This window comes from Gordonia sp. C13 (genome assembly GCF_023218005.1).
Lineage (GTDB): Bacteria > Actinomycetota > Actinomycetes > Mycobacteriales > Mycobacteriaceae > Gordonia > Gordonia namibiensis.
Map to the genome: position 1 here is coordinate 1 of NZ_JALPSY010000011.1, position 57,671 is coordinate 57,671.

52 protein-coding genes and 2 pseudogenes (1 of these 54 running past the window's edge) are annotated in these 57,671 nt (G+C 66.6%); 13 read left to right on the top strand and 41 right to left on the bottom strand.

The genetic code is table 11. From position 1 onward, the window contains the following. Nucleotides 1-9 precede the first annotated feature (9 nt). A complete protein-coding gene (locus M1L58_RS10960) occupies nt 10-480 on the bottom strand; it encodes a hypothetical protein (RefSeq protein ID WP_248658919.1) in 471 nt (156 codons plus the stop codon). Between the two features lie 414 nt (nt 481-894). Here M1L58_RS10960 and M1L58_RS10965 point away from each other — a divergent pair. Together M1L58_RS10965 and M1L58_RS10970 are read left to right on the top strand one after the other, a co-directional pair. Next, nucleotides 895-1,255 (top strand): annotated as a pseudogene (locus tag M1L58_RS10965) (UBP-type zinc finger domain-containing protein). 49 nt (nt 1,256-1,304) lie between these two features. Beyond that, nucleotides 1,305-2,570 (top strand): NAD(P)/FAD-dependent oxidoreductase, encoded by a 1,266-nt coding sequence (locus M1L58_RS10970; RefSeq protein ID WP_248658920.1) that lies wholly within the window; start codon nt 1,305-1,307, stop codon nt 2,568-2,570. Here the strand turns inward: M1L58_RS10970 and M1L58_RS10975 are convergent. Next, entirely contained in the window at nt 2,567-4,315 is a 1,749-nt protein-coding gene (locus tag M1L58_RS10975) for a DUF3556 domain-containing protein (protein ID WP_248658921.1), read from the bottom strand. The two genes, M1L58_RS10970 and M1L58_RS10975, sit on opposite strands and share 4 nt — an antisense overlap. 84 nt (nt 4,316-4,399) lie before the next feature. Beyond that, nucleotides 4,400-4,840, bottom strand: coding sequence for a winged helix-turn-helix transcriptional regulator (locus M1L58_RS10980; protein WP_248658922.1), 441 nt, complete (start codon nt 4,838-4,840; stop codon nt 4,400-4,402). A gap of 113 nt (nt 4,841-4,953) precedes the next feature. Here M1L58_RS10980 and M1L58_RS10985 point away from each other — a divergent pair, with 113 nt between their 5' ends. Next, complete coding sequence (locus tag M1L58_RS10985; RefSeq protein WP_248658923.1) at nt 4,954-5,874, top strand: alcohol dehydrogenase catalytic domain-containing protein; 921 nt, start codon at nt 4,954-4,956, stop codon at nt 5,872-5,874. Here M1L58_RS10985 and M1L58_RS10990 read toward each other — a convergent pair. Beyond that, on the bottom strand, nt 5,864-6,835 hold the full coding sequence (locus M1L58_RS10990) for a hypothetical protein (RefSeq protein WP_248658924.1): 972 nt from the start codon (nt 6,833-6,835) through the stop codon (nt 5,864-5,866). The genes M1L58_RS10985 and M1L58_RS10990 overlap by 11 nt on opposite strands. A gap of 125 nt (nt 6,836-6,960) precedes the next feature. Between M1L58_RS10990 and M1L58_RS10995 the strand changes: the two genes are divergently transcribed. Then, nucleotides 6,961-7,836 carry a hypothetical protein gene (locus M1L58_RS10995; RefSeq protein WP_248658925.1) on the top strand — a complete coding sequence of 292 codons (876 nt, stop codon included), beginning with the start codon at nt 6,961-6,963 and terminating at the stop codon, nt 7,834-7,836. A gap of 6 nt (nt 7,837-7,842) precedes the next feature. Here the strand turns inward: M1L58_RS10995 and M1L58_RS11000 are convergent, their stop codons facing one another. Further along, a complete protein-coding gene (locus M1L58_RS11000; RefSeq protein WP_248658926.1) occupies nt 7,843-8,565 on the bottom strand; it encodes a GNAT family N-acetyltransferase in 723 nt (240 codons plus the stop codon). Nucleotides 8,566-8,803: 238 nt separating this feature from the next. On the opposite strand from M1L58_RS11000, the gene M1L58_RS11005 reads away from it, so the two are divergent. Beyond that, nucleotides 8,804-9,520, top strand: coding sequence for a DUF1275 family protein (locus M1L58_RS11005; protein ID WP_248658927.1), 717 nt, complete (start codon nt 8,804-8,806; stop codon nt 9,518-9,520). On the opposite strand, the gene M1L58_RS11010 is transcribed toward M1L58_RS11005, so the two are convergent. From M1L58_RS11010 to M1L58_RS11025, 5 genes are all read right to left on the bottom strand, one after another. Then, complete coding sequence (locus tag M1L58_RS11010) at nt 9,504-10,568, bottom strand: HNH endonuclease (protein ID WP_248659002.1); 1,065 nt, start codon at nt 10,566-10,568, stop codon at nt 9,504-9,506. The two genes, M1L58_RS11005 and M1L58_RS11010, sit on opposite strands and share 17 nt — an antisense overlap. A 57-nt stretch (nt 10,569-10,625) precedes the next feature. After that, nucleotides 10,626-10,988, bottom strand: coding sequence for a DUF3761 domain-containing protein (locus tag M1L58_RS23610; RefSeq protein ID WP_374112701.1), 363 nt, complete (start codon nt 10,986-10,988; stop codon nt 10,626-10,628). A 341-nt stretch (nt 10,989-11,329) separates the two neighbouring features. Further along, nucleotides 11,330-11,848: an OsmC family protein gene (locus M1L58_RS11015; protein WP_248658928.1), complete on the bottom strand. Its 519-nt coding sequence runs from the start codon at nt 11,846-11,848 to the stop codon at nt 11,330-11,332. A 97-nt stretch (nt 11,849-11,945) separates the two neighbouring features. Then, the gene (locus tag M1L58_RS11020) at nt 11,946-12,767 is read right to left on the bottom strand and encodes a universal stress protein (protein ID WP_248658929.1); all 822 of its coding nucleotides are present in this window, start codon (nt 12,765-12,767) and stop codon (nt 11,946-11,948) included. Next, nucleotides 12,764-14,371, bottom strand: coding sequence for an MDR family MFS transporter (locus M1L58_RS11025; protein WP_248658930.1), 1,608 nt, complete (start codon nt 14,369-14,371; stop codon nt 12,764-12,766). The genes M1L58_RS11020 and M1L58_RS11025 overlap by 4 nt, the downstream gene beginning before the upstream one ends. A gap of 301 nt (nt 14,372-14,672) precedes the next feature. Between M1L58_RS11025 and M1L58_RS11030 the strand changes: the two genes are divergently transcribed. From M1L58_RS11030 to M1L58_RS11040, 3 genes are all read left to right on the top strand, one after another. Next, a complete protein-coding gene (locus M1L58_RS11030; protein ID WP_248658931.1) occupies nt 14,673-16,343 on the top strand; it encodes a nuclease-related domain-containing DEAD/DEAH box helicase in 1,671 nt (556 codons plus the stop codon). 26 nt (nt 16,344-16,369) lie between these two features. After that, the gene (locus tag M1L58_RS11035) at nt 16,370-17,050 is read left to right on the top strand and encodes a DNA alkylation repair protein (RefSeq protein WP_248658932.1); all 681 of its coding nucleotides are present in this window, start codon (nt 16,370-16,372) and stop codon (nt 17,048-17,050) included. 216 nt (nt 17,051-17,266) lie between these two features. After that, nucleotides 17,267-18,112: a DUF5995 family protein gene (locus M1L58_RS11040; protein WP_248658933.1), complete on the top strand. Its 846-nt coding sequence runs from the start codon at nt 17,267-17,269 to the stop codon at nt 18,110-18,112. 63 nt (nt 18,113-18,175) lie between these two features. Here M1L58_RS11040 and M1L58_RS11045 read toward each other — a convergent pair whose 3' ends face one another. Beyond that, nucleotides 18,176-18,400 carry an amphi-Trp domain-containing protein gene (locus M1L58_RS11045; protein WP_154885076.1) on the bottom strand — a complete coding sequence of 75 codons (225 nt, stop codon included), beginning with the start codon at nt 18,398-18,400 and terminating at the stop codon, nt 18,176-18,178. Nucleotides 18,401-18,524: 124 nt separating this feature from the next. Between M1L58_RS11045 and M1L58_RS11050 the strand changes: the two genes are divergently transcribed. Further along, nucleotides 18,525-20,120, top strand: a complete 1,596-nt coding sequence (locus M1L58_RS11050; protein ID WP_248658934.1) for an alkaline phosphatase D family protein — start codon at nt 18,525-18,527, stop codon at nt 20,118-20,120. 28 nt (nt 20,121-20,148) lie between these two features. Here the strand turns inward: M1L58_RS11050 and M1L58_RS11055 are convergent, their stop codons facing one another. From M1L58_RS11055 to M1L58_RS11160, 22 genes are all read right to left on the bottom strand, one after another. Further along, nucleotides 20,149-21,921, bottom strand: a complete 1,773-nt coding sequence (locus tag M1L58_RS11055; protein ID WP_248658935.1) for a penicillin-binding transpeptidase domain-containing protein — start codon at nt 21,919-21,921, stop codon at nt 20,149-20,151. An 89-nt stretch (nt 21,922-22,010) separates the two neighbouring features. After that, complete coding sequence (locus tag M1L58_RS11060; RefSeq protein WP_248658936.1) at nt 22,011-22,937, bottom strand: serine hydrolase; 927 nt, start codon at nt 22,935-22,937, stop codon at nt 22,011-22,013. Further along, on the bottom strand, nt 22,934-23,815 hold the full coding sequence (locus tag M1L58_RS11065) for a LysR family transcriptional regulator (protein WP_248658937.1): 882 nt from the start codon (nt 23,813-23,815) through the stop codon (nt 22,934-22,936). The genes M1L58_RS11060 and M1L58_RS11065 overlap by 4 nt, the downstream gene beginning before the upstream one ends. Nucleotides 23,816-23,820: 5 nt before the next feature. Continuing rightward, nucleotides 23,821-24,300 (bottom strand): HD domain-containing protein, encoded by a 480-nt coding sequence (locus tag M1L58_RS11070; RefSeq protein ID WP_248658938.1) that lies wholly within the window; start codon nt 24,298-24,300, stop codon nt 23,821-23,823. Between the two features lie 409 nt (nt 24,301-24,709). Then, a complete protein-coding gene (locus M1L58_RS11075) occupies nt 24,710-25,210 on the bottom strand; it encodes an LpqN/LpqT family lipoprotein (RefSeq protein ID WP_248658939.1) in 501 nt (166 codons plus the stop codon). A 35-nt stretch (nt 25,211-25,245) separates the two neighbouring features. Continuing rightward, nucleotides 25,246-26,544, bottom strand: a complete 1,299-nt coding sequence (locus tag M1L58_RS11080) for a phage head morphogenesis protein (RefSeq protein ID WP_248658940.1) — start codon at nt 26,542-26,544, stop codon at nt 25,246-25,248. Then, the gene (locus M1L58_RS11085) at nt 26,541-26,897 is read right to left on the bottom strand and encodes a hypothetical protein (protein ID WP_248658941.1); all 357 of its coding nucleotides are present in this window, start codon (nt 26,895-26,897) and stop codon (nt 26,541-26,543) included. The genes M1L58_RS11080 and M1L58_RS11085 overlap by 4 nt, the downstream gene beginning before the upstream one ends. Nucleotides 26,898-27,178: 281 nt before the next feature. Next, complete coding sequence (gene nuoN / locus M1L58_RS11090) at nt 27,179-28,942, bottom strand: NADH-quinone oxidoreductase subunit NuoN (protein WP_248658942.1); 1,764 nt, start codon at nt 28,940-28,942, stop codon at nt 27,179-27,181. Further along, nucleotides 28,939-30,576 carry an NADH-quinone oxidoreductase subunit M gene (locus M1L58_RS11095; RefSeq protein WP_248658943.1) on the bottom strand — a complete coding sequence of 546 codons (1,638 nt, stop codon included), beginning with the start codon at nt 30,574-30,576 and terminating at the stop codon, nt 28,939-28,941. The genes nuoN and M1L58_RS11095 overlap by 4 nt, the downstream gene beginning before the upstream one ends. Then, nucleotides 30,573-32,486, bottom strand: a complete 1,914-nt coding sequence (gene nuoL, locus M1L58_RS11100) for an NADH-quinone oxidoreductase subunit L (protein ID WP_248658944.1) — start codon at nt 32,484-32,486, stop codon at nt 30,573-30,575. Before nuoL ends, M1L58_RS11095 begins: the two co-directional genes overlap by 4 nt. 10 nt (nt 32,487-32,496) lie before the next feature. Continuing rightward, nucleotides 32,497-32,796 carry an NADH-quinone oxidoreductase subunit NuoK gene (gene nuoK, locus M1L58_RS11105; protein WP_005200546.1) on the bottom strand — a complete coding sequence of 100 codons (300 nt, stop codon included), beginning with the start codon at nt 32,794-32,796 and terminating at the stop codon, nt 32,497-32,499. Then, complete coding sequence (locus M1L58_RS11110) at nt 32,793-33,608, bottom strand: NADH-quinone oxidoreductase subunit J (protein ID WP_248658945.1); 816 nt, start codon at nt 33,606-33,608, stop codon at nt 32,793-32,795. The genes nuoK and M1L58_RS11110 overlap by 4 nt, the downstream gene beginning before the upstream one ends. After that, on the bottom strand, nt 33,605-34,174 hold the full coding sequence (gene nuoI, locus M1L58_RS11115) for an NADH-quinone oxidoreductase subunit NuoI (RefSeq protein WP_006866506.1): 570 nt from the start codon (nt 34,172-34,174) through the stop codon (nt 33,605-33,607). Before nuoI ends, M1L58_RS11110 begins: the two co-directional genes overlap by 4 nt. Continuing rightward, nucleotides 34,167-35,501 carry an NADH-quinone oxidoreductase subunit NuoH gene (nuoH, locus tag M1L58_RS11120; RefSeq protein WP_232717339.1) on the bottom strand — a complete coding sequence of 445 codons (1,335 nt, stop codon included), beginning with the start codon at nt 35,499-35,501 and terminating at the stop codon, nt 34,167-34,169. Before nuoH ends, nuoI begins: the two co-directional genes overlap by 8 nt. Continuing rightward, nucleotides 35,498-37,909 carry an NADH-quinone oxidoreductase subunit G gene (locus M1L58_RS11125; protein WP_248658946.1) on the bottom strand — a complete coding sequence of 804 codons (2,412 nt, stop codon included), beginning with the start codon at nt 37,907-37,909 and terminating at the stop codon, nt 35,498-35,500. The genes nuoH and M1L58_RS11125 overlap by 4 nt, the downstream gene beginning before the upstream one ends. Then, a complete protein-coding gene (gene nuoF / locus M1L58_RS11130; RefSeq protein ID WP_248658947.1) occupies nt 37,906-39,954 on the bottom strand; it encodes an NADH-quinone oxidoreductase subunit NuoF in 2,049 nt (682 codons plus the stop codon). Before nuoF ends, M1L58_RS11125 begins: the two co-directional genes overlap by 4 nt. Then, nucleotides 39,951-41,315 (bottom strand): NADH dehydrogenase (quinone) subunit D, encoded by a 1,365-nt coding sequence (gene nuoD / locus M1L58_RS11135; protein ID WP_248658948.1) that lies wholly within the window; start codon nt 41,313-41,315, stop codon nt 39,951-39,953. Before nuoD ends, nuoF begins: the two co-directional genes overlap by 4 nt. Then, nucleotides 41,315-42,004, bottom strand: coding sequence for an NADH-quinone oxidoreductase subunit C (locus M1L58_RS11140; RefSeq protein ID WP_154881965.1), 690 nt, complete (start codon nt 42,002-42,004; stop codon nt 41,315-41,317). Before M1L58_RS11140 ends, nuoD begins: the two co-directional genes overlap by 1 nt. Then, nucleotides 42,001-42,555, bottom strand: a complete 555-nt coding sequence (locus M1L58_RS11145; RefSeq protein ID WP_154881966.1) for a NuoB/complex I 20 kDa subunit family protein — start codon at nt 42,553-42,555, stop codon at nt 42,001-42,003. Before M1L58_RS11145 ends, M1L58_RS11140 begins: the two co-directional genes overlap by 4 nt. A 39-nt stretch (nt 42,556-42,594) precedes the next feature. Beyond that, nucleotides 42,595-43,002, bottom strand: a complete 408-nt coding sequence (locus tag M1L58_RS11150; protein WP_006866513.1) for an NADH-quinone oxidoreductase subunit A — start codon at nt 43,000-43,002, stop codon at nt 42,595-42,597. Between the two features lie 158 nt (nt 43,003-43,160). Further along, nucleotides 43,161-43,571 carry a hypothetical protein gene (locus M1L58_RS11155; protein WP_006866514.1) on the bottom strand — a complete coding sequence of 137 codons (411 nt, stop codon included), beginning with the start codon at nt 43,569-43,571 and terminating at the stop codon, nt 43,161-43,163. Nucleotides 43,572-43,642: 71 nt separating this feature from the next. Continuing rightward, nucleotides 43,643-44,719: a D-alanine--D-alanine ligase family protein gene (locus M1L58_RS11160; RefSeq protein ID WP_248658949.1), complete on the bottom strand. Its 1,077-nt coding sequence runs from the start codon at nt 44,717-44,719 to the stop codon at nt 43,643-43,645. A 223-nt stretch (nt 44,720-44,942) separates the two neighbouring features. Here M1L58_RS11160 and M1L58_RS11165 point away from each other — a divergent pair, with 223 nt between their 5' ends. Then, nucleotides 44,943-46,256: a UDP-N-acetylmuramoyl-tripeptide--D-alanyl-D-alanine ligase gene (locus tag M1L58_RS11165; RefSeq protein ID WP_248658950.1), complete on the top strand. Its 1,314-nt coding sequence runs from the start codon at nt 44,943-44,945 to the stop codon at nt 46,254-46,256. Between the two features lie 19 nt (nt 46,257-46,275). On the opposite strand, the gene M1L58_RS11170 is transcribed toward M1L58_RS11165, so the two are convergent. From M1L58_RS11170 to M1L58_RS11195, 6 genes are all read right to left on the bottom strand, one after another. Next, entirely contained in the window at nt 46,276-47,328 is a 1,053-nt protein-coding gene (locus M1L58_RS11170; protein WP_248658951.1) for a helix-turn-helix domain-containing protein, read from the bottom strand. A gap of 58 nt (nt 47,329-47,386) precedes the next feature. Beyond that, nucleotides 47,387-48,061 (bottom strand): hypothetical protein, encoded by a 675-nt coding sequence (locus tag M1L58_RS11175; protein WP_248658952.1) that lies wholly within the window; start codon nt 48,059-48,061, stop codon nt 47,387-47,389. Between the two features lie 94 nt (nt 48,062-48,155). Beyond that, the gene (locus M1L58_RS11180) at nt 48,156-49,565 is read right to left on the bottom strand and encodes a glutamate decarboxylase (protein ID WP_248658953.1); all 1,410 of its coding nucleotides are present in this window, start codon (nt 49,563-49,565) and stop codon (nt 48,156-48,158) included. 112 nt (nt 49,566-49,677) lie between these two features. Beyond that, nucleotides 49,678-51,642 carry a YhgE/Pip domain-containing protein gene (locus M1L58_RS11185; protein ID WP_248659003.1) on the bottom strand — a complete coding sequence of 655 codons (1,965 nt, stop codon included), beginning with the start codon at nt 51,640-51,642 and terminating at the stop codon, nt 49,678-49,680. Between the two features lie 4 nt (nt 51,643-51,646). Continuing rightward, a complete protein-coding gene (locus M1L58_RS11190; protein WP_006866521.1) occupies nt 51,647-52,378 on the bottom strand; it encodes an ATP-binding cassette domain-containing protein in 732 nt (243 codons plus the stop codon). Between the two features lie 110 nt (nt 52,379-52,488). Beyond that, on the bottom strand, nt 52,489-52,626 hold the full coding sequence (locus tag M1L58_RS11195; RefSeq protein ID WP_248658954.1) for a hypothetical protein: 138 nt from the start codon (nt 52,624-52,626) through the stop codon (nt 52,489-52,491). A 451-nt stretch (nt 52,627-53,077) separates the two neighbouring features. On the opposite strand from M1L58_RS11195, the pseudogene M1L58_RS11200 reads away from it, so the two are divergent. Next, nucleotides 53,078-53,700: pseudogene (locus M1L58_RS11200) on the top strand (tyrosine-protein phosphatase). A 23-nt stretch (nt 53,701-53,723) separates the two neighbouring features. Here the strand turns inward: M1L58_RS11200 and M1L58_RS11205 are convergent. Beyond that, nucleotides 53,724-54,521 carry a MerR family transcriptional regulator gene (locus M1L58_RS11205; protein WP_308221807.1) on the bottom strand — a complete coding sequence of 266 codons (798 nt, stop codon included), beginning with the start codon at nt 54,519-54,521 and terminating at the stop codon, nt 53,724-53,726. A gap of 49 nt (nt 54,522-54,570) precedes the next feature. After that, a complete protein-coding gene (locus M1L58_RS11210; RefSeq protein ID WP_248658955.1) occupies nt 54,571-55,080 on the bottom strand; it encodes a hypothetical protein in 510 nt (169 codons plus the stop codon). 117 nt (nt 55,081-55,197) lie between these two features. Between M1L58_RS11210 and tgt the strand changes: the two genes are divergently transcribed. Both tgt and M1L58_RS11220 read left to right on the top strand, forming a co-directional pair. Next, on the top strand, nt 55,198-56,454 hold the full coding sequence (gene tgt, locus M1L58_RS11215) for a tRNA guanosine(34) transglycosylase Tgt (RefSeq protein ID WP_248658956.1): 1,257 nt from the start codon (nt 55,198-55,200) through the stop codon (nt 56,452-56,454). Nucleotides 56,455-56,740: 286 nt separating this feature from the next. After that, nucleotides 56,741-57,671 carry the 5' portion of a hemolysin family protein gene (locus tag M1L58_RS11220; protein ID WP_248658957.1) on the top strand. 494 nt of this gene lie beyond the right edge of the window, so the window shows 931 of its 1,425 coding nt (coding positions 1-931); it begins with the start codon at nt 56,741-56,743; its stop codon lies off the right edge, out of view.

Here is a 57,671-nt window from a genome sequence, read left to right on the forward strand (position 1 = left end):
GCCGGACGGTCAGCCGATCGCGGCCTCGTGTTCCGGTGCGGTGGTCTTCCTCGCCGCCGCGACGGGAGACAGTGCCAGGGCGATGGTGCCGGTCACGACCAGGTGAGACGGGATTTGGGCGTGGAGGGTTCGGCGGTGCCGGGACAGGTCGACGACGGTGATGTCGAGCATCGACCCCGTCGAGCCGGCGCCGGGGAACGCGACGTCGAGGATCGAGGAGTGGAGGGGTAGCGCGGCATCGATGGCCACGACCACGCGTCCATGGGCGACGACCACCGAGGTCATGCGGGTCACCAGCGTCGGATACCATTCCGACGGCTCGCACGAGGTCTGGCTGACGGGCAGTCCGTCGGAGCCGAGATAGAAGGCGACTTTGCGTCGAAGGGATTCCTCTCGCAACGAGAGATCGCCTGCGAGAATGTCGTCCCCGGCGGCGTTGAGCTGGGCTCCCCAGGTGGCTGCATCGAAGGTACTGGTCACTTCTGACCCCTCTCGGCGAAGGACTGCGTTCTCACAGTGTGACCGATCGGGGGACGTTCCGCACCTCGACGCGGCGGAAAAACGTTGACCAACAACAGAATTGAAGACCTGCCGAGGATTGCGCGCACACGCTGGCTCGGGCGCCGATCCGGCGCGAACGACGATCGGGTCCCCGACCGCGATCTCGTCGTGTGCCTCCGATCATGGCCCAACTCCCGCACCTGCGCACCTCGGACACGCCGTTGTCGATTGTTCGAGGGAACCGCGATACCGGCTAGCCGGTAGTCCCGTGCACCGGCCAGCCTCCGGTCGGGTTGGCGGTCAGCATCGACGACATCCGCCCGCCATCGGACGAGTCTTGGAGTCACCGATCCAAGGACTCTGCAGTGACACTGCGCGAGAGGGGCCCTCACCATGAACGACACATCGATCGACACCAGCGTTCCGCCGAGCGGACCGGGTTGGCGTCGAATGCGAAGCCGCCGGGTCCTGGTGGTTCCACCTGCGGCGATGCGCCGAGTGCGGCCACATCGGCTGCTGCGACGACTCGCTCAGCCGCCACGCCCGTCAGCACGCCGCCGAGACCGGACACCCGGTCATGCAGAGCTTCGAACCCGGGGAGAACTGGTTCTACAGCTTCCGAACCCGTCAGGTGTTCGACGGCCCGACGATGGTCGAACCCACCTCCCACCCAGCCGACCAGGGCGTGCGGGGCCCGGTCGGTCGTGTGCCCGACGACTGGGTCCGGCAGCTGAACCACGCCCACGCACGCTGACTTCCGAAACACTCTCGACCACCGCACTTCACGAATCACGGAGCCCCTCATGTCCACAACGCCGAATTCGCACGCCACCGACCTCGTCACCGTTTACGGTCGCAGCCAGTGCCGGCGAGCGTTCGAGCTACGCGACTTCCTCAGCCGGAGCGTCGTCCACTTCCAATGGGTCCCGATCGACAACGATGTCGACTGCACCCGGCGCTTCGGTCTTCCGCTCGACGAGACAGACCTTCCGATCGTCGACCTCTCTGACGGTTCACGGCTGCACTCGCCGACGGTCGCGGAGCTGGCGGACCAGCTCGGGTGGGTCCGGGAACCCAGGCTGCAGGAGTACGACGTCGCGATCTACGGCGCCGGGCCGGCGGGTCTGTCCGCCGCGGTCTACGCGGCTTCTGAGGGGTTGAGTGTCGCCGTCCTGGAGCGCGAGGCCGTCGGCGGGCAGGCCGGTTACAGCAGCCTCATCGAGAACTACCTCGGCTTCCCGAAGGGCATCCCCGGTGGCGAACTGACGGAACGTGCCCGCCAGCAGGCGGTCTCGTTCGGCGCCGAACTCCTCCTCATGCGCGACGGGATGCAGACCCGCTTCGCCGACGATCGGGTGTACACGACCCTGAACGACGGCACGACCGTCGTCTCACGGACTGCGGTGTGCACCACCGGAGTCGAGTGGCGACGCCTCGGAATCCCCGACGAAGAGCGCTATATGGGCTGCGGCCTGTTCTACGGGGCGGGGACCAGCGAGGCGTCGACGTGCTCCGACCTCGAGGTGTTCGTCGTCGGCGGCGGCAACTCGGCGGGCCAGGCGGTGATGAACCTGTCGGCGCACGCCAAGCGTGTCACCATGCTGGTTCGCGAGCCGTCCCTGCCGGCGACGCTGTCCGCCTATCTCGAGGAGCGGGTCATTCGGCAACCCAACGTCGAGATCAGGACGAACACCCGGGTGGTCGGCCTCGACCGAGCGCAGGGGCTGACATCGATCCGTCTCGAGGACACCAAGACCGGCGCCGTCGAGGATGCCGACACGGAACGACTCTTCGTGTGCATCGGCGGCGACCCCGCCACCGAATGGGCCGCCGGAACCCCGCTGGTGCGCGACGATCACGGATTCCTCATCACCGGACCCGATCTCGTGCGCACCCATCACGAGGCACACTGGCCGCTCGGGCGCGCCCCCTACTACATGGAGACCTCGGTTCCCGGCTTCTTCGCGGCGGGCGACGCCCGCCGGAACTCGGTGAAGCGCGTGGCATCCGCCGTGGGTGAAGGGGCGATGGCGGTCACCTTCGTCCACAGTTACCTCGCCTCGACCTAGCTGTGAACGCCGGTGTGGCTCCCGTCGGCGCGCCACGTCACCGTCGTCGGGACCTCGTCGTCCCAAGGCTGGCGGGTGACGAGGTCGGCGACCCGGACATACCCGCGTTCGAAGACGCCGGTCGCCGGATCGATCAGGCGGTACTCCTGGGTCTGGCGATGGATCGGCTGGGCGTCGAGCAGGACGATCCGGACCTCACCGGGCTCGAAATGGCAACGCCGCTGCAGTGATTCGATCAGCTGTTCGTTCGAGAGGTGACCGTCGCCGAAGTTCCAGCCCATGGCGGTACTGCAGATCCGCTCACCGTCGGTGAGCACGTACTGCTCCTCGGGAGTGCCGGCCATCGCGCGATGTGCGAGCGTGAACAGCGCCCGGCCGTGACTGTTGAAGGCGCGGAACGCATAACCCATGTAGAGCGGGATCTGGGCGGCTTCGGGGCTGCCGTAGAAGCGTTCGAGCTGGGCGGCGGGCATCGAGGCGATGGCGACGATGCCCGCCTCGATCTTTGCCGACGCCGACGGTTTGATGCACCACAACCCGGTGTCCCAGTTGCCCGCGTAGTACCGCATGCCCGGCAGGAACGACACCTTGCGCGGCATCAGGTTCCCGACGACGACGGTCGTCGCCGACACCGCGAACAGCAGGACGGGCCACGGGGATTCGAGATCGGTGAGGCCGATTCCCGGGTGTCCGACGAAGATCGCCAGGATGCCGAACATCATGAAGACGTTCCACTCCAGCGGGACGCCCATCGGGATCGACGACAGGATGCCGAAGTGGAAGACGAGCATGATCGCGGCGGCGATCCCACCGACCCATCCGCCATGCGAGAAGAACAGCACGATGGGGACGAGTCCCTCGACAGCGGTGGAGAAGTGAGCGATCCAGCGGGAGCGTCGTCCGGGGCGCAGGTCGTCGGGGAAGTTCTCGAAGAACTTGCGTTTGATCTTCGGCGATCGCCAGATCGGGTTGTTCGACATCATCGTCGCGATGACGAAGGGAAAGTGCTTGTTCAGCTTCGATGTTGCCGCACCCAACCAGATGCACAGGAACAGCAGCTTGGCGCCGATGATCATGTCCACGCCGCTGAACAGGAACGTCACCGTGAGCGCCCCGTACACCTCGCCGCGCGCCGCGAGGAAGACCGTCTTGTCGCGGAGCCCGATCGCGGCGAGGAGCGCGAGGGTCGTCCAGATCTGCCACAGCGGCAGCACGCCGACAGTCGTGTCGAGAGCGGGGACCGCGCCCGACCCGGGGCTGAACAGTGCGATCAGCACGACGACGATCAGCGCGCCGTAGAGCGCGACGTCGACCGGGGTTCGGGTGTCGTCCGCGGTCAGCGGGATGCGCGGCCACGGGGGCTGGCGGATCGTCTTCGGGCGCAACCAGTAGAGGATCGAACCGAAGGGTGGGAAGAAGCGGTTGTTCAGCGGACCGAACCCGCAGCCGAATCCCACGACCTCGAACAGCATCGTGTAGAGCACGATCTTCTGGAAGACGATCGGCTCGTTGTACCAGTCGGTGACCGCGAAGAACCCGTCGATGCCGGGCGTCGAGATGACGATCGCCCAGCCGATCAGGATGTAGGCGAGGATCTTTCCGACGTAGAACAGGTGCAAGGCGACCGGCGTCCCGAATCCGACCTCGGCCCAGTGTCGCGCCATCGGTCGGATCTTCTCCGCCCGCGTGCCCTGGCTCCAGGTCGGGAAATCGATGTCCGGTGTGGTCTGCTTCAGGAATCCCATCGATGCTGAACGTAACAAACAAGCGATTGCTTGGGGCCGGATCGGGCCTGGTCGGGCGCGTTCTTCGGCGTACGTACGCTCCGGTCACCGGTGAGCGGCGTCGTACCTCTCGCGGCTCGCGTGTACCTCGTCCATATGGGCCTCGGCCCAGGTCTTGATGGACGCCATGACGCCGTGCAGGGAGAGTCCGAGGTCGGTGAGTTCGTAGGTGACGGTGACCGGGACCGTGGGGGTCACGGTGCGCGTGAGAAGACCATCGCGTTCCATCGAGCGCAGCGTCTGCGTCAGCATCTTCTGACTGACCCCGGCCAGGCGTTGTGCCAGATGGGAATAGCGCATGGCCCGCGGGCCGCCGGGACAGTCGTTGCCAGGGGCAGGGCCGTCGCTGCCGAGCGCGGCGAGGATGAGCGCAACCCACTTGTTGGAGATGCGGTCGAGGAGCTGGCGGCTGGGGCACTGCGCGAGGAATGCGTCGTACTGTGCGCGGGCCTCGGCTCGTTTGTCGGCCGCGGTCTGTGTCGGCATGGCGGCACCCTTTCGTTCCGGTGAGTAACGCACTTCGAAGTGCGTACTTCCCATTGGAGAGTTGCTCTCTCATGGTGGTTCATAGGAGCGCCACACACAAGAAGGAGCACGCCATGAACACATATCGAGACACTTTTCGTGCCGCCGTCGTGACCGCACCGTCGGGACCCGATTCGATCGAGATCGTCGACGTCCCGGTGCGGCGACCCGCGGACGGCCAGGTGCGCGTCGCGGTCGCCGCTGCGTCGATCAATCCGGTCGACCTCGCGGTCTCGTCGGGGTTCTTCCACTCGGTGGGGGTGATCAGCGGCAACGCGGCCATCGGATTGGGGATGGACTTCGCAGGCACGGCCCTCGAGTCCGGTGCCGGCGTCGGCCTCGCCCCGGGAACCCGGGTGGCCGGTGTCCTGCCCGGCTTCGACCATCCGACCGGCGCCTACGCCGAAGAGGTCGTGGTCCCGGTCGATGCGGTGGCCGTCGTACCGGAATCCCTGGACCTCGTCGCGGCGTCGACTGTGCCCATCAACGCCCTTGCCGCCGAGCAGATCCTCGACCTGCTCGGCGAACCCGGACCCGGCAGCGACCGACTGCTCGTGACCGGTGCGGCCGGAGTGGTCGGTGGATACCTGCTGGTCCTGGCCCGGCGTCGAGGATGGGACGTCACCGGGCTGGCCCGACCGGCCGACGAGGAGTACGTCCGCGGCCTCGGCGCCGGCTTCCTCGACGGGCCGCAGGGCGGCTGGCCCGCGGTCGCCGACGCCGCGGCGATGCAGGAGGCCGCACTCGCGCTGGTGCGTGACGGTGGCCGGTTGGTCGGAGTGATGCCCGGTCGAGCGCCGGCCGCCGAACGTGGGATCACCGTCGAGGTGGTGGACTCGCATGCCGATGGTCGGCTCGGACGACTGTTGGAACTCGCCGCAGCGGGTGACCTGCCGATCCGGGTCGAGGGGACCCTGCCCCTCGATCAGGCTGCCGACGCTCAGAAGGCCGCGGCGAAGCCGGGCCGGCGGGGGCGGTGGGCGATCACGCCGTGACGATGTGCGGCGCCGGCGGATCGAAACCGGGGTTGTCGGGAAGGGGTGACTCACCCTTCGAGTCCCCGATCTCCTTCACCGTCTTCAGGCCGGAGAGCCTCGAGTCGCCGCGCCGCGCGAGCGAGTCGTCGTACCACTCGAACCACGGGTAGCCGTATTGCAGATACTCCTCGATCGTCGGAGGAGCGTGGTGCGGAGCGGTCCCGGTCAGTCCCTGCCAGTCGGCGCTGTTGACGATGCGCAGGACGGCCTCGCCGGTGGTGCCGGTGTCCCAGTTGGTCCGCGGTTCGATCGGCGTCGCGATCGACTGCGTGATCGATCCGCCGGCGCCCATGCCCATCGCGCCGGCCGCCCCGGGCGCTTCTGCGCACAGAACCATCATGTCGGGGTCGTCGAAGGGCGGCTCTTCGCGTCGAGCGGCGATCCGCTCGTTCCAGACCGACCCGCGCAGCGGCGTGACCTGGATGCGGAGGCTTCCGTCGTCGGCTCCGGTGAGCTGCTCCGCGGCCGTGTAACCGCCACCGAGAGGCATCGCGACGAACTGCCGGACGGTCTTCTCGTCCACGCGGAAGCCGTCGAGCCAAGGCTGCTCGGGGACCTCGAAGTAGTCCTCGCCCTGGAAGTCGACGGCATCGGAGAAGTCGTCCCCGGTGACCGCGTTGATACCGCCGACGGAGATCCGGACCAGGAACGGGTAGTCCTCGGGCGAGGAGAAGCTGAACCACGCGGCCTCGGCCTGCCACATCGGGAGCAGGACGTCGGAACCGGCCCAGGTGCGTGACCGGTGGGCCACGGATTCCGCGTTCGTCAGCGGGAAGGAGCCGATGCTCGGTGGCAGCCCGTAGGTGGTCTCGTCGTCGGGAACGCGGAGGGTGCGATGTACGCGGATGTGCAGCCGGGCGTCGGGGTGGACGTCGCGGAAGGCGAATTCCAACTGGTTCCGGGTGACGGTGGGGGACATGTGCGGCCTCCGGCTGGTGCTGATGTGTGTCGTCGACGGTAGAGGTTTGGTCCGACAATCCCCGGTGTCCGCGGACCTGCGTTCGAACGGGCGACGGGACCGGCGGCGAGTGGTTCACTGGAAGCATGGTGTTCGTCGCGGTGGCCGTCTTCGTGGTGGTGGTCGCGGTCGCGCTCGTCCTGCTGATGTCCACGGCGATCGGTGCCTTCTCGGCGATGTTCAGCGAGATGAGAGCCGACTCCGCTCGGCGGCGCGCCCGACGCGGTGATTCACCGGTGTCGACGGCAGGCCCCGTCGCGTCGAACTCGGCCGATCCGCTCGGGGAGCTTGCCGACGACATGCGGTTGGCGCAGGCCCGACGCTGGGCGTCGTGCCGGTCCGTGCAGAGCCGTCTCCCCGACCAGACGAACGAGACATCCGGATACGTCGCCCGCGCCCTGGACATCTGGGGTGGCGGCGACCTCGACCGGCTCAGAGGCGACCGCGTCGGACAGATCGTCTGGACGACGGCGATGGTCGCCGACAGCGTGACCCGTCACCCGGCCTGGAAGCTGGACTTCTTCGACCGCCATGCCGTCCGCGTCGATCTCGACGGCGAGGTCGCCTCGATCGCCACCGCCGCCGCCGGACTGCGCGACCAACTCGACATCCTCGGTGATTCACCCAAGGGCCACCTCGGCGTCGACGACGAGGTGATCGCCACCTTCACGGAGAAGTCGCGGGTGCTGTCCGGGCGACTCGACGGCCTCGTCGCACGCGTGGAGGCGTTCGCCGACTACGAGCAGATCGTCGCCCGCATCCAGCAGCGCCAGGAGAAACAGGCCTGGCTCGACCGGGTCAGTGCGATAGACGAATTCGAGCACGTCGTCGACGCCGAGTGGGACCGCGCCGAGAGCGACCGCGTCCGCAACATGGCCGACGAATCCGAGGTCCTGGCCTCGATCTACCTGGATGAGATCGCCCCACTGGCGAAGTCGCTCAAGCGGAGTGACGCGGCATAGGGCTCGTCACGAAGGGGCGATGACCACCTGGAACAGGACTTCCTTCCGGACCTGGAAGCCCAGCTGCTCGTAGAGGCGGATCGCGTTCACGTTGGTCGCCTCCGCATGCAGGATCGGCGTTGCACCCCGATCCCCAATCCCCTGTGCGAGCGCGAGAACCAACCGTGACGCGAGGCCCTGTCCGCGGTGATCGGGATCGGTGCACACGGCGCTGATCTCGGTGTGTCTTAGGAGGGTGAGTCGTTCGCCGCCCATCGCGATCAGGCGGCCGTTACGTCGAATCCCGAGGTAGGTGCCCATCTCGATGGTGCGCTTACGGAACGGCCCGGGACGGGTGCGCCGAACGAGGTCGGTCATCTCCGGGACGTCGTCGGCGGTCAGTCGGATGACGGCATCGTCGGGTCTCGCGGGTACTCCGGCGTCGACCATCTGTACCCCGGGCAGGTGCATCTTCGACTGCCAGCCGGCAGGCGGGGTGTCGGCGACGACCGGGAGGAACAGAGCACCTCCCGGGCCGACCAATCGGGCGGCGTCGGCCCAGTCCTCGGCGGTCGGGCCGTCCGGGAGGGCGGCCATCGGGCACACATCGGGGTGGTATCGCAGGGCGGTGCCGACTCTTTCGGCGAACCGCGCATGCGGGCCGGTCAGGGCAGCCCGGGCCGGGTTGTCGAGGGGTGTGTAGCCGGAACGCTCTGTCCCGCCCGCGGATTCGTCGACGCTTCCGGCCACACGGCGACGATACCCGGCGATGCGGTCCGGTCCGAGTTCCCGCGGGTCTGTTTCCCTCTCGCTCAGCAGACTTGGTGAGCGGAAGGGAGACACGCGGGCGGGACGGAAACACGCACGCAGGAATCGGGCCACGCAGGACACATGGACGGTGCCGGCCTTACCATCGGGCGATCAACGGCGCTGGTCACGACGTTCCGCGGAACGTCACCGGCGGAATCGGGGCGAGAAGGAGCCGCGCGTGGCGACGAGTGAGCGTGCCCCCGACGTCGGCGCCGACCGTGAGACGACGCGCAATCTCACCTTGATGCTCGTGCTGACGTTCGCGACCGGCGTGGTCGACGTGGGCGGTTTCCTCGGCTTCGACACCGTGTTCCTCGGCAACATGACCGGCAACGTCCTGATCCTCGGAATGGGTGCGGCCGGCGCCGACGGGCTGCCGGTCCTCGCGCTGTCCCTGGCGCTGGTCGCGTTCATCGTCGGCGCCGGGATCGCGAGCCTCTTCCTACGAGCAGGCCGCCGCGGATGGAGTCCGCGATTGACCGCCGTGCTGGCGGTATCGGCGTCGCTGGTCGCCGGTACCTCGGTCCTCGTCTGGCTGCAACCGACCGAGCACCTGGCGGCGATGTTCGCCATCGTGATGACGGCGGGTGCGATGGGGATGCAGGCCGCAGCCGCGCGCAACGTCGGTGTCGCGGACGTGACCACCGTCGTCGTCACGTCGACGATCGCCGCCTGGGCGATCGACATGTTCGCCCGCCCCAGCCGGGCCACGATCCTGAACCGCCGGCTCGCGGCGATCGTCACGATCCTGGTGGGCGCCCTGGTCGGTGCGCTGCTGGTGAAGGTTGCGCTCTGGTCGGTATTCGCCTTGGCCGCGATCGTCAGCGCCGTCGTGGTGGTGTGCGGGCATGTACTTGCGTCGGCGGGTGCCGGCGGGGCTACCCGAGCCAGTTGATGTCGACGCGGATGAGGGTCGTGACGTCGTTGCGTCCCTGCCAGATCGGCGTACCGGTCGGCTGCGTCGAATACAGTCCGTGTCCGGCAGCGAGCACTCGCTCGTACTGACTGGGCCAGTTGATCTCGGCGGCGAGACCGTCGAGCGTCGCCCGGCCTCGGTCGAGGGCGCGTTTGACGTGGGTGGGTGCGGGCAACCGGTCTGACTTGCTCGAGTTGCAGCCCTGGCACGCAAGAACGAGATTCGCCAGCCCGTCGATGCCGACCCGCGACCACGGTAGAACGTGGTCGACGTGGCGTTGGCGGTGAAGCTTTGTGTCGCAGTAGAAACAGGCCGGCCCGAATCGGTCGGTGAGGGCGTCGCCGGCTCTCTGCAAAGACACACGATCCGCACCGAACAGGTGGTGGGCGAGGTCGGGACCCTCGTCGAGGAGGTTCTTGTTCATCCGTCGGACGTCATCGACCCACGCCAACTGGAAGGCCGGCTTCAGCAATGGTGCGAGACGGGCAAGAGTCACGCATACGCCGGGGAACAACGTGAGTTTGTTGCCTTGGTCGGAGACCCGTTGCGCCGAGTCGGTACCCATCCAGGAGTCGTCGTACAGGAAGCGATCCTGTTCGTCGCCCGAGGTCAGGTTCTGCAACAGCTTCAACGGGTACCGCACCAGTGTCTTTTTGACGACGGCGTGGGTCGCTTTGTAGTGCTCCGACTCGTAGGCGACAACGAGATCGAGGCCCGGAGTCCGATGAGCCGTGACCTTGGCGCGCAGATCTGTAACCGCGGCGAAGATGACTCCGCGCCCGTCGGTGGATTGTCGCAGCAGATGGCCGTCGAGGGGACGCATCTGGCGCCAGTACAGCTCGATGACTCGGCTGGTGAGGTCGTCGAGGTCGATGTCGACCGCGGCCGTCGCGTCGTCCGGGACGGACTCGACTGCCAGATCGAGGAGAGCCATCAGAACGGCGAGCTTGTAAGTCGCCGTACGCCGGCCACCCTCCAGGATCGCCACCAATTTCTGACCGAGCGCGAGCGGGTCAGTGGGAGGCAGCACGATCGCGATTGTATGCCGGGCTGGTTGGGAACCGGTTGACAAACGACCGTCGCTCTAGCTGCTCCCGAACAGCAGGGCACCGAGGAACATCGTGCCGATGAATGCTCCGCCGATCACGGCACTACCGAATGCCATTTCGGCGCTACCGGCGTCGCTGCTTCCTCCGCCGGCGCCACCCGAACTGTCCGCGATACCGCCGTGTCGTGAACATGCACCCTGACGGGTCTTCGCGTGACTGTATGTACCGTCTTTGCACCGAATGCCGGTCGCAGACCCGTCGGGGCCGGGTGTGCACGATCCTTGGGAGTTCCGGTAGTAGTCAGAGCCGCAGCTGTAGTCGACCTCGTGCAGGTGAGGCGTATCGGCGTACGCAGCTGAACTGCCTGCTGTGCTGCCGAGCAGCGCGCCAATCGTCATGGCCAGGACTGCGCCGACGCCCACAAGGACACGCTTGACTCTGTTCTTCTGCACTGCAGCATACTTGGGTACGAGCTGTGCGCTGCCGCGACGGCCCCACGGAGTGTTGTCGTAATCCACCCGATTGGACGACAGCGGCGTGGCGTGAGACCGAATCTCGTCGATTACCGGCCGAGTGAATACTCGGCAATCCTGAATTGCGTCTTGTCGCGGAAACCGGCACAAATCGCAACGTGGTCCAAACCCATACAAAGAAACGGTCGGCGAATGCGCTATTGCGCACTCGCCGAACGTCTTTCAGGTCCCGGCCGAACGGTCGCCGAGCCCGAGGTTCGGGGAAATCAGCGCAGGACGATGTCGACCGGCACTGCGCTGCCGAGGGTGTGGCCGACGGGAGAGCTGGCCTGGACCTTCGCGTGCAGTTCGTCGAGCTTCTCGCGCGGGGCGTCGGAGTCGATGGTGACGTTCGCGGTGATCGAGCTGAAGCCGGCGTGACCCTCGGCGAGTCCGAGGAAGACACGAAGATCGAGGTCGCCCTTGAGATCGATGCGGAGGTCCTTGAGTTCGATGCCGGCCACCGTGGCATTGGCTGCGTAACCGACCGCGAGGCAGTTGCCGAGCGCACCGAGGAGTTGTTCGACGGGGTTGGGTGCGGTGTCGCCACCGCCGAGCGCGGCCGGCTCGTCGGACCCTATCGGCGAGAAGTTCCGGACACGGGCCTCGGACGCGAACGCACCGTTCCACTGAACATGTGCAGCCCAGGTCGTCTGCGCCTTGGAGTCGTCGACCTGGATGGCTTCGACGAGCTGACCGACAGCTGCGATGTCGACGTCGTTCAGGCGGGTGGCGGTCTTGGTCATGGTGCTCCTTCGGGCGAACGATGCAGTGGCATCGAACGTAACGAGCAACGGAGGGCGAGACAGCGTTCAGCACCACGCTGATCCGAACTGTCGGAAATCAGGACGCCGCGTGATCGATCACGGCTATGGGATACCGCGAGGCGTGATGGGCGGCGCGGGTCACCGAGGTGGTCCAGACCGGGAAGGTGGTTCCGGCGCGGGGGCGGGTGATGACCAGCAGAGACGCCTGCGGCACCGCCTCGGCGAGGGATCGATGTGGATCGCCGTTGACGAGCTGGATGTTGACGGGGAGCGCAGGATACTGCTGTCGCCACGGCTTCAGGAGGGCGTCGGCCCGCGCGTACACATCCGAGATGTGTTCTGGCGCAGCGTCGTCGGGGATGGCGCAGATGATGGTCACCGATTGACCGATCTCGTGGGCACGCGCGAACGCGGTATTGATGGCGTGGTCCGACGGCGCGTCGACGTCGACGGCGGCGACCACCGGGCCGTCGAAGCTCAGATTTCCGAAAGGCACTGTGACCACCGGGCATTTCGACCGTGCGGTGAGGGTCGCGCTGACGCTTCCGGCGGTGAGTCGTTCCAGCCAGCTCGCCCGATGATGCCCCAGCACCAGGAGGTCGACGTGTTGGGACACCTGCAGTAGCAGCGGAACCGGTAGCTCGGGCTTGACCAGGGTGTCGACGTGCAGATCCGGATGCTGGGCGCGGAGGGACTCGGCGACCGCGTCGGCTCGGGTGAGCGCGGCGTCGCGGATGTTCTCGATGTCGAACTCGGCGAGGCTCTGGGCGGCACCCGCGGGTGCGTATCCGCTGACGAGCAGCAGTCGCCCGCCGCGTCGGAGAGCGGCCGCCGCACCCCATCGTGCGGCGGCCTCCGCCTCCGGGCTGTGGTCGAGCCCGACCGCGACCGTGCTCATCGCGGCTGGGTGTCCTCGGTCGAGGCGAGTGCCGCGGCGGCGGCCTCGGCCCGACGTTCTGCATCGCTGCTCATCGTCTTCAGCGCGACCTCCTTGATAAAGCAGATGGCGACGAGGCTGAGTGCCGCCATGACGCCGGCGACCAGGAAGATCCTCGCCGTGCCATCACCGTAGGCGCCGCGGACGATGTCGGCGATCGGACCGGGCAACTCGTTGAGGTTCGCCAGCCCGGCCTGCGAGCCGCCGGTCTGCCCCGCGTCGATACCGACCGCGCTCAGGCCCTTGGCGATGAGATCGGTGACGTGGTTGGACAGGATCGCACCCAGCACCGACACACCCGAGGCGCCGCCGAGCGACCGGAAGAATGTGACCGTCGAGGTGGCCGCACCCAGATTGGCGGGGCTGACGTTGTTCTGGACCGCGAGCACCAGGTTCTGCATGGTCATACCCATGCCGACACCGAGGACGAACAGGTACACGCCCAGGATCACCATGTTGGTGTGTGCGTCGATCGTGGCGAGCAGTCCGAAGCCGACGGTCATCAGCGCCGCACCGGCGACCAGGTAGGCCTTCCAGCGTCCGAAGCGGGTGATCATCTGGCCGGAGATCGTGGCCGAGACCATCGAGCCGATGATCATCGGCAGAGTCAGCAGGCCGGCCGCGGTCGGCGAGTAGCCGCGCGCGATCTGGAAGTACTGACCCAGGAACACCGCACCGCCGAAGAGCGCGACACCAACCGCGACGCTCGCCAGCGTGGCCAGCGTCGTCGTGCGGTCACGGAACAGATGCAGCGGGATGATGGGGCTGCTCACACGCGACTCGACGAACACCGCGGCGGCCAGCAGAACAACTCCCAGCGCGACGAGGCCGTACGACGTCGCCGACGCCCAGTCGAAGCTCTTGCCGGCGAGGGTCACCCAGATCAGCAGGGTGCTGACGCCGGAGGCGATGAGGAGCGCGCCGCCGTAGTCGATGCTGACCTTCTTGCGGACCACGGGGAGGTTCAGAGTGCGCTGGATGACCATCAGGGCGACGACGGCGAGGGGCACACAGACGTAGAAGGTCCAGCGCCAGCCGAGCCAGCTGGTGTCAACGATCAGCCCGCCGATCAGCGGACCCGCGACGGTGGCGACCGACATCACCGCAGCCATCGGCCCCTGGTAGCGGCCACGTTCGCGGGGGCTGAACATGGTTGCGACCACGATGACGACCAGCGCCTGCAGGCCGCCCAGGCCGAGGCCCTGGATGACGCGGTAGCCGATCAGCATGTCGACGGACTGCGAGGTACCGGCCAGGATCGACCCGATGGTGAAGAGCGCCAGCGACATCTGCACCAGCAGTTTCTTGCTCACCAGGTCCGAGAACTTGCCCCAGATCGGTGTGGTGGCGGTCGACGCCAGCAGGGTCGCGGTGACCACCCACGTGTACTGGTCCTGTGTGCCGTGCAGATCGGTGATGATCGTGGGCAGGGCATTGGACACGATGGTCGACGACAGGAACGCGACGAACATACCCAGCAGGAGGCCGACGAGCGCCTCGATCCGCTGGCGGTGTGTCATCGGGATGTCTTCGACGTCCGCCGGCCCGGTGGCGGGTGCGCTCATACTTCGATACCTCCGCGAGACGCGTCCTCGTACTGACCGGAGGTCGCGCACGGGACGGCACATTGTTGAATGCTGCAACTAGGGCAGATGTGAAAGTTGTAACACGCAACTATCGAAGATTGTTCCGGCTGTGGCCGACGCCTCAGTCGCGGACGGTTCGGAACTGTCTCGTGACGTCTCGCCGTGTGATTCCGGACGGTGTCGCCGGCGCGCGATAGCCTTCGCCAGACAGGCATCGACGACGCGAGGTTTGGCCCATGACGAACACGCTGGGTACGGCTGACAGAAGGCGGTATCCGTCATGCCTGCGGTGATCCCCGAGAACCCGCGGTTCGCGGCGGCCAGCGAAGAAGTGGTCTTCGACGCGCTGAACGCGCAACTCCTGGACGAGGATCTGATCGTCGTCGGGCAGCGGGTCACCGACCACTCGAAGGATCACGAGATCGACTTCGTCGTCGCGATCGAAGGGTCCGGGGTCGTGTGTGTCGAGGTCAAGGGTGGCGAGGTGTGGCACGACGGCGAATCGTGGTGGCAGGAGCGCGTCGGGCAGGGGCCGAAGCGGATCGACCCGGTCGCACAGGTCAGGGACGGCTGCTACGCGCTGCGCGATTTCGTCGAACACGATCCCCGCTGGACGCAGGGGCGCGTGCGATGGGATCACGTGGTGGTCTTCCCGCATTCGGAGGTCGATTCGAGCTTCGCACTCCCCGAGTGCCCGCGATGGAAGGTCGTCGACCGCACCCAGCTCCACCAGCTCATGCCGCTCATCCGGAATGTACTGCTGCAGAAGGACGTCGACTGGCCGGGCATCGACGCCGACGGGATCATCCAGCTGCGGATCGCGCTCAGCGGCAGGGGGTTACCGCAGCGCGATGTGGTCGCCCGTGCTCTGGAGAACGAGAGCGTCGCCGACACGCTCACCTCCCACCAGGCGGTGATCCTCCGTGCGATCCACCAGCTCAATCGCGTCGAGGTGCGCGGCGGTGCGGGCAGCGGCAAGACCTTCCTCGCCGTCGAGCAGGCACGACGCCTCGCCAAAGACGGTCAGCGGGTTGCCTTCGTCTGCTACTCGCATGGGTTGGCGTCGTTTCTCCGACGACTCACCGCGACGTGGCCACGCAAGGAACGGCCCGCGTATGTCGGCGAGTTCCATGAACTGGGCATCCAATGGGGCGCGCCCACCGGTCCCGACGAGCAGGAACGAACCCAAGCGGCGCAGGACTTCTGGGAACACGAGCTTCCGCAGCAGATGTACGAGCTCGCGCAGGGGCTCGCGCCGGGAAAGCGCTTCGACTCGATAGTCGTCGACGAGGCACAGGACTTCGCCGACGACTGGTGGAAACCGATGCTCGCGTGCCTGCGCGACCCCGAGTCCGGCGGCATCTACGTGTTCAGCGACGAAGCGCAGCGTGTCTTCGCCCGACAGGGGTCGCCGCCGGTGGACCTGGTGCCGCTGGTCCTCGACCACAACCTCCGCAACACCAAGCAGATCGCCGAGACCTTCAAACCGCTTGTGGGACAGCGAATGCAGTTGCACGGTGGCAACGGACCGGCCGTGACCTTCGTGCCGTGCGCGGCAGCCGACGCGCTCGACGCCGCCGACGACCAGATCGACCCGCTGCTCGACAAGGGATGGCGGCCCGAGGACATCGCGCTGCTGACCACCGGGAGCCGCCACTCCGAACAGAAAGCGCGCCAGGCCGAGGGCACCCGGGAGTACTGGGAGTCGTTCTGGGACGGTGAGCAGGTCTTCTACGGTCACGTCCTCGGTTTCAAGGGACTGGAACGACGCGTCGTCGTGCTGGCGCTCAATGAGACGAAGACCTGGGATCGGTCTCGCGAACGCCTCTACGTCGGATTGTCCCGCGCCCGTGATGAACTGGTGGTCTGTGGTGATCCCGAGTTCGTTCGGGAGGTCGGTGGACCCCAGGTCGCTCGCCAACTCGGCATCGCCGACACGGAACCGCAGTGATGGCAACGGGAGTATGGAGATCAGGCATGGCAGCGGTGGACGACGTACTCACGGAACTGGAATCCCTCGGTTCCGAGCAGACACGCAAGACCTACCGCCGGCACGGGGTCGGCGACAACCAGTTCGGTGTCAGCTACTCCGCGCTCGGGAAGCTCAAGAAGCGGATCAAGACCGACCACGAACTCGCTCTCGGACTGTGGGACAGCGGGAATCATGATGCGCGCCTTCTGGCCTCCATGATCGCCGATCCCGAGAAGTCCGACCCGACGCTCCTCGACACCTGGGCGCACGGCGTCGACAACTACACGCTCTCCGACGCGGTGTCCGGGTACGCGTCGTCGACCCTGCTGGCGAAGGACACCGCCGAGCGTTGGATCGAATCGGACCACGAGTTCGTCGCCGCGATGGGATGGGGGATCCTCGCCACCATCGCGACGAAGGACGGGAAGCTGCCGGACTCCTACTTTCGACAACTGCTCTCGCGGATCGAACGCGACATCGCGAACGGCCAGAACCGCGAGCGGTACTCGATGAACACCGCGCTCATCGCGATCGGGGTACGGAACGACGCTCTCGAATCGGAGGCGTTGGCTGTGGCTGCCCGGATCGGCACCGTCGTCGTCGACCACGGCGACACCAGCTGCAAGACGCCGGACGCCGCGGCCTACATCGCGAAGACGAAAGAACACCGCGCGCGGAAGCGCTGACCCACTCGGACTCTCAGGACCGAGTGGGCAGGCCTCCGACCAGGACATTTGCCCCAGTTGCGGCCCGTTGTCTCGCGTACAGGGACCTTGGTCCCGACCATAAGTGGACTTATGTCCCGCGGCTGTAGGGACCTAGTTACCCGAAGTGGAGAGATCTGAACCCACCACGTCTCTGACCGTTTGGTCTGGCTGAAGGCCTCCCTACGCTCCGCAGGCATGAATGCCAGACGCGCCCTCTGTGCGGGCCTCGCAGCAGTCGCTGTCTTCGTCGGTGGGGCCGGCGTACTGACCCCGGCGGCCACTGCTTTACCCGCAAGTCGCTGTGCCCCCGCCTCGACCCCTGAGACGAAGCAGCGGCTCTCGGAACTGACCGACACGTCCGAGATCAAGACCTTCGACGATGCGCGCTCCACGATCAGCGACCTACGCAAGGAGCTCAGCAAATCGAACAACTATCTCGGCACGTTCCCGATCGCCTTCGACAACATCCTCGAACTCGTCGGACCCAGCATCGAATCCGGAATCTATGAACATCCGGAGTGGGCGTCGGATCTCGCGGTGGAGGTCGTCCGCCTGTACGTCGGGAACCTTCACGAATACGTCACCGGCGGTGAGCCGCAGGCGCATTGGGCGCAGGCCTTCGCTCTTACGGCCGCGTGCGACCGCAGTCCCGGACGGGTCCTGCTCGGGCAGATCTTCGCCCATCTCCTCGTCGACTTCCCCTACGCCCTGGAGAACATCGACACGACGGCCGGCCACACCCGGGACTTCTACACCTTCGGCGGTGCGCTCGTCGACGCCACACCGACGATCGTCAAAGACGTCAAGCGCACCTACGGTGTCGACCTCGGCCCGCTCTTCACCGCGTGGTTCGTCGGAGACCTGATCGGCGACAGCCAGGCCCCGACGCTCCTCTTCCAGTCGACCCGGACCGCTGCGCTCGTCAACAGTTTCGGCTTGCAGAACCCGGCAACCCGTGGCGTGACCGTGGCCGAGATCAATGCACTGTTCCAGACGGCAAATGTCGCGCTCGACGTGATGGAGAAGCTCGGCCAGATCTGAGAGAAGAACGCGAGCCGGTGACAACCGGTCACCGGCTCGCGTCTTGGTTCTCGAAGAGAAGAACTACCAGGAGATCTCGATCTCGATCTCGGATTCGTCCTCACCACGCTCGAACTCGACCTTCAGATTCACCTGCGCGGGGATGTCGATGCGCACGGTCTTGTCGTTCTCGACGTACGACACCTCGTTGTGCCGGGCGATCGCGTCGGCGAGGTCGTGAAGCCGTTGCGCCGCCTCTTCGCGGGTCAGCGTGGTCTTGGTCTCGTGCTCGAACAGTTCGTCGCTCATACGTTCATCTGAGCGGATCGGGATGGGCCGGTCAAGCGTGCCGCATCGACAGGTCGACGGACGGACATCCGGTCGTCACCCGCAGTTCTCCGGCGCGTCGAACCGTTGAGCAAATCTGACCCGAGTGACCTCAGTGCCCTTTCTCTCCCAGCATCTCTCCCTCCGCACGGTCCTACGCACCGCCGGGGCGGGGGCCCTCCTGATCCCGGTCGGAGCCGCGGCCGCATGCGGATCGCCGGACTCGGGTTCCGGTGCAGGTCTGATCAGGTCGCGTCCGACGCTCACCCACGGCGTCGCCGCCGGCGAGGTCACCAGCAGTGGCGCACTGGTGTGGGCACGATCGGACCGGACGGCGACGATGATCGTCGAGACCGCCTCGTCTGAGTCGTTCCGGGGTGCTCGACGCATCCGCGGACCTGTGGTGACGCCGGGTACCGACGGCACCGGTCGCGTTCGTGTCGCCGGCCTCGAACCCGGGCAGACCGTTCATTACCGTGTGACCCTCGAAGGTGAGGACGGCGCAGTCGGTGAACCGGTCGCCGGGACCTTCACCACTGCCCCGGTTCAGGCGCGAGACATCACCTTTCAGTGGTCGGGCGACGTCGCGGGACAGGGGTGGGGCATCAACCCCGACCTCGGCGGGATGCCGATCTTCGCCACGATGGCCGAGCGCAACCCGCTCTTCTTCATCCACTCCGGTGATGCCATCTACGCCGATGGGCCCATCAGCGCGACCCAGGAACAGAACAACGGCGAGATCTATCGGAACGTGACCAGTGCGGCGAAACAGCAAGTCGCCCAGAGCGTTGACGATTACCGGGGCAATTACGCCTACAACCTCACCGATGAGCACTTTCGACGGTTCGTCGCGTCGGTGCCCCAACTCGTGCAATGGGACGACCACGAGGTCGTCAACAACTGGTTCCCGGGCGAGAACCTCGCCGGTCAGGGGCGCGATGGTTACACCGAGACCGACGTCGATGTTCTGGCCCGCAATGCGCGACAGGCCTGGCAGGAGTGGCAACCCGTCGATGCGTCGAGGTCGAAGCGCCTGTACCGCAAGGTCTCCTATGGGCCCCTGCTCGACGTCTTCCTCCTCGACATGCGCACACACAAAGACCCCAATCCCGATGCGTGGTCGAGGGTCAATGTCGACGGTGTGCTCGGGGCGGAACAGACCCAGTGGCTGATCGACGGGCTGAAGGGGTCGACGGCGACCTGGAAGGTTGTTGCCAACGACCTCCCGCTGAGCATCGTCGTCGCCGACAAGAACACGACGCCCGAGAACGGCCCGACGGCGATGGAGGCTGTGGGCCAGGGCGATCCGGGTGCACCCCTCGGACGCGAGATCGCATTCTCACGCATCCTGTCGCAGACGAAGAACGTGCCGAACATCGTGTACCTCACCGCAGACGTGCACTACACGGCGGCGATCTCCTATGAACCCGATCGCGCTGCTTTCAAGGACTTCTCGCCGTTCTGGGAGTTCGTTGCCGGGCCGCTGCACGCGGGTGCGTTCCCGCAGAGCCCATTGGACGAGACCTTCGGCGCGAAATACGAGTTCGTGCATGCGCCCACCGAGGAGAACGTGTCCCCGGCCGAGGGATACCAACACTTCGGCGAGGTGTCGATCGACGGAAGGACTCGCGTGCTGTCCGTCCAGCTCGCCGACGCCTCGGGAAGGGCTCTGTACACGAAGCAATTGGCGCCGGCGAGATAGGCGCGGCGTCGACGCGGGACGGACGCCGTCAGTTGGTCAGCGGCCGCAGGAATTCCCCGCTGACCTGAACCGCGGGCCCCGACGACCCGCCGCCGACGACCAGCGTCGCGAAGGCGAGGTCGCCGACGATGCCGGCGAACCAGCCGTGCGGGTTCTTGTTGTCGCCGTACTCGGCGGTGCCGGTCTTGCCGCCGAGGCCGGGGACATCTTGGAGCGAGGTGGCGGTTCCGCGGGTGACGGTGTCGCGCATCATGCTTCGCAGCGCACGGACCACGTCACCGGGGATCGGCTGGGAGTCGGTGTCACCGGTGGTCGCCTGTCCCTCGACCAGCGTCGGGGTGACGGTCTCGCCCCGAGCGAGACTCGCCTCGGCCAGCGCCAGTCCGAACGGGCTGACCGTGACCGTGCCCTGGCCGATGCCGTTCTCGACACGAAGCGCGGGGGAATCGGCCTTCGGCACAGAACCGGTCACGGTCGTCAGCCCGGGCACGGTGTAGTCGGCGCCGATGCCGAACTTGCGGGCCATCGAGGTCAACGCGTCGGCGGGGAGTTTGTTGGCCAGCGCGCCCATGGAGGTGTTGCACGATCGGGCGAATGCCGTTGGCAGAGGGACGGTCCCGAGATCAAAGTCGTTCTCGTTGGGGATCGTCCGGCCCTCGATGGTCGCGCGACCCGGACACGGGATCTGCGATGTCGGCTGCACCCCGCCCGACGCCAGGGCCGCAGCGGTGGTGATGGTCTTGAAGGTCGATCCCGGCGGGTACAACCCACTGAGGGACACTGCGCCGGACTTGTCGGCGGCGTCGTTCTGGGCGACGGCGACGATCCCGCCGGTCGACGGGGTGATCGCGACGATCATCGCGGGGCGTCGTTCTCCGTCGACGGCCCGCTGTGCCTGGGCCTGGATGTCGCGGTCGAGCGAGGTGCGGACCGGAGACGTCTGACCGGGCTGCGCCGAGTCCACGAGATGCGTTGGTGCGCCGTCCCGGTCGACGATCTGGATCGACCAACCGGCGGTGGTGTCGATCGCCTTGCGCCAGATGTCCTCGAGTCCTGCCATAGCCGGGGAGTGGAGTGCCTTGGTCGCGCTGAGGAGTGCGCCCTGCTCGGTGGTCGTGACACCGGGGATCTCGCCGATACTGCGTTGGACGCGTTTGAGATCGCTTTCCCGCAACCTGATCACCGTCTGGCTCGGGGCGTTGTTGCCCTCGAACAGTTTGCGGATGGTCGCCGTCGTGATCGACGGCTCGACCGGACGCAACGCGCGAGCCAGCTGACCGGCCGACGCGAGCTGTGCCCGTTCGAGATTGATCAGCGTCACGGGCTGCCAGGTCATCAGCGGTCGGGCGTTGGTGTCGAGCACGGGAGTACGGTAGGCGCGATCGTCGCTGTAGGAGAAGGACTGTCCCTCGCGGAGTTGCCGGTGCATGACCGACGGCTGCCACCGAATGCGCCAACCCGAATCCGTCTCGGCGAGAACAACCGACGTCTGGTAGGCGGTGTTGGTGTCCCGGATCTGCCACTGATGGTCGAGAGTGCCGGTGACCTTCTTGTCATCGACGAGGTCGGGGGTGACCGACAGCTTCGGGGTGGAACCCATGCCGTCGAAGATCGACTTGATGGTCACGCGCGCCGCGACCGGATCGTCGGTGAGGTCGGCGGCAGCGTCGGCGTCGCCCCGCTGGAGCGCCTCCGCGAACGACTGCAAGGTGTCCTCCGGCGAGTCCTGGGTCAGGAAACACCCGGACAGCGTGCCGACCAGCACGGTTAGAACACTGAGGACGACCAACCACCGACGCATGTGGCCAGACAACCGACCCGGGGGCGTCCACGCAAAGTCGCGACGCGCAATGACCCGATAGCGATCCGCTATCGCGCCAGGTCGAGTGGCTACTCGGCGGGGACGCGGAGCTGAGTCACGAATGTCCGGGCCGCCTCGCCGATGGCGCGGTCGACCTGCGGCAATGATTGCTCCGACCGGGCGCTCAGGGTGAAGACGGCGACCGCGACCGGAAGTTCTCCGGGGAACTCGACGACGCCGATCTCATTGCGGATCGCGACCAGGGTCCCGGTCTTGCCCGCCACGGTGACCCGCCGGAAGGGAAAGCCCGACGCCAGGCGGGCGGTGAAGACCTGGCGGCGCATCGTGTCCCTGATGAACGCGCACATCTCCGGCGACGCAGCGCGATCGGTCCAGACCGCGGACAACAGCGCCGTGCAGTCCCGGGGCGTCGAGGAACTCGAGTAGGCGGCGTCGTAAGCGCTCACCGATGGGTCGCTGTCCGGGTCGGCGAGGGCGGCGAAAGCCTCTGCCACCGTGCTGGTTCCGGTCTCGCGCTGGAGTCGTTCGTGTAGTTCTGCGACGCCGCCGACGATCCGCGTGCGCTCGGCGCCGAGGGAGACGAGATCCTCACGTACGCGGTCGAGGCCGAGCTCGTCGAGGAGGACGTCGGCAGCGACGTTGTCCGAGACGGTCATCATCGAGATGGCGAGGTCGCGCCGGCTCAGCGTGACCGGGTCGCCGAAGGCGGCCAGCCCCGTCGGGCCCTGCGCCCATAGCGTCGGGTCGACCGTGATCGAGGAGGCGAGGTCGATGTCACCGCGATCGGCACTGCGACACAACGAGATCAGGACGGCGAGCTTGTAGACCGAGGCCAGGACGACCGGTGCGTCGGCGTCGAAGGAGTACTCGATCTGCGGTGAGCCGATCGTCATGGCATGTACCCAGCCGGAGCAGCCGGCGTCGGCGAGGGTTTCGGCGACCTCGCGATCGACTCGCTCCCGCACGTGGTCGGGGAGTGTGGCCGGGGCGCTCAACCGGACGCCTTGCTGATCTTCCAGAGTGCCGCCGTCGTCACGTCGGCCACCTCGGCGAGCGCCGCTTCCCGGTAGACGACCCGAAGCCGGAGTGCGGTGGTGTCACGCCCGAGAGGCAGGCATCGGACGGCATCGAGTGACGCGAGACGTTCTGCGTCGGCGGTCAAGCCGAATGCGCCACCGCCGGCGACGGCCGCCACCAGGTGCTCGGCAGACGAGACGGGAAGGACGTGTGGGTCGAGTCCGGATTCGCGGAGACGATCGATCAGCTGGTCGTGTGCGGGCGGGTTGGCTGCTCGTGGCGGATGGCAGAGGTCGAGTCCCGCGAGCTGGCGGAGCCGCGGCCGCGTCGCGGTGGTGACCGGATGACCGGCCGGCACGACCACCTGGCGTCGGAAGACGACGACCGGCCCGGCCGTGAGCGTGCCGGTGACGCAGGGGGCATCGACGATGGCGAGGTCGAGGGTTCCTGCCGACACCTGCTCGACGAGACCCACCGTCGTGGCACTCACCATCTCCTGGCCGGAGGACACGTCGCCGAGGCGTTGTGCGACAGCGGCAACGGCGCCGGCCCCGGCGAGAGGGACTGCACCCCAACGCAACACCTCGGTCCCGTCATGAAGGCGTCGTGCCTCGCCGAGGAACCGCGCGGCGTCGTCGATCAGGAGTCGCGCGCGGGGTAGGAGATCACGGCCGGCGTCGGTGAGTTCGGCGCCGCGAGAGGTACGTCGGATGAGTTGGACCCCGAGCTCCTTCTCCAGGCGGCGCAACCCCTGCGAGACCGGCGGCTGTGTCATCTCCAGTCGGGCGGCAGCGTCCCCGAAGTGGCCTTCCTCGGCGACGGCGACGAAGAATCGCAGGTGCCTGACGAGATCCACGGCCCTCAGCTCGGGCGAATGGACCGGAGTTCGGTCTCGAGGTTGCGCCGAGCCGGCGATTCCCAGTTTTCATACCCGAAGTCTGTGTTGAAGAGCCGATCAAGGCTGAGCAGTTGTTCGAGGACCCGGCTGCGTCCCGCGTAGTAGAGCGTGTCCTCGAACTGGGAGTATTCGTCTCTTACGTCTGCGCAGTACTTCGAGTATCGCTGCGAGTCGCTCGCTAAGATCGCCAGGTCCGCATCGCACAATGCTGACGCATTCACATCGTTCGTATCGACGCGGTGTTCGGCAGTGGCACGGACCAGGCGTGCGACTTCTTGCGCGCACGACCTACCGGCGAGCATACGGAGGGCAAGGTCGGCGGATTGGTCCTCGTTGTCGGCCGCGCCGACTTCGTAGATTGCATCGTGGAACCAGGCCGCCAGAGTTACCGCCTCGTCGTCGAAGCTCGTACCCGCGGACCGGAGGTTGTCCAGCGAGGACAAGACACTGAGTAAGTGGTCGAGATTGTGGTACTTACGGTGCTGCTCACGCCATCTAGCGATAAGTAGCGCTCGCTCGTCTTGGGTTAGATACCGGGTTCGAAGTGGCGCGTCAGTCATGAAACTCGCCTTTTGGTAGTCGGGGCCGCGCGGATTCCGGCCATCCTTGAGGGGGAGTCGTTATGGTCCAGTTGCCCGGCACCCGGCTGAAATCCATCCACCGGCCACGACCGAGGTAGAGTGAGTACGCCTCTTCATCGGGGAAATCACCCATCCGAATGTAGATGGCGGATCCACCCGTTGCGCCGATATACCAGGTGCGGTCCTCCGGGTCGGCTACAAAGTCGATGCGCGTGGACATTACATATTCAAGATCGGAAACCTCGGACGCCCGGCTAACCACTTTCTCTCCTCAGTCGTCGAATCGGGCTGAACTCACCGTTTCGATGAGCTCAGACCATACGGAACGTTGTTGGGAAATCGTCGTACCGGTGCACTGTAGTAAGTAGGCAACATTTGCGCGTTGGTACACTTCGTACTTATTGACGGAATACAACCACCGGCCCGCCGGATCCTGATAATTTCCAGCCTGGATGCTGGCGCCTTGGGTTCGCGAAGTGATCGGATACCGGTCTGCGCGCTGTTCAACCCAATTTGGAAGTGATCGTGCTTCTATAAAGGCGTGGTCGAACAAATCGTTGACGTCGACTGTCGAATCGACCACGAACCTCGTCAACACGACCGCCACATTGTCCCTGAATCCGGTCTCATGGTCCTGTTCCGCCGTGAACAATGCGAACAGTCCTAGGTGGGCGCCTGATTGGTCCGGGTGGAACCTGGCTGGGTCGACGTCGAGCTGGACGACGCCGGCAATGGTCCGTGAGTCCACCACCCGGGCGTGGGATACGGCCATACGATGAAGTCGTTCGTACAAGGACCATTCGTTGATCAATCGAACAAACCGCCAATCTGCTTTCCGAAACTACCGCCGATGATGCCCCCGGCAACCCCGCCGACCACCACGCCGATTCCTATTCCAATCGGGCCTCCGAACGTGCCGGCCATCGCGCCGTACTCCGCTCCCGCCCAAGCTCCTCCGATCGCGCCGATGCCGCCACCAGTCGCTTCGGGAACGCTCGCTTCACCTGAACTCACCTCGTTGTAGCCGTTGTACACTTCGAAAGCCAGCGCAGCGGGTAGAGCGACCTTCGCGGCCATCCTGGTCGCGGTTCCCGCGAACCGCTCAGGAACTACCTCCGCTGGGCCTGCTCGAGGTGAAGACCTGGACTCAACTTCTCTGAGGTCCGGCAGAATCGGCTTCTCTGGGTCAACTCCCAAGCTTGCATTCACTGAGCCCCGGCTAGTCGACGAGGACCGAATGATGTCTTCAAGTGCTTGCTCTCGGGTCATTCCATACTTTTGAGCCTTGTGTTCGACGAGTTGTTCCATCGTCTTGTTCGGCTCGGCACGGAAAAGCTCGGCTGCTCGCGCCTGATCAGCCATGAGAGTTCTGGCTTTAGTGCGTATTTCGTTCCGGAGTTCTTGAGCTATGAGTGCGCGTTGCTCGGTGGGCATGTCGGACTTTGCGAGGGTGTCGTTCAGTACCTTCAGTCTCCGCTCCGCCTCCGCGTAGTAATTGCGCGTCTCCGCATCTGTCAGGGATGCATCTGGGTAGTTGGGCAGACCCAAAGAAGCAATGCCGAAGACGCCCGCGTAGGTGCCGTCGAAGGCGCTGGGTGGAATGAGTTCTGGCCTCAGTTCACCATCTGCAGCCCGAATTGCTGCCGCCAAGTCGTCATCGGCGGCCTCTGCGTTGATGAGCAGTTGATTTACGCGAAGTTGGAGGGCGACTCGATTGCCCTCCCTTTTTTGGTTGTCCTCCTTGGTCAACACAGTCTGCAGGGTCGACCTGACAGTTCCGTTATCGTCGATGGCAAAGTGATCTAAGAATGCATCAGCACGGATCTTGGCCAGTGCTTCCTTTATAGTTTCGATCTTTTGTGCTGCTGCCCGGGCTGCGTCGGCGATAACCGAAACCTGGTTGCCGTGAACGTCGAAGTCGACTCGCGTCCGTCCTACTGACCGCTTGGCTGCTGCTGCTGCATCGCCATCCCAAGTCGAGAAGGTGTCCAGGTTCTTGAGGTTGGATGACTGGGTGCTGCAGTGATCAGCTTGGCCTGCGCAAACGCTGAACACCGCTTCGATGTCTGCGACATTCCACCGGTCAACGTCTGAAAGGGAGATCACAGATTCAACGGTGGGTGATCGTCCTGGGCGCTGGCGAGGGGTGGTTCAGCGGCATCTGCTGAACCGAGCGTTGCACCAGCGGCCGTGTCCTGCACATCATAAGTGCTAGCTGCGTGGACGAACCCGTTTGCATTCTCGCCAAGCCTGGTCGTCACCGCTCGAGCTGAAGCCTGTAGGGCATCGAGCTTCTCGGAGAGTGCCTTGGCCGAGGCGCCGACCCAGCCGGTTTCGGCAGCCTCGGCCATCCGGCGAAATCCGACTTTGAACGTGTCAGATGACTCGACGTGCCAACCGCTGAGCTGGTGACCGCCATACCGCAACTCAACGAGATCAACCGCTACTTTGTCGCTCACGCTTCCCCCCGAAGACGAGTCGTCACCACCACACAGTTTCATGCCGCAGTGTAGTGCGCCGTTGGGGCCGATGTCAGAGCGCGGCCAGCTGCTGTGGACAAGTCCCGAACAGCCAACGAGGTGGCTGGGCCCGGGTCTTGGCTGCGGCTCTCGTTCCGGATGCTGGCGGCGCCCATGAAGGCTTGGTCGGCGGCTCGTCGTCCAGACTCACCACGGATGGACAAACCCACCAGGTCGCGGGGTGGTGGAAGTGGCGAAAAAGGGTGGGTTTGCGTAGCCGGTCAGCGGAGGAAGGTCGCGGCGGCGTCGGCGAGATCGAGGAGCGGTTGCGGGAAGACGCCGAGCACGACGGTGACGAGCGTGCACAGGGCGATGCCCGTGGTGGTGAGGATGCTCGGCTTCACGACGTGCGGTGCGTCCCGAGTAGGGACGTCGTCGAAGAACATGGCGACGATGATGCGGATGTAGACGTAGGCGGCGATCGCGCTGCTGATGACGCCGATGACCACCAGGACTCCACCACCGTTGCCGGCGACCGCGGCGAAGACGTCGAACTTGGCGATGAAGCCGCTGGTCAGCGGGATGCCCGCGAAGGACAGCAGGTAGACCGCGAACATGGCGCCGACCAAGGGATACCGCCGGCCCAGACCCGACCACTGGGTGAGGTCGGTGGCCTCGCGGCCGGACAGGTGCGGATTGCGGACCGTCGCCGCGGCGCCGTGGATCGCGGCGGTGCGTGCCGATGTACTCGTGTCCGTATCGGGTTCCCGGATGACCGCCACCATCGCGAAGGCGCCGAGCGTGGTGAACGCGTAGGCCGCCAGGTAGAAGAGGGTCGCGCCGAGACCTGCGTCGTCGAAGGCGATCAGACCGAGCAGGATGAAACCGGCGTGCGCGATCGACGAGTAGGCGAGCATCCGCTTCACGTCGTTCTGGGTCACGGCCATCACCGACGCGATGACCATCGACGCGATCGCGACCGCCCACAGCGCCGGCGCCCACTGGTCGCGCAGCGCACCGAAACCGACGTAGAAGACGCGGAGCAGCGCGCCGAACGCGGCGACCTTGGTGGCCGAGGCCATGAACGCGGTGACCGGGGTCGGGGCACCCTGGTAGACGTCGGGAATCCACGAATGGAACGGCACCGCCCCGACTTTGAACAACAGGCCGACCGCCAGCATGGCGAGACCGATCAGTGCCAGCGTGGTGTCCCCGCCGGTCCCGGCGATGTCGGTGATCGACGCACCGATCGTCGACAGGTTCAGCGACCCCGTCGCGCCGTAGACGAACGCGGCACCGAACAGGAAGAAGGCCGACGAGAAGGCGCCCAGCAGGAAGTACTTCAGCGATGCTTCCTGCGAGATCAGCCGACGACGCCGCGCCAGTCCGCACAGCAGATAGAGCGGCAGCGAGAAGACCTCCAGCGCAATGAACATGGTGAGCAGATCGCCGCACGCGGGGAACAGCATCATGCCGCCGACCGCGAGCAGGGCCAGCGGGAACACCTCGGTCGTCACGGCACCGGCTCGGGTCGCCTCGAACTCGGCGTCGGTGTTGGGCACGGACGCGCCGGACGGGGTGAACATGTCCGCGTCGACACCACCGCCGTTGAGACCTGTTCTGCCGGACTGGTCGTCGCCGACCCCGGCCCCGGCCAGGGTGCGCATGGTGACCGGCGCGACGACCCGTTCGAGTCGCCGTTCGGCCATGAAACCGACCGCGACGATCGCGATGATCAGCAGGAGGCCCTGAAGATACAACGTCGGGCGGTCCATCACGACGGCCCCCGACATCGCGAACTGGCCGTTCGCGCCGTCTGTTGTCTGCCCGGCCGTGACGGTGGCCAACGCCGCGAGAGCGACGACGAGCCCGCCCAGCGAAAGTGCCAGTTGCAGTGAGTACCTCACCCGGCGCGGGGCGAATGCCTCGACGAGGACCCCGATGACTCCCGCACCGAACACGATCAGCATGGGGGACAGCGCCGCGTACTCGACGCTCGGGGCCTCGATCGCGGCCAGCGGGGTCGTGACGAGAGAGGTGGTCATCGGTGGGCCTCCGCATCGGTGGTCGCGCCGGCGGGCCGGCCATGGGCGGGGTCCGCGACCGCGGGTTCGGGATCGGTGACCCCGACCGTGGTCAACGTGCTCTGCACGGCCGGATCGATCAGGTCGATCATCGGTTTCGGATACACACCCAGGGCGATGAGCAGGGCGAGCAGCGGTACGACGACGGCCAGTTCGCGGCCCGCGAGGTCGCGTATCGGCGACCGCTGCTCGTCGTCGGACCTCGCCGGCCCGCCCATCATCCGCTGGTAGGTCCACAGAATGTAGACGGCGGAGAGCACCAGGGCCGAACACGCGAGGACAGCGGCGATCGGATAGCGCGTGAATGTGCCGATGAGGACCAGGAACTCGCTGATGAACGGGGCGAGTCCGGGTAGCGACAGAGTCGCCAGACCCGCGACGAGGAAGGTCCCGGCAAGGACCGGGGCGACCTTCTGGACACCGCCGTAGTCGGCGATCAGGCGGCTGCCCCGCCGCGACACCAGGAACCCGGCGATGAGGAACAGTGCGGCGGTGGAGAGTCCGTGATTGACCATGTACAGCGCCGAACCGGTCTGGCCCTGATCGGTCATCACGAAGATGCCCAGGATGATGAAACCGAAGTGGGAGATCGACGTGTAGGCGATCAGGCGCATGACGTCGGTCTGACCGATGGCCAGGACCGCGCCGTAGACGATGCTGACGACCGCGAGCCCGCAGATCAGTGGAGCGAAATGCTGGCTCGCATCCGGGAACAGCTGCAGGCAGAACCGCAGCATCGCGAAGGTCCCGACCTTGTCGATGACGGCCATCATCAGCACTGCCGATGTCGGGGTGGCGGCAACCGCGGCATCGGGGAGCCACGAATGCAGCGGCCACAGCGGGGCTTTGACCGCGAACGCGAACATGAAGCCGAGGAACAGCAGTTTCGCCAGGCCGGTGGTGTCGTCGATCTGACCGCTCGACACCGCGGCCACGATGTCGCCGAGCGCGAAGGTCCCACCGCCGTCTGCGCCGACACCGTTCTGCGCGGACACCACGTACAGGCCGACCACCGCGGCCAGTAACAGCAGACCGCCGAACAGGTTGTACAGCAGGAACTTCACCGCCGCGCCGGAGCGGTTGGGGCCGGTACCGAAGCCGCCGATGAGGAAGTACATCGGGATGAGCATGGCCTCGAAGAAGATGTAGAAGAGCAGGATGTCCAGGGCGACGAAGCTCATCAGCACCATCGCCTCGGTGGCGAGGAACAGTGCGAGGTAGATGTGCGGGCCCTTCTGCGCCCGTCCGCCTGAGTGATCCAGGGACCCGTCGGAGTCGGCGTCGTGCCAACCGGCGAGCAGGAGCAACGGCAGGAGAGCGGCGGTCAGCAGGATGAGGACCAACCCGATTCCGTCCAGTCCCAACGCATATCGGGTTCCCAGGGCCGGAATCCAGCTCACGTCCTCGGTGAATTGGTAGCGCTCGCCGGCGGGATCGAAACCGACCGCGAGGCCGACGGCCAGGACGAGGACGCCGACGGTGATCGCGAAGGCGAACCAGCGTGCCGCCGCGGGCCGATTGACCGGGATGGCGAGGACGAGAGCCGCGCCCACCGCGGGGGCCAGCCAGAGGATCGTCAGCCAGGGGATGTTCACAGCACGTTCACCGCCATCACGAGTGCGACGATCAGGGTCGTCCCGGCGAACATCGACAGTGCGTAGGACCGCACATAACCGTTCTGCCAGCCACGTATTCGACGCGACGTGCGGGTCACGGTTTCCCCGACCACGCTCGTCAACCCGTCGACGCCGTCGGACTCCACCGCGACGAGGCCGGCCGTGATCCGCTGTCCGGGTCGCATCAGCAACTCTTCGTTGATCGCGTCGCCGTACAGATCACGTCGTGCCGCGACGGTCAGCACCGACACGTCGTCGGGTGCGATGGCGGGGACGGGCCGGGTGGCGTACTGCCGGTAGGCGACCGCGACGCCGGCCGCGACGACGACGAGAATGATCGCGGTCATCGCCCACACCGGGATCAGGTGGTGGGCGGTGTGCTCGCCGACCACGGGTTCGAGCCAGTGCTCGAGTGAACCGCCGATCGCGAGCAGTCCGCCGGAGACCACCGAACCCAGCGCGATGAGGACCATCGGCCCGGTCATCACCCGGGGTGACTCGTGCGGATGCGGCGCTGGGGCGTCGGTGCCGTCGTGCCAGCGCTTCTCGCCGAAGAACGTCAGCAGCATCACGCGGGTCATGTAGAAGGCGGTGATGCCCGCGCCGAGAAGCGCTGCACCGCCGAGGATCAGGCCCTTCGCACCACCCGCCCCGAAGGCGGCCTCTATGATGTGGTCCTTGGAGTAGAAGCCTGCGAATGGTGGGACGCCGATGATCGCGAGGTAGCCGACCCCGAACGTCACGAAGGTGACGGGCATCAGTGTGCGGAGTCCGCCGTACCGTCGCATGTCGGTTTCGTCATTCATCCCGTGCATCACCGATCCGGCGCCCAGGAACAGGCCGGCCTTGAAGAAACCGTGGGTGAGCAGGTGCAGGATCGCGAATGCGTAGCCGGCCGGGCCGAGTCCGGCGGCGAGCACCATGTAACCGATCTGGCTCATCGTCGACGCCGCGAGCGCCTTCTTGATGTCGTCCTTGGCGCAACCGATGATCGCGCCGAACAGCAGCGTCACGGCACCGACGACCACGACCCCGACCTGCGCGGTGGGCGCCAGGTCGAAGATCGGGCCGGAGCGCACGATCAGGTAAACGCCTGCGGTCACCATCGTGGCCGCGTGGATCAGCGCGGACACCGGGGTCGGACCCTCCATGGCGTCGCCGAGCCACGACTGCAGCGGCACCTGGGCAGACTTGCCGCAGGCGGCGAGCAGGAGCACGAAACCCAGTGCGGTGAGGGTTCCTTCGCCGGCCTGCGGGGCGCCGTCGAAGACCGCGGTGAACGCCACCGACCCGAAGGTGGCGAACATGATCATCAGGGCGACGGCGAGCCCGATGTCGCCGACGCGGTTGACCACGAAGGCCTTCTTGGCCGCGGTCGCTGCGGTCGGTTTGAACTGCCAGAAGCCGATCAGCAGATACGACGCCAGACCGACACCCTCCCAGCCGAGGTACAGGCCGAGATAGTTGTCGGCGAGGACGAGGACGAGCATCGCCGCGAGAAACAGGTTGAGGTAGCCGAAGAACCGTCGACGATCGGGGTCGGCGGCCATGTAGCCGATCGAGTAGACGTGGATCAGCGATCCGACGCCGGTGATCAGCAGGACGAAGCACATCGACAACTGGTCCAGGCGGAAACCGAAGTCCACCTGCAGTTCTCCGACCGGAACCCAACTGAAGAGGGTGTCGGTCACCCCGCGGTCATCGGCGGGACGGGACACCATCCCGGCGAACATCACCAGCCCGACCACGAACGACGCGATCGCTGCGGCAGTACCGAGCAGGTGGCCCCAGCGGTCGGTGGTCCGACCACCGAGGAGGAGGATCACCGCACCGGCGAGCGGTAGTGCGGGCACCAGCCAGAGCAGTGACGCGGTCAGTTCGGCGTTCACCAATCCTCCTCTACCGCTTCAGCAGATCCGCGTCGTCGACCGACGCCGAACGGCGCGATCGGAAGATGGTCATGATGATGGCGAGACCCACGACCACCTCGGCCGCGGCGACGACCATCGTGAAGAAGGCGATCACCTGCCCGTCGAAGGACTGGTTCATCCGGGCGAACGTGACGAAGGCGAGGTTCGCGGCGTTGAGCATCAGCTCGATGCACATGAAGACGACGATCGCGTTGCGTCGCAACAGCACTCCGGCGGCGCCGATGGTGAACAGCAGTGCCGAGAGGTAGAGGTAGTTCTCCGGGTTCATGAGCGGCCCCCTGAATCCTGGTCTGCCGGATTCTCCGGGGCCTCCGTGTTCTTCTGGCGCAGGGTGCGGGCGGCCAGGATGGCGTTCACCGAGAGATCGGATGGACTGCCGTCGGGGAGTCGTGCCGGGACGTCGACCGCGTTGTGCCGGGCGTAGACACCGGGACTCGGGAGCGGGGTGATGTTGATGCCGGTGCGGAATCGCGCCTGCGACAGCTCCTTCTGGGTGAGGCGTGGACCGAACTTCTCGCGGTGGGCCAGGACCATCGCGCCGAGGGTCGCGGCGATGAGGAGCGCACCGGTCAGCTCGAACGCCCACAGATACCGGACGAAGATGAGTTCGGCGATGGCCTCGATGCCGTAGTTGGTGTCGTCGGCGAGGGCGCCGGGCGCGGTCGCGCCGGAGGTGACCGCGATGGTGGCGTTGCCGATGCCGGCGATCATCAGGACGCCGAAGCCGAGACCGATGAGCATCGCGGCGACACGTTGCCCTCGCAGGGTCTCTTTGAGGGAGTCCGAGGAGTCGACGCCGACGAGCATGAGGACGAAGAGGAACAGCATCATCACCGCGCCGGTGTAGACGACGACCTGCACGACGCCGAGGAACACCGCACCCTGCGCCACGTAGAAGACCGCCAGCACGATCATCGTGGTGGCCAGGAAGATCGCGGAGTAGACCGCCTTGGTGGCGAAGACGACGCCGAGCGCGCCGGCCACCGCGATCACTCCGAGGACCCAGAACTGCACGGCCTCACCGGTCGAGGTGCGGACCACCTCGTCGGCCAGGATCGCGGTCACCGGCCCGGGCGTCATGGTCGCGGCTCCCGGGCGCCCTCGCGCACCGTCGGTGTCGGGAGAGGTGTGACCCGGCCGTCGGAGGTGATCTCGCCGCGGTAGTAGTTCTCCTCGGTCGAACCGGGCGCCATGGCGTGCGGCGGCGGTTCGACGCCCGGTGGCAGAGGCGCCAGAAGCCGGTCCTTCTCGTAGATGAGGTCGGCGCGGTTGTCGTCGGCGAGCTCGTAGTCGTTGGTCATCGTCAGCGCACGGGTCGGGCAGGCTTCGATGCAGAGTCCGCACCCGATGCAACGCAGGTAGTTGATTTGATAGACGCGGCCGTATCGCTCACCGGGCGAATACCGTTCGTCCGGCGTGTTGTCGGCTCCCTCGACGTAGATGGCGTCGGCGGGGCAGGCCCACGCACAGAGCTCACAGCCGATGCACTTCTCCAGCCCGTCGGGATGACGGTTCAGTTGGTGCCGGCCGTGATAGCGGGGCGCGGTCGGCCGTTTTTCCTCTGGATACTGCTCGGTGATGCTCGGCTGGAACATGCCACCGAAGGTGACGCGTAATCCACTGACCGGCTTGAGGAAATCAGGCATCGGTGGTCTCCCTGCTCGGCTTCTCTTCGGCGGGAAGGGGCGGCTCGGGATCGATCCGGACGGGCTGGGATCTCGAATCCGTCGAGGGCATCGGCGGCACGGGGAAGCCGCCGGCCATGGGGTCGAACTCGGTCGGGCTCTGTGGTTCGGACGAGGCGTCCGGCACATCCGGTACCCGCATCATCCGCCAGATCGCGTAGCCGATGAGTGCGGTCACGGCGAGACCGGCGCCCGCCGAGACGAGTGCCCGGATGAGGCCGGCGTCGTCGCCGCCGATGGAGGCGCGGATGATCGCCACGACCATCACCCACGTCAGCGAGATCGGGATGAGCACCTTCCAGCCCAGGTTCATGAACTGGTCGTAACGCAACCGCGGCAGGCTCGTCCGGAGCCAGATGAACACGAACAGGAACGCCCAGACCTTGATGGTGAACCAGAGGATGGGCCACCACCCGGAGTTCGCCCAGTCGAAGGCGCTCAGCGGCCATGGCGCCTGCCAGCCGCCCAGGAACATCGTGGTGGCCAGGGCGGAGACCGTCACCATGTTGATGTACTCGGCCAGCATGAACATCGCGAACTTCAGCGATGAGTACTCGGTGTGAAAACCGCCGACCAGCTCGCCCTCGGCCTCCGGCAGGTCGAACGGAGCACGGTTCGTTTCACCGACCATCGAGATCGCGTAGATCACGAACGACGGCAGCAGCAGGAGGAAGTACCAGTGGTGCTCCTGCGCCGCAACGATTCCCGAGGTCGACATCGTCCCGGCGTCGAGGAACACCGCGGCGAAGGTGAGGCCCATCGCGATCTCGTAGGAGATCACCTGGGCGGTGGAGCGGAGTCCGCCCAGGAGGGGATAGGTCGAACCGGACGACCAACCGGCCAGCACGATCCCGTACACGCCGACCGAGGTCACGGCCAGGACGTAGAGCACCCCGACCGGCAGATCGGTGAGCTGCAACGGGGTTTGGTGACCGAACACCGACACCATCGGTCCGAACGGGATCACCGCGAACGCCATCACCGCGGGGACGACCGCGATGATCGGTGCGAGGAGGTAGATCACCTTGTCGACGCCGGACGGGATGATGCCTTCCTTCAGTGCGAGTTTCACACCGTCGGCGAGACTCTGGAGGATTCCGCGGGGCCCGACGCGGTTCGGCCCGATCCGGGACTGCATGCGCGCCATGATCTTGCGCTCGAGCAGGATCGCGACCAACGGGTTGACGACGAGGAACGCGAAGACGGCGACCGCCTTGACGACGACGAGCCAGATGGGGTCGTGGCCGAAGTCGGCGAGGTCGGGGTAGTCGATGGCGAGAGCGGTCATCGCACACCTCCCGCGACATCCGCCGACGAGGCCGGCGCCAGCGCGACGAGATCACCCGCGCGGGCCCGGAGGTCGGCGTGCACTCGGGAACCGGGCGAGTTGAGCGGAACCCACACGACGCGGTCGGGCATGTCGGCGTACTCGACGGGCAAGGCGATCTCGCCGTCGGCGGTGCTGATCCGGACTCGCCCGCCGACCGCGACGCCGGCCTCGGCGGCGGTCGTCGGCGACATCCGTGCCACCGGCAGACGTGCGGTCCCGGCGAGGTGCGGCTCGCCGTCCTGCAGACGTCCGAGGTCGAGCAGCAGGTGCCAGGTGGCCAGGACGGCCTGACCGGCCGCCGGTGCGCGCTGGGAACGTTCATGAGCGACGAGGGCCGGGCGCTCACCTGCCCACGCTCCGATGCGGCGCAGATCCATATGGATGGTCTGCGGCCCATCACAGCGCAGGTCGACGCCGAGACGCCGTGCGAGCGCATCCAGGACCCGATGGTCGGGAACGTGTCCGGACTCGGTCAGCGCGGCGGTGAAGCTGCGCGGACGGCCCTCCCAGTCGACGAACGTGCCCTCCTTCTCGGCGACCGTCGCCACCGGGAACACCACGTCGGCGTGCGGGATCACCGTCGAGTGCCGCTGTTCGAGACTCACGACGAAGGGTGCGGCGGCGAGTGCGTCGCGCGCAGCCGCGGGATCGGGGAGATCGTCGAGGTCGACGCCTGCGACGATCAGTGACAGCCCGTGGTAGCGGGCCGCGTCGAGGATGCCGGTGGTGTCGCGACCGGGCAGGGTCGGGATGCCAGAACCCCACACCTCCGAAACAGCGTCGCGCGCCGCGGTGTCGGTGATCGGCCGTCCGCCCGGCAACAACCCGGCGAGAGCGCCGACCTCGAGTGCGCCCCGCTCCCCGGCACGCCGCGGGATCCAGGCGAGGCGGGCGCCCGTGCGGTCGGCGAGGTCGGCGGCGGCCTGCAGGCCACCCGGGACGCCGGCCAGTCGCTCCCCGACGACGATGACCGAACCCGCTTCGCCCAGATGGTCGGCCACCTCGTCGGAGGCGAGGATCTCCGGCTCGGCGCCCGGCGCGACGGGGAACAGTCGAGCATCGAGTTTCTGCGCCCCGCGGCTCGCGAACGGGGCCAAGGTGGCCACCCGCTGCCGGTTCGTCCGCACCGCCCGGCGAAGACGGAGGAAGACGATCGGGGATTCCTCCTCGGGTTCGAAACCCGCGAGGAGTACCGCCGGTGCGTCGGACAGGTCGCCATAGGTGGTCTCGAGACCTCGTCCGGCCACCCGGGCGGCGAGGAAGGACGCCTCCTCGGTGCTGTGGACGCGGGCGCGGAAATCGATGTCGTCCGTCTTCAGCACCGTGCGGGCGAACCGCGCGTAGGCGTAGGCGTCCTCCACGGTGAGGCGTCCACCGGCCAACACGCCGACATGCCCACTGGCCGCCGAGATTCCCTCGGCGGCAACGCGGATGGCGTCGGCCCACGACGCCTCCCGTAGTTCACCGTGCCGGTCGCGGACCAATGGAGAGGTCAGGCGGTCGGACTCGGTCGCGTACGCGAAAGCCCACCGCCCCTTGTCACAGTTCCACTCGGAATTGACCTCGGGGTCGTCCCCGGCGAGGCGTCGGAGCACTTTGCCGCGCCGATGGTCGGTGCGCTGGGCGCATCCGCTCGCACAGTGCTCACAGACACTCGGCGTCGAGACGAGATCGAAAGGCCGTGCACGGAAACGATACTGGGCACCGGTCAACGCGCCGACCGGACAGATCTGGACGGTGTTGCCGGAGAAGTACGAGTCGAACGGTTCGTCCTCATAGATGCTGACCTGCTGCAGCGCACCACGATCCGCCAGCTCGATGAGCGGATCGCCGGCGACCTGCGTGGAGAAGCGCGTGCACCGGGCACAGAGGACGCATCGCTCGCGGTCGAGCAGAACCTCCGACGACAGCGGGACCGGCTTGGTGAACGTGCGTTTGACGCCGTCGAACCGGGACTCGCTGCGACCGGCCGACATGGCCTGGTTCTGCAGCGGGCACTCACCACCCTTGTCGCACACCGGACAGTCGAGTGGATGATTGATCAGCAGCAGCTCCATCACGCCGCGCTGCGCATCCGCGGCGATCTGCGAACTGAGTTGGGTCCGGACCACCATCCCGTCGGTGGCCGTGGTGGTGCACGACGCCAGGGGCTTCCGCTGGCCCTCGACCTCCACGAGGCACTGGCGGCAGGCGCCGACCGGGTCGAGCAACGGGTGATCGCAGAAGCGGGGGATGGTGATCCCGATCTGCTCGGCAGCGCGGATCAGCAAGGTGCCCTTCGGCACCCGCAGCTCGACGCCGTCGATGGTGATGCCCACGAGATTGTCGGCCTGGGTCGTCGGATCACTGCCGTGGGTGAGGGTCATCGGGCATCTCCCGTCGGCTCGGAACCCAGGACGGTCGACAGCGAGTGGTCGAACGGGCAACCGTGATCGAGGTGGGCGAGGTATTCGTCTCGGAAGTACTGCAGCGACGACACGATCGGGCTCCCCGCGCCGTCGCCGAGCGCGCAGAACGACTTCCCGACGATGCTGTTGGTGACATCGGAAAGGGTGTCGAGGTCGGCGGCGGTGCCGCCCTCGTGCTCGAGCCGATGGAGCAGCTGCACCAGCCAGTAGGTGCCCTCCCGGCACGGCGTGCACTTACCGCACGACTCGTGCGCGTAGAACTCGGTCCAGCGCAGCACCGCACCGACGACGCAGGTTGTCTCGTCGAAGATCTGAAGAGCCTTGGTGCCCAACATCGATCCCGCGGCGCCGACCCCTTCGTAGTCGAGGGGGACGTCGAGATGCTCCGGTGTCAGCAGCGGCGTCGACGATCCGCCCGGGGTCCAGAACTTGAGTTCGTGCCCGGCGCGGACACCGCCGGCGCGTTCGAGGAGTTGCCGCAGGGTGATCCCGAGCGGCGCCTCGTACTGACCGGGATGGGTGACGTGGCCGGACAGGGAGTACAAGGTGAACCCCGGCGACTTCTCGGTGCCCATCGACCGGAACCAGTCGACGCCGTTCCGGATGATCGACGGCACGCTGGCGATGGATTCGACGTTGTTGACCACGGTCGGGCTCGCGTAGAGGCCGGCGACCGCCGGGAAGGGCGGGCGGAGGCGCGGCTGGCCCCGACGACCCTCGAGTGAGTCGAGCAGCGCCGTCTCCTCACCGCAGATGTAGGCGCCCGCCCCGGCGTGCACCACCAGGTCGAGGTCGAAGCCCGAGCCCAGAATGTTCTTCCCGAGATAGCCTGCGGCATGAGCCTCGTCCACGGCGGCACGCAGCCGTCGCAGGACCGATGCGACTTCCCCGCGGACGTAGATGAACGCGCGGTGTGCGCGGATCGCATACGCCGCGATGATGACCCCCTCGACGAGGGTGTGCGGCGTCGCGAGCATGAGGGGCATGTCCTTGCAGGTGCCGGGTTCGGATTCGTCGGCGTTGACCACGAGGTAATGCGGGATCGACGGCTCGACACCGGACTTCTCCTGCGGGATGAACGACCACTTCATGCCGACCGGGAAGCCGGCGCCGCCGCGTCCCCGCAACCCGGAGGCCTTCACCATCTCGATGACGTCGTCGGGTGGGGCTTCGAGCGCGGTCCGCAGACCGCGGTACCCGTTGTGGCGCAAGTAGTTCTGCAGAGACCAGGACTCGGGCTCGTCCCAGTGCCGGGACAGCACTGGGGGTTCCGGTGGGTCGGGTTCGGCAGGTTCGCTCGTCGCCTGGTCAGCCGGTAGAAGGGGATCGGCCGACGAGGGTGCGGCCCCGGCGAGTTCGAGCTCGGTCTGGCGGAAGGAGCACACGCGCCCGGTGCCGCGGGCGGGTTCGACCGAGACACCGGCACGGAGGTCCTCGATGAGTTCGATCGTCGACTCCGGGGTCTGGTTGTCGAAGAACTCCCAGTTCACCATCACCACCGGTGCGAAATCACATGCGGCGTTGCACTCGACGTGTTCCACCGTGATGCGCTCGTCGGCGGTGGTGTCACCGGGGCGAACACCGAGGTGGTCGCAGACCGCGCGGAGGATGTCGTCGCCGCCGAGGGTGGCGCAGAGCGTGTTGGTGCAGACCCCGACGAGGTACTCGCCGGTCGGCGATCGGCGGTACATCGAGTAGAAGGTGGCCACCGAAGCGACCTGGGCGGCGGTCAGATCCAGCTGCGCGGCGCAGAACTCGATGCCCGCGCGGGTGATGTATCCGTCCTCGGACTGCACCAGATGGAGCAGGGGGAGAAGGGCCGACCGCGACTGTGGGTAGCGCGCGATGATCGGCGCCGACTGCTCGGCGAGGCGTTCGGTGACCTCGGCCGGGTAGGCGGAGGGGCCGCCGAAGGTGATGGTCGGCGCCGGAATGCCCTGGGCCGGCGCGGCATCTTCGGTGGGCGGCGAGGTGGACAGCTCCACGAACACGGGATCGGTCATCGGTCCACGCCTCCCATCACCGGGTCGATACTGGCGACGGCCGTGATGACGTCGGCGACCATGCCGCCCTCGCACATCGCGGCCACCGCTTGCAGATTCGTGAACGACGGATCGCGGAAGTGGACCCGATAGGGTCGGGTGCCGCCGTCGCTGACCATGTGGACTCCGAGCTCACCGCGCGGGGACTCGACCGCGACGTAGCACTGTCCGGCCGGCACCCGCATGCCCTCGGTGACCAGTTTGAAGTGATGGATGAGCGCCTCCATCGACGTCCCCATGATCCGGGCGATGTGCTCGGGGGAGTTGCCGAGACCGTCGGGGCCGAGGGCCAGATCGGCCGGCCAGGCCAGCTTGCGGTCGGCGACCATGACCGGACCGGGCCGGAGCCTCTCGAGGCACTGTTCGACGATGCGGATCGACTCGCGCATCTCCTTGACGCGGATCAGGTAGCGGCCGTACGAGTCACAGGTGTCGGCGGTGATGACGTCGAAGTCATAGGTCTCGTACCCGCAGTACGGCTGCGTCTTTCGCAGATCGTGCGGATAGCCGGTGGACCGCAGCACCGGTCCGGTGATGCCGAGAGCCATGCAACCCGTCAGGTCGAGGTATCCGACGTTCTGGGTGCGCGCCTTCCAGATGTAGTTGTCGTTCAGCAGGTCTCCGAGCTCGTCCAGACGACCGGGTAGCTGGGCGATGACCTTGGCCACCTGTTCCGGCCCGTCGGGCGGCAGATCCTGCGCGACGCCACCCGGTCGGATGTAGGCGTGGTTCATTCGCAGGCCGGTGATGAGTTCGAAGAGGTCGAGGATCAGTTCCCGTTCGCGGAAGCCGAGGAACATCGCGGTGACGGCACCGAGCTCCATTCCGCCGGTGGCCAGGGCCACGAGATGGCTGCTGATCCGGTTCAGCTCCATCAGCATGACGCGGATGACGGTGGCCCGTTCGGGGACGTCGTCGGTGATCCCGAGGAGCTTCTCGACGCCCAGGCAGTAGGCGGTCTCGTTGAAGAACGGCGACAGATAGTCCATTCGAGTCACGAACGTGACGCCCTGCGTCCAGTTGCGGTACTCGAGGTTCTTCTCGATCCCGGTGTGCAGGTAGCCGATTCCGCAGCGCGCCTCGGTGACCGTCTCGCCCTCGATCTCCAGGATGAGGCGGAGCACGCCGTGGGTCGACGGGTGCTGGGGACCCATGTTCACGACGATGCGTTCGTCGCCGGGTTGCTGTTCGGCGCGAGTGCGGACGTCGGAGACGATGGAGTCCCAGTCCTGTCCGGAGACGGTGTAGATGCGGGTCGGGGTCTCCTCCTCGCGGGGCGTCGCGGCGCGGGATTTCGACGATCCGGTGGCTGTGTCGGTCATCAGCTGTACGACCTCCTCCGGTCCGGTGGGTCGACGCGGGTTCCCTTGTACTCGATGGGTACTCCGCCGAGCGGGTAGTCCTTGCGCTGCGGATGGCCCTCCCAGTCGTCGGGCATCTCGATGCGGGTCAGCGAACGGTGGCCGTCGAAGACGATGCCGAAGAAGTCGTAGGTCTCGCGTTCGTGCCAGTCGTTGGTGGGGTAGATGTCGCAGATGCTCGGGATGTGCGGATCGGTGTCGGGCGCCGACACCTCGAGGCGCACGCGCCGGTTGTGGGTCAGGGAGGCGAGGGGATAGACGGCGTGCAGTTCCCGGTCGGCGTCCCCGGGATAGTGGACCCCGTTGACGCCCAGGCACAGTTCGAAGCGCAACGCGGGTGCGTTGCGCAGGGTCAGCGCAACCGTGCGGAGGTGTTCCCGCGCGACGTGGATGGTCATCTCGTCGCGGAAGACGACCACCTTCTCCACCGCCGCGTCGTAGGACTCTCCGAGTTCGGCCTGCAAAAGATCGGCGACCTCGTCGAAGTAGCTGCCATAAGGTCGAGAAGAGCTGGGCGGCAAGGTGATCGGATCGATCAGACCGCCGTATCCGGAAGTGTCACCGGTGCCCGGTGCGCCGAACAGTCCGTGCCGGACGCCGATGACCTCGGGATCGGGCGGTTTCGGGTCGGGCATGCCGAGGTCGGTCATCGCAGCAACCCCTTCATCTCGATGGTCGGAGTGGCCTGCAGGGCAGCGCGTTCCGCCGCCCAGATGGCCTCCTCGCGGTTCACCCCGAGCGGCATCTCCTGGATCTTCTCGTGCAGCTTGAGGATCGCGTTCAGCAACATCTCTGGTCGGGGAGGGCAACCCGGGAGATAGATGTCGACCGGCACGACGTGGTCGACGCCCTGGACGATCGCGTAGTTGTTGAACATCCCGCCGGACGAGGCGCAGACCCCCATTGCCAGAACCCATTTGGGTTCGACCATCTGGTCGTAGATCTGCCGGAGCACCGGGGCCATCTTCTGGCTCACGCGGCCGGCGACGATCATCAGGTCGGCCTGCCGCGGAGACGCCCGGAACGCCTCCATGCCGAATCGGGCGAGGTCGTAGCGACCCGACGTCGTGGACATCATCTCGATTGCGCAGCAGGCGAGTCCGAAGGTGGCCGGCCACAGCGAACCCTTGCGCATGAAACCGGCGAGATCCTCGACGGTGCTCAGCAGGAAACCGCTGGGGAGTTTCTCCTCGAGTCCCATGACTGACCTCCTTGCAGACGGTTACCGGTTGAAAAGTCCTCAGTCCCAGCTCAGTCCGCCGCGACGCCATTCGTAGGCGTAGGCGACGGAGACATTGACGATGAACAACAGCATGGCCGCGAGGCCGAACCAGCCGAAGGAGTCGAAGGCGACGGCCCAGGGGTAGAGGAAGACGATCTCGATGTCGAAGATGATGAACAGCATCGCGGTGAGGTAGTACTTGACCGGCACCCGCTGGACCGGGCCGCTGAACGTGGGGCCCTCGCCCCCGCGACGGGAGGCAGGAGTCAGGAGGCTCTGGCCGACCGGCTCGATGCCACACTCGTACGCCTCGAGTTTGGCGCGGTTGTACCGTTTCGGGCCGATCGCGACGCCGATGAAGACGCTGAAAACGGCAAACGCCACGCCGATTGCCCCGAGGATCATGATCGGGACGTAGGCGTTCAAAGCGTGGACTCCTCCTCGCTCCGGGCGGCCGAAACGCCTGGTGGGCGGTTCCGGCTCGGCGATTGTCCTGCCCGTGCCAGGGGTTCGGTCAGAACCTCCCGACGCGGTTGTGAGCTACAACACAAGCCTAGGTGGTCGTCCCGCGGGAGTCACCCGTTTCAGGCAGTTCGGCGTTTCTCGACCATCTCGACGAAGGCCTCCGGGAGGGCGATCGGATCGACCGGGAGTGTGGCGACGGCATCGGCCCGCGACCATTCGGCGAGCCAGCGGTCGTCGGCGCGACCGAGCAGCACGAGCACCGGCGGGCTCGGGTCCAGTTCGTCCTTCATCTGCTTGGCGATCCCCATCCCACCGGCCGGAGAGGCCTCGCCGTCGGCGATCACCGCATCGACGACGCCGGCGTCGAGCTGGGCGAACACCATTGGAGCCGTGGCGACTTCGATGAAGCTGAGCTCCGGGATGTCCTGGGACGGCCGGGTACCGAGCGCGCCGATGACCTGGGCCCGGGTATCGGAATCGTCGGAATAGACCAGCACGCGCAGCGACCGGGCAGCCTGGGTGTGGGTCACGCGTGCGATGCTACCGCCGTTCGACGTCCGGTTCGGGTGACTTGGGCCCGCGCGTCGGACGTCGCGGTCGTTCAGTGCTCGGTCGAGAAGCCGACGCGGCGCCGGTGGACCTCGAGCGCGAAGGTGACGAGCTGATCGATGAGATCGGCGTAGGGCACGCCGGTGGCCTCCCACAGCTTCGGGTACATCGAACCGGGGGTGAACCCGGGGATGGTGTTGACCTCGTTGAGCAGCCACCCGCGACCGTCGGCCTCGTAGAAGAAGTCCACCCGGGCCATGCCGGTACAGCGCATCGCCGTGAAGGTCCGGGCCGCGAGCTCCCTGGCCTCCGCGAGCGCGGCGTCGGGCAGGGCGGCCGGGATGACGAGCTTCGCCGCGCCGGTGACGTACTTGTCCTCGTAGTCGTAGAACTCGCTGCCGGGTTCGATCTCGCCGGGCACCGACGTCTCGGGTGCCGTGTCGCCGAGGACGGCCACCTCGATCTCGCGACCGGTGACGGCCTCCTCGATGATCACCACGTTGTCGTAGCGCAGGGCCAGGTTGATCGCGGCGTCCAGCTCGCGTTCGTCGTGCGCCTTGGAGATGCCGACCGACGATCCGAGGTTCGCGGGCTTGACGAACACCGGTAGTCCGAGGTCTTCGACAACCCGGGAGACGATGGTGTCCGGGTCGTCGACGCCGTCGCGGAACTCCACCCATTTGCACTGCGGGATGCCGGCCTGGGCGGCGACGATCTTCGCCATCGCCTTGTCCATGCACAGCGCCGACGAGAGCACCCCGGCGCCGACGTACGGCAGCTTGAACAGCTCGAGCATCCCCTGGATGGTGCCGTCCTCGCCGTGCGGACCGTGCAGCAGCGGCAACACGACGGTAATGGCCTCATCGGCGTGACCACGGAGTTCGGTCAGCGGGTCGACGACGCTGCCCGCCACCTCCAGGACGTCCGGGAGCGGGGTGCCTTCGGCGATCGCGGCCATGGCCTTGTCGTTGCGCAGCCAGGTGCCGTCCTTGGCGATCCCGATGGGGACAAGGTCGTATTTTGCCCGGTCAGCGGCGGCGAGAACGTGCGCGGCTGTGACCCGTGACACATCATGTTCGGCGGAGACCCCGCCATAGAGGACCACAAGACGCAGGAGCCGCGAAGACATGCATGTCACGATACGGCCCCCGGCAACCGAGTTCTCGGGGTGGAGTGGCCGGTTGTGGGTTTCGACACGGCTCCTCGCTGCGCTCGTCGCCTGCTCAACCGGCGAGGGATGGCCCTCTGCCGGCCGAGTAGCGACGACCGAACGCAGTGAGGCCGCCGCGTATCGAGGTCAGCACCGTGACGGCTCGGGAAGCCGGTCGACGGCCGTCGGCTAGCGTGAGGTCGTGCATTTCTTGGCGAGTGAGGTCGCAGCGTCCGTCGGCGGCGAGTTGATCGGTCCCGACGTGCAGATCGACGGGGCGAGCATCGACTCGCGCAACGTCCGGCCGGGGCAGCTGTTCGTGCCGATCGTCGCCGAGCGGGACGGTCACGACTTCATCCCGTCGGCCCTCGAGGGCGGCGCGGCGGCCTACTTCACCTCCCGCGACGAGGTCGCACGCGGCACTGCCATCCGCGTCGCCGACACCGCCCTCGCCCTCGCCGACCTCGGTCGCGCGGTCCGCCGCCGCATCCCCGACCGCGTCGTCGGCATCACCGGCTCGGTCGGCAAGACCTCCACCAAGGATCTCCTCGCCGGCGTCCTGCAGACCACCTACCGCACCGCGGCGAGCGAGAAGTCCTTCAACAACGAACTGGGCCTCCCGCTGACCCTGGCCGGTGCAGCCGACGGCGTCGAGGCCGTGGTCCTCGAGATGGGTGCACGGGGGATCGGCCACATCGACCTGCTGTGCTCCATCGCGAGCCCGACCGTCGGTGTGATCACGCGCGTCGAAGGCGTCCACCTCGAGTTGTTCGGGGACATCGAATCGGTGGCCCGCGCGAAGGGTGAGCTGGTCGAGTCCCTCCCGGCCGACGGGATCGCCGTTCTGAACGCCGACCACCGGTACGTCGCGGCGATGGCGGATCGCACCTCGGCGCGGGTGCTGCGGTACGGCCTGTCGCCGGATGCCGACGTGTACGCGTCGGACATCGTCGTCGACGACGAGCTGCGAGCATCCTTCCGGCTGCACACGCCGTGGGGTTCGACCGACGTGCGACTCGGCGCGCGAGGGGAGCATCAGGTTCCCAACGCGCTCGCGGCCGCTGCGGCCGGCGGCGGTCTCGGAGTGTCCGTCGAGGACATCGCGAACGGCATGTCGGCCGCCGAATTGTCCGGTCTGCGAATGGAACTCGCCAAGACCGCGGACGGCACGATCGTGCTCAACGATGCCTACAACGCGAACCCGACGTCGATGTCGGCGGCTCTGAAGTCGCTTGCCGCGCTGCCGGCCGGGCGGCGGGTTGCCGTTCTCGGCACCATGGCGGAACTCGGATCGGATTCCCCGGCCCAGCACCACGCGATCGCGCTCGAGGCGCACGAGCTCGGCATCGAGGTCATCGCGGTCGACGAACCGAACTACGGCGACACCGCGCGCCACACCTCCGGCGTCGACGAGGCGGTTGCCGCGCTCGGCGACCTCGCCGGAGGAGATGCGGTGCTGGTGAAGGGAAGTCGCGTTGCCGCGCTGGAGCGGGTGGCACAGGCTCTGCTGAGCTGAGTTCGGCCTCAGCCGGGCGTCACGAGGTCGGTGATCCCCAGTCCTCCACGGCGTCGGCCTCGGCGGCCGCCCGGGCACGATACTCGCTCGGCCCGATTCCGAGTTCGGCCCGGAATCGGTTGCGCATCGTGGGACTCGACGGGAAACCGGAGACCCTCGCCACCTCGGAGACCGCCATGTCCGGACGCGTCCGGAGGAGTTCGCAGGCGGTCTTGAGTCTGCGGTCGGCGATGCGTGCGGCCAACGAGTCCTCGGTGTCCTCGAAGTGCCGGTACAGCTGACGGCGGCTGATGTGCAGGTAGCGGGCGATCGCGTTCGGGGTGAACGACGGGTCGCGATGGTGACGCTCGATGAGGTCGGAGACCGCCTCCCGCACGAACAGGGCGTTGTCGGTGATCTGTCGGTTGTCGTAGTCGAGCTGTCCGAGCGCAGCGCGAACCAATTCGATGGCGGCCATCTCCGTGTCCGGGTCGGGTTCGGTCACGCCGACCGCGGTGTCGGACGCGAACTGCAGGATGAACGACGCGGTGGCCCGCGCCAGCAGGGTGTGGGAGGCGACCGGTCGTCGGGCCTGCTCTGCGACCCTGCGCTGGTTTCCGAGGAGTTCGAGCGGGATCACCAGGCCCGCAGGGTCGTTGATCTCGAAGGTCCGCTCGAGATAGGGCGATGCGTTGCTGACGAAGGCGAGTTGCCCGGGGCCATAGGCGAAGTCGCGTGACCCCTGGCGGATGATGTGCCTGCCCTCCAGGGTGTGCACCCCGATGACCAGGTCCTCGGAGGGTTGTTGCTCGATGAGGCGCGGGTTGCGCGACAGCTGGAGTGGGGTGTGCAGGCTGCAGAACGTGCCGATCATCGAGAGCTGACGTGCGAACATCAGCGAGTCGAATGAACCGGGGTCGTCGGTCTGCACCTCGACGTGCTGTCCGAAGTGGCGCATGCCGTCGGGGCCGGTGAGTCGGATGGGTTCGGCCTGGGTGTTGCTGCGGTGCACGCCGACTCGGCGCTCCCACGTCTCGATCACCTTCGGCGGCAGGGCTGCCGGCGAGACGTCGTCCCGGAACAGCTCGGTCATCCCCGGCTCCCCGGTGCCGGAGCGCCCTCGCCGGGGTTCGGTTGTGTCCGTGATCCGGTCATGCGGACTCACCCGAGGAGTTCCGGTCCGAGGCCGGGAGGACCACGAGGGATGCCAGGAAGAAGCAGATCGCGCCGATGAAGGTGCCCCAGTTGGCCATTGCCGTGTCGACCGTGACCCCGGCCTTGGACACATACGCGCCCACCGCGGCGACGCCGAAGGCGATACATCCGAGGAGGTTGATCTGAACCGACCACCAGCCGATCGAACCCGGATCGAAGAACTTGTGTGCGTGTCGGTAGCCGCGAACGGCCAGGAAGCCGCTGACGAGGAAGAGGATCGATCCGCCGGCGTCGGGCGACCAGACGAGGTCCCGTTGGGAGGGAATCGAATGCGCGGTGACTGCCGCGGTGGTGCTCACGTTGAACAGGATCGTGCCCAGCGACTGGGTCGACGCCGCGAGCCAGTCGGCGCGCACCATGATGCCGCTGCCGTAGTCGACCTTGGTCGTCACGGGGCCACTCAGGATCAGCTGGATCAGCCCGGCGGCGGTGAAGAACCACGCACCGATGAAGCAGCACAGATTGACGGCCGACGCTCCGGCCCAGCTGCCGAAGCCCGGCGCCGCACTCAACGCGAAGAGTGCGGACCCGATCATGAAGCTCCAACACTGTTTGTTCAGGGTCGGGATGAAGAACGTGCTGCGCCTGGGGGCTGACGCGGCAATACTCATTGTCTACCTGTCTGTGTATGCGACGATGCGTCCCCGGCCTGGAAGGGGATGCCAGGCCGGGGACACGTCGGGGGGTCGCGGAAGACCTACGCGATCAGTGGTGGAAGTGCGAGCGCTCGCCCTCGACCGGCATGGGGCCCTCGAGACGATCGAGGAAGTCGACCTCGGTCTGGATGTCGGCGATGAGTGCACGAGCGAGGTCGTGGCTCAGCCCTGCGCGGACGACGATGCGCTGCACGGTCAGGTCGGCGAGGTCGTCGGCCATCGGGTAGGCCGGGACCAGCCAGCCCTTCATGCGCAGGCGATCCGACAGGTCGTAGAGGTTCCAGTTGTCGGTGTGACCCGACTTCAGGCGCCAGGCGAAGACCGGGATGGTGTCGCCCTTGCTGACGAGTTCGAAGGCGTCGATCTTGGCGATCTCCGACGACAGCCACTGCGCGACGTCGAGCGAACCCTGCTGGACCTGGCGGTAGCCCTCACGGACGAGGCGCAGGAACTGGTAGTACTGCAGCAGCACCTGGGCGCCGGGGCGCGAGAAGTTCAGTGCCAGGGTGGGCATGTCGCCACCGAGGTAGCTGCAGTGGAAGACCATGCTCTCCGGCAGGGCCTCGGTGTCGCGCCAGACGATCCAGCCGACACCCGGGTACACGAGGCCGAACTTGTGACCCGAGGTGTTGATCGAGGAGACGCGGTCGACGCGGAAGTCCCACTCGAGGTCGGGCTGGCAGAACGGAGCGATCATCGCACCCGATGCGCCGTCGACGTGGATCTTCACGTCGAGGCCGGTGTTCGCCTGGATCTCGTCGAGCTTGGCGGCGATCTGCTTCACCGGCTCGTACATGCCGGTGTAGGTCTGGCCCATGATGGCGACGACGCCGATGGTGTTCTCGTCGACATACTTCTCGAGCTCATGGCCGTCGAGGACCATGTGCTCGGGGCTGATCGGCACCCAGCGGGGCTCGACCTCGAAGTAGTTGCAGAACTTCTCCCAGCAGACCTGAACGGCGGTGGACAGCACCAGGTTCGGGGTCTCGGTGGACTTGCCTTCGGCCTTGCGGCGGGCCTGCCAGTGACGCTTGAGGGCCAGGCCGCCGAGCATGCAGGCCTCCGACGAACCGATGGTCGAGGTGCCGATGGCGTTCTCGACGTTCGGGTTGTGCCACAGGTCGGCGAGGATCTTCCAGCAGCGGTCCTCGATGGCGGCCGTCTGCGGGTACTCGTCCTTGTCGATCATGTTCTTGTCGACGGTCTCGGCGTAGAGCTTCTTCGCCTCGTCGTCCATCCAGGTCGACACGAAGGTCGCGAGGTTCAGGCGAGCGTTGCCGTCGAGCATCGCCTCGTCGTGCACGATCTGGTACGCGGTCTCGGGCAGCAGCATGTCGTCGGCCATCGCGAACTTCGGCAGATCGGTGGCCTCGCCCGGACGGGTGAAGACGGTGCGCAGGTTCAGGTTGTCACCGATGTTGGTTGTGGTGCGGGCTTGCGAGTTCGACTTGGGTGTCATGTATTCCTCCTGGTGTTCAGATGCTAAGGCGCTCAATACCGAAAATGGGGACGGTTGAAGCGATCTACTCGAGGTAGACGACAGTCACGGGGGCTTGCCTGTCTCGACCTCCCTAGACTTCCACCGGCGGATACAAACGGTCCATCGTGTACTGGCGGTTTCGGCGGGCGGCCCACGACGAGATGGCCAGGCAGCCCAGCGTGATTCCGCTGAGGATGCCGATGGCGAGCCACAGTCGGTAGTCGATGCCGCCGACCGTGAGTTGTCGGAGGCCCTCCACCGTGTAGGTCATCGGGTCCACGTAGTGGATGTACTGGAACGGCGTGGCCGTGGTCGGCACGGGATAGATACCACCCGCAGAGACCAGCTGGACCATCAGGAATGCCAGTGTCACAACACGTCCGACCGCGACGTCGAAGACCGCGTTGAACATCTGGATCATCGCCATGAAGGTCGCGACCACGAGCAGCAGGTACAGGAACGTGGCTATCGGGTACTCGGCACGCAGCCCGACCGCGAAGGTGACCACCGTGTACAGGACGGTCGCCTGGATGAAGCCGATGGCGAAAGCGGGTGTGTACGAGGCCAATACGACGCGCAGCGACGAGAAGCCCTGGACGATCGGGCGGGACTGCAACGGCATCAACAACATCCAGGTGATGATGCCGCCGACGAACAGTGCCAGGGACATGAAGAACGGTGCGAAGCCGGTACCGAAGGTCGGGGCCTCGTGTGTGTAGTCCTCTTGCAGTGCGACGGGCTGTGCCAACGTCTTGGCGATCTCCGTCTTCTCCTTGTTGGTCCAGGAGGGAATGGCCTTGACGCCCTCGTCGAGGCCCGATGCGAGCTCATTCGAACCGGCGGCGAGTTTCTCCGTGCCGCTGGCGAGTTCGTCGGCGCCGGCACTCAGCTCACCGAGACCGGTGCTGAGTTCGGCCGATCCGCTCTTCAGTTCGTTGGCGGCGCCGCGAGCAGCGAGGATGTCGTTGCGCAGTCCGCCGTCCTCGACCAGGGTGAGGCCGAGCCGGAGGGGGCTGCTCGGGTTGCCGAGCTGCTGGGAGAGTAGGGCGGCGTCGTTGTTCAGCTGCGTGAGCTGATTGTTCGCGTCGGGGCCGAGCCCGTTGGTACGCAGGAACTGTCGCGCCGGGTTGAGGGCCTCGGCGAGACCGCGCATCGCGGGATCCGTGGACGCGCTGAGCTGGTTGATGACCGACTCCAGGCCCTGACTTGCCCGGGACTGCTGGTTCGCGGCGGTGCTGAGTTCGTTCGATGCTGCGCCGGCGTTGCGGGCCAGGCGATCTGCGGCCGCGTTCACCTCGGCGGCGGTGATGCCGGTCTGGTCGCCGTTACCGATCGCCGCGAGCAGCGGGTCGGTCGCGCGGATCAGCGCGGAGTCGAGTTCACCGAGACCGCCCGCGAGTTCGGCGGCACCGTTCTTCGCGGTCACGAGGTTGGTGGCGATCTCCTGGGCGCCCGTGTTGGCGGACTTGAGACCTGCTGCCAGTTCGTTGGCACCGTCGGCAGCCTCGGTCAGCTTGGGCGTGAGATCGCCGACCTCGTTGAGGACGATCTCGAAGGTCTGGGCACCCACCTGCGCGCTGACCTTGTTGACGACCTGCTGGGCGGCGTCCTGGCCGATGATCGTCGCCAGGTAGTTGTTGGCGTCGTTGTAGGTGAATACCAGCGGTGCCGAGCGCGGGTGGTCGCTCGTGGGTGAGGCGATCGCCTTGCTGAAGTCGGCGGGCAGCGTGATCGAGAAGTAGTACTTGCCGTGCGCGACGCCGTCGGCGGCCTCGGCGGCGGAGACCTCGTGCAGGTCGAGCTGCTTGGACTCGATCAGTCCGGCGGCCACCTGGGAGCCGGCGTCTAGCTTCTGCCCCTCGACGACCGCGCCGGTGTCCTCGTTGACGAGTGCGACCGGGATCTTGTCGGCGGCGGCGAACGGATTCCAGAACGCCCACAGGTACATCGCGCCGTAGAGGAGAGGCATGAGCATGATGACCACGAGCGCCAGCCGGGGCATCCGGCCCCGGTAGTAACGCTTGATGTCGCTGCCCGGCGAGAATGCGGCAAACATGTTCCTACGTCCGATCTTCGTGCTCGAGGCCGACGAACTGGCCATCTGTGAGGTTGTCGACGGGGATGACGTCGCGGACGCCGCCGGCCGGGGACACGGCGTTGATGTCGGCGGTGATCACCGTCTGGGCGCGGCCCAGGTCGACCAGCCGGTCCATGAGATGGACCTGGTTCTCGCGACGGGTCAGGTTGTCCACCCCGCCGACGACCAGCAGCGGCGGGCGCCGCAGGTTGCCCACGGCGATCCGGAAGAGAGCCGCGGTCAGCTCGGGGAGCTCCTCGACGAACGATTCCATCGCGGGCAGGGGATAGGGCCCGAAGACGGGCCGACAGATGCGTTCTAGGTCTTCCTCGCGTGCGGGCGTGACCCACTTGTACCAAGGCGCCGACCACCGGATCTGCTCGGTGATGACGTCGCTGACCCGGATGGTCTGCTCGATCTCGTCGACCTCGTCGATCCACGCGACGGCGGCGTTCTTGAACAGATGGTGGGCGTCGTTCGACCGGTCGAAGGCGACGAGTTCACCCTTGGTCGGCTTCATGCGACCTGCGAGAGTGAGGAGCAGTGCGGTGCGGCCTCGACCTTCCGGTCCGGCGAGGACGGTGACCCCGCCGGACCGGATCTGGAAATCGACCGGGCCGTAGATGTGGCCCCAGGAGGCATCCACGGAGAGTCCGTGGGCTTCGATCAGTGTCGCGTCAGAGGGGGTGCCGCCAGGCTCCGGGGCGTCACGCATCGCTGCCGCCCGATCCGAAGACCACATCGTCCAACTTTCTGTTGTCGCGTCGGCATAACCGACTTGCCTGCCGTACCGCCGGGAAGCAGTACGGCAGGCTGGGGGTTAACTCAGAGGTTCGAGAAGATCCGTGCGGAGACACCCTGGACGATCGAGTCCGCGCCGTCGGCCAGTTCCAGCGACGTGTCGGCGAATACCCGGGATTTCGTGCTGAGTATGCGACCGTGAACAGTCACTTTGCTGGACATACTTGGGAACTTAGCCCACGCATATCGGGCATTTCAACGCGAACGTGCAGGTCGAGGCGGCGGAACGTGGCACAAAAACTACCCCGACACCCTGTAACGGTCGCCGGGATTTGATTCTGGTGGTGTCCTACCTCCTACGAGCAGCGCGTTTTGTAGTGATCGGCGCCATTCCTCATGATGTGACCAGAGTCGCACATCTCGTGGGCTTCGGCTCTGCTTTCTGGGGGAACGAAATAGTCCGTTCAGGGAATCAGCCAAAATGGCACGAAAATGCGGTTACCGGCGAGTAGCGCCGAACTCGGCGATAACATCAGGCGTCGATACGACTCGAGAATCCGCCGGAAGGCCGTCCGGCGGTTATCGGTGGCACGCATTCTCTGCTGCTTCCATCCGTCGCCGAGAACCGATCGGATGGGGCTGTCATGAATCTCTTTCATGACCGACCTCGCCCATGCGCACGCCGTACCCCCTTTCCACCGTTCCGAACCTGCGAGACCTCGGCGGGTGGACGACCGCCGACGGACGCCGGGTGCGGTCCGGTCTGGTCTTCCGGTCCACGGAGCTCCACCGGCTGGCCGGTGACGACCTCACCAAGTTCGACGCATTGGGCATCACGGCCGTCTACGACCTCCGTACGGCCGCCGAGCGTTCGGCCGCGCCGGACCCGGCCCTGCCCGGTGTCGAGGAGGTGCCCCTGGACGTGCTGGCCGACTCGTCGACCGCCATCCCGGTGCGGCACTGTTCCACTGCACGACCGGCAAGGACCGGACCGGTTGGGCGGCCGCAACCTTCCTCACGGTGCTCGGCGTCGGCCGGGACGAGGTGTTCGAGGACTACCTCCTCACCAACGACGAGCTCATCCCGGCACTGCATCCGGTCTTCGCCGCGTTCCAGGCGGCGGGCGGCGACCCCGAGGTGTTGAAGCCGATCCTCGGCGTCCAGCGGAACTACCTCGAGGGGGCTTTCGAGGAGATGACCGCGCAGTTCGGCGACATCGAGGGCTACTTCCGCGACGGCCTGGGACTGGATCCGGCTGTGCCGGAGCTACTTCGGAAGCGCTACCTGGACGAATGAGCGGAGGCCGGGCGGCATCGTGATCAGAGGTGTTTCTCGGCGTTGGCCCGGATGACCTCGCGCAGATAGACGGCGAGCCCGGGCGCCTGTTCGTCGTAGTGCGCGGTGAAACGCGGGTCGGCGACGTACATGTCGGCGAGCCCGACGTGCATCTCGTGGGTGCAGTCGTAGAACCGGCCGATCTGTGCGCGGTGCTCCTCGGCGAGGGCATCGGCTTCGGCGGAACCGGGTGTGAGTCCGCGGAGCATCGCGTCGGCGAGGCGCCGTTCGAGGTCATCGGCGTCGGCCTTGATCTGCCGCCAGTCCTCCTTCGAGAACCGGGCGACGCGCTTGCGGCTCTCCTGCCACGCGTCGGTCTCGCCCCACCGTTCCTCGGCCTCCGCCGCGTACTCCTCGCCGAGCCAGTCGTCGCCGAAGATCTCGCGTTGCTCGGCCGCGGACAGCTGGATCCCCTGCTTCTTCGACATCATCATCTCCTCCACCGCTGCGACCATCCGGTGCAAGTGATCGATCCGGTCGGTGAGCAGCTCGTGCTGCGCGCGGAGCTGATGCAGTTCGTCGGCATCGGGATCGTCGAGCAGGGTCGCTATCCGCCCGAGTGAAAAGCCCAGCTCGCGATAGGTGAGGACACGGTAGAGCCGTGCGACGTCGGCGTCGCCGTAGACGCGGTATCCCGCAGGCGTGCGGCGCGACGGCGTCACCAGACCGATCTGGTCGTAGTGGTGCAGTGTGCGGACACTGACTCCGACCATCCCCGCGACGACGCCAACGGTCAGGTCCGACGCAGGAGTGCGGAGCGGGTGGTGCTTCTCTTCACTCACATGAGCAACCTTGGGGTCTGACGTCGCGTGAGGGTCAAGCGAGTTGGGGTCAGGGAGCGAAACCGATGACAGTCGTGTCCTTCTGGCAGGCGGCGAGCACGCCCTGTAGCGCCGACGGCCCGCAGGTCCAGCCGCTCACCGACTGCTGCGTGCCGGTGACGATCTTGGGGCCGTATTCGTCGGCGATCGACTTCGCCTTGTCGCAGTCGACGTCGCCGGCGAGGACCAGAACACGCAGCGCGCCGTCGGGGCCGGGGATGCTGCCGCAGGTGGTGCCGGGGCCGCCCTGAGTCGATTCGTCCGCGTCGGCACCAGAGGTGACCGAGTTGGGACGGGCCGACGCGGGCTTGCGACCCGGGACGACGGGTGCGGAGGTCGACGGGGCGTCGGCGGGTTGCTCCGCCGAAGCGACAGCGCCGTTCCCGCCGCTCGCGGAGGTGTCGGTGACATCCTGTTCCGAACCGCACGCGGACAGTGTGAACAGGGCCAACGACAGGCCGAGTGCGGTGGTGGCGACCCTGGCCCCGGAGGCGATGGCGCGGCGCGTTCTGCACGACATGGTCCCCACCGTATCGAATGCCGGAACGCCGGAGCGATAGGTCGTCGAGGGCGCAGACGGGGCCGACGGCGGCGTCGTCGGTTTGGGTGGAGGCCACCGACCTGGGAGGATGCACCGGTGAGCAGTACCGGAACCGAAGTCGCCGACCCCGCCTACACCGTCGGCACCACCCTGCCCGGCACCCGCGGCCGCACCGGGGTGATCAGCACCCCGCACGGCGCGATCCAGACCCCCGCCTTCGTGCCGGTGGGTACCAAGGCGACGGTGAAGACCGTTCTGCCCGAGTCGGTGGCCGAGTTGGGTGCGCAGGCCGTCCTCGCGAACGCGTACCACCTGTACCTGCAGCCGGGCCCCGAGATCATCGATCAGGCCGGCGGGCTCGGTGCCTTCATGAACTGGTCGGGCCCGACCTACACCGACAGCGGCGGATTCCAGGTCATGTCGCTCGGCGCCGGCTTCAAGAAGGTCATCGCGATGGAGGTCAGCCCCGACGACTCGCTCATCGCCGAGGGCAAGGAACGTCTGTCGCGAGTCGACGACGACGGGGTGACCTTCAAGTCGCACCTCGACGGTTCGTCGCATCGCTTCACCCCCGAGGTGTCGATGCAGATTCAGCACCAGCTCGGTGCCGACATCATCTTCGCCTTCGACGAGCTCACCACGTTGATGAACACCCGTGCGTACCAGGAGAATTCGCTGGAGCGTACCCGGCTGTGGGCAATCCGGTGCCTGGCCGAGCACAACAGACTGAGTGTCGAGCGTGCACATCGGCCCCAGCAGGCGTTGTGGGGTGTGATCCAGGGTGCCCAGTACGAGGATCTGCGGCGCAAGGCGTCCCGCGATCTCGTCGCGCTGAGCGAGGCCGATCGCGAGGCCGGCGGCAAGGGCTTCGGCGGTTACGGCATCGGCGGCGCGCTCGAGAAGCACAACCTGGGCACCATCGTCGGCTGGGTCAACGACGAACTGCCCGAGGACGCGCCCAAGCACCTGCTGGGCATCAGCGAACCCGACGACATCTTCACCGCCATCGAGAACGGTGTGGACACCTTCGACTGCGTATCGCCGACGCGCGTCGCCCGCAACGGTGCGATCTACTCGCTCGACGGTCGATACAACATCACGAATGCGCAGTACCGCAACGACTTCCGGCAGCTCGATCCCGAGATCGAGAACTACACCTCGCAGTACAGCCGCGCCTACCTGCATCACCTGTTCAAGGCGAAGGAGGGTCTCGGCCCGACGCTGGCGACCCTGCACAACGTGTCGTTCATCGTCACGCTCGTCGACCGCGCCCGACAGGCGATCGAGAACGGCACGTACATCGAGTACCGCGACGAGTTCCTGCGGCGCTACTACGGTTCGACGCGGGACTGACGAGTCGGCGACCGGCGTGTGGTGGGTCACGTGCCGGAACCGTGCGGATCGGTGATTCGTTGTGAGCGCAACGCAACGAGGTTGCGAACACCCCCTAACACTCGGCACCCTGTAGGGGTATTCGAGTACCAGCGAGAGAGACGATGAGACGCGCAAAGCGCCGAAAACGCCGACGACACCCGTCCGCACCCTGTTCCGAACCGGACCCTGACCCGCGTTCCGGACCCGCAGCCCACTGCGAGATCCTTCCCGGCGTCCCAGGCGTCGACGCTGATCGGATGGCGACATGCTGACCGTTCTCGGAATCTTCCTGGGCATTCTGGTGGTCCTCGCGATCACCGCCGTCACCGGCTACTTCGTGGCCCAGGAATTCGGCTTCATGGCGGTCGACCGGTCCCGTCTGAAGGCGCGCGCCGAATCCGGTGACGCTGCCGCCAAGCGCGCACTCTCCGTCACCCGACGCACCTCGTTCATGCTGTCCGGGGCTCAGCTCGGCATCACCGTCACCGGCCTGCTCGTCGGTTACGTCGCCGAACCGCTGATCGGTTCGGGCGTCGGTGACCTGCTGGGCAACGTCGGCATCCCCGTGGGTGTCGGCGTCGTTATCGGCACGATCATCGCGATCCTGTTCTCCACCGTGGTGCAGATGGTCTTCGGAGAGCTGTTCCCCAAGAACCTCGCGATCGCCCGACCTGAACCGGTCGCGCTGTGGCTCGCCCGGTCGACCACCATCTATCTGGCCGTCTTCGGCTGGCTGATCGCGCTGTTCGACAAGGCATCGAACCTGTTGCTGCGCGCCCTGCGTATCGAGCCGGTCCACGACGTCGAGCACTCGGCCTCGGTCCGCGACCTCGAACACATCGTCGCCGAGTCCCGCGACGCCGGTGAACTGCCCGAGGACCTGTCGGTGCTGCTCGACCGCGTGCTGGAATTCCCCACGCGCACAGCTGAACACGCGATGATCCCGCGTCCGCACACCGATCAGGTCGATGCGTCGCTGCCCGCGTCCGAGGTGCTCGCGCTGATGAGCACCGGGCACACCCGGTACCCGGTCGCCGGTGACGACGACGAGGTGCTCGGCGTCGTCCATCTCCCCGACCTCCTCGAATGGTCGTACGCACTGAAAAAGGAACCCTCGAAGGCCGTTCCGTCGGCCACTGCGGGTGATCTCTGCCGCCGCGCCGTCGTGGTGCCGTCGACCCTGCCGTTGCCGGAGG

Bases quoted from the DNA above. Each gene is read 5' to 3' on its own strand.
- M1L58_RS10975 (WP_248658921.1), bottom strand. From the start codon at position 4,315: ATGGGATTCCTGAAGCAGACCACACCGGACATCGATTTCCCGACCTGG.
- M1L58_RS11055 (WP_248658935.1), bottom strand. From the start codon at position 21,921: ATGCGTCGGTGGTTGGTCGTCCTCAGTGTTCTAACCGTGCTGGTCGGC.
- M1L58_RS11035 (WP_248658932.1), top strand. From the start codon at position 16,370: ATGGCAGCGGTGGACGACGTACTCACGGAACTGGAATCCCTCGGTTCC.
- M1L58_RS11185 (WP_248659003.1), bottom strand. From the start codon at position 51,642: ATGTTTGCCGCATTCTCGCCGGGCAGCGACATCAAGCGTTACTACCGG.
- M1L58_RS23610 (WP_374112701.1), bottom strand. From the start codon at position 10,988: ATGACGATTGGCGCGCTGCTCGGCAGCACAGCAGGCAGTTCAGCTGCG.
- M1L58_RS10985 (WP_248658923.1), top strand. From the start codon at position 4,954: ATGAACACATATCGAGACACTTTTCGTGCCGCCGTCGTGACCGCACCG.
- M1L58_RS11190 (WP_006866521.1), bottom strand. From the start codon at position 52,378: ATGCGTGACGCCCCGGAGCCTGGCGGCACCCCCTCTGACGCGACACTG.
- M1L58_RS11210 (WP_248658955.1), bottom strand. From the start codon at position 55,080: ATGTCGTGCAGAACGCGCCGCGCCATCGCCTCCGGGGCCAGGGTCGCC.
- M1L58_RS10980 (WP_248658922.1), bottom strand. From the start codon at position 4,840: ATGCCGACACAGACCGCGGCCGACAAACGAGCCGAGGCCCGCGCACAG.
- M1L58_RS10995 (WP_248658925.1), top strand. From the start codon at position 6,961: ATGGTGTTCGTCGCGGTGGCCGTCTTCGTGGTGGTGGTCGCGGTCGCG.
- M1L58_RS11125 (WP_248658946.1), bottom strand. From the start codon at position 37,909: ATGACCCTCACCCACGGCAGTGATCCGACGACCCAGGCCGACAATCTC.
- M1L58_RS11040 (WP_248658933.1), top strand. From the start codon at position 17,267: ATGAATGCCAGACGCGCCCTCTGTGCGGGCCTCGCAGCAGTCGCTGTC.
- nuoF (WP_248658947.1), bottom strand. From the start codon at position 39,954: ATGACCGATCCCGTGTTCGTGGAGCTGTCCACCTCGCCGCCCACCGAA.
- nuoD (WP_248658948.1), bottom strand. From the start codon at position 41,315: ATGACCGACACAGCCACCGGATCGTCGAAATCCCGCGCCGCGACGCCC.
- M1L58_RS11015 (WP_248658928.1), bottom strand. From the start codon at position 11,848: ATGACCAAGACCGCCACCCGCCTGAACGACGTCGACATCGCAGCTGTC.
- M1L58_RS11110 (WP_248658945.1), bottom strand. From the start codon at position 33,608: ATGACGCCCGGGCCGGTGACCGCGATCCTGGCCGACGAGGTGGTCCGC.
- M1L58_RS11140 (WP_154881965.1), bottom strand. From the start codon at position 42,004: ATGACCGACCTCGGCATGCCCGACCCGAAACCGCCCGATCCCGAGGTC.
- M1L58_RS11180 (WP_248658953.1), bottom strand. From the start codon at position 49,565: ATGACACCCAAGTCGAACTCGCAAGCCCGCACCACAACCAACATCGGT.
- M1L58_RS11020 (WP_248658929.1), bottom strand. From the start codon at position 12,767: ATGAGCACGGTCGCGGTCGGGCTCGACCACAGCCCGGAGGCGGAGGCC.
- nuoI (WP_006866506.1), bottom strand. From the start codon at position 34,174: ATGCCTGATTTCCTCAAGCCGGTCAGTGGATTACGCGTCACCTTCGGT.
- nuoK (WP_005200546.1), bottom strand. From the start codon at position 32,796: ATGAACCCGGAGAACTACCTCTACCTCTCGGCACTGCTGTTCACCATC.
- M1L58_RS11170 (WP_248658951.1), bottom strand. From the start codon at position 47,328: ATGACCGAGCTGTTCCGGGACGACGTCTCGCCGGCAGCCCTGCCGCCG.
- M1L58_RS10990 (WP_248658924.1), bottom strand. From the start codon at position 6,835: ATGTCCCCCACCGTCACCCGGAACCAGTTGGAATTCGCCTTCCGCGAC.
- M1L58_RS11045 (WP_154885076.1), bottom strand. From the start codon at position 18,400: ATGAGCGACGAACTGTTCGAGCACGAGACCAAGACCACGCTGACCCGC.
- M1L58_RS11175 (WP_248658952.1), bottom strand. From the start codon at position 48,061: ATGAGTATTGCCGCGTCAGCCCCCAGGCGCAGCACGTTCTTCATCCCG.
- M1L58_RS11145 (WP_154881966.1), bottom strand. From the start codon at position 42,555: ATGGGACTCGAGGAGAAACTCCCCAGCGGTTTCCTGCTGAGCACCGTC.
- nuoN (WP_248658942.1), bottom strand. From the start codon at position 28,942: ATGACCACCTCTCTCGTCACGACCCCGCTGGCCGCGATCGAGGCCCCG.
- M1L58_RS11160 (WP_248658949.1), bottom strand. From the start codon at position 44,719: ATGTCTTCGCGGCTCCTGCGTCTTGTGGTCCTCTATGGCGGGGTCTCC.
- M1L58_RS11030 (WP_248658931.1), top strand. From the start codon at position 14,673: ATGCCTGCGGTGATCCCCGAGAACCCGCGGTTCGCGGCGGCCAGCGAA.
- nuoH (WP_232717339.1), bottom strand. From the start codon at position 35,501: ATGACCGCTCTCGCCATCGACTACCCCGACCTCGCCGACTTCGGCCAC.
- M1L58_RS10970 (WP_248658920.1), top strand. From the start codon at position 1,305: ATGTCCACAACGCCGAATTCGCACGCCACCGACCTCGTCACCGTTTAC.
- M1L58_RS11075 (WP_248658939.1), bottom strand. From the start codon at position 25,210: ATGGCCGTATCCCACGCCCGGGTGGTGGACTCACGGACCATTGCCGGC.
- M1L58_RS11025 (WP_248658930.1), bottom strand. From the start codon at position 14,371: ATGAGCGCACCCGCCACCGGGCCGGCGGACGTCGAAGACATCCCGATG.
- M1L58_RS11195 (WP_248658954.1), bottom strand. From the start codon at position 52,626: ATGTCCAGCAAAGTGACTGTTCACGGTCGCATACTCAGCACGAAATCC.